The organism is Bacillus sp. CHD6a (assembly GCF_001293645.1).
In the GTDB taxonomy this organism is placed as follows: Bacteria; Bacillota; Bacilli; order Bacillales; family Bacillaceae_I; genus Sutcliffiella_A.
In genome coordinates this window covers 228,583-286,253 of sequence record NZ_LBMD01000002.1, presented here as the reverse complement: position 1 = coordinate 286,253, position 57,671 = coordinate 228,583, and the positions used below count along the sequence as shown (strand labels likewise).

50 protein-coding genes and 2 pseudogenes (1 of these 52 running past the window's edge) are annotated in these 57,671 nt (G+C 41.7%); 12 read left to right on the top strand and 40 right to left on the bottom strand.

What is annotated here, in order from left to right:
• Positions 1 to 25: the 5' portion of an excisionase family DNA-binding protein gene (locus AAV98_RS04125; RefSeq protein WP_060664282.1), read on the bottom strand. It extends 206 nt beyond the left edge of the window; 25 of the gene's 231 nt are visible here — the first part of the coding sequence; the start codon lies at positions 23 to 25; its stop codon lies off the left edge, out of view.
• 15 nt (positions 26 to 40) lie between these two features.
• Positions 41 to 1,765: a two-component system sensor histidine kinase NtrB gene (locus AAV98_RS04120; RefSeq protein ID WP_060664281.1), complete on the bottom strand. Its 1,725-nt coding sequence runs from the start codon at positions 1,763 to 1,765 to the stop codon at positions 41 to 43.
• Between the two features lie 231 nt (positions 1,766 to 1,996).
• On the opposite strand from AAV98_RS04120, the gene AAV98_RS04115 reads away from it, so the two are divergent.
• The gene (locus AAV98_RS04115) at positions 1,997 to 3,433 is read left to right on the top strand and encodes a carbon starvation CstA family protein (protein WP_060664280.1); all 1,437 of its coding nucleotides are present in this window, start codon (positions 1,997 to 1,999) and stop codon (positions 3,431 to 3,433) included.
• Positions 3,434 to 3,475: 42 nt separating this feature from the next.
• On the opposite strand, the gene AAV98_RS04110 is transcribed toward AAV98_RS04115, so the two are convergent.
• The 3 genes from AAV98_RS04110 to pssA form a co-directional block, all read right to left on the bottom strand.
• On the bottom strand, positions 3,476 to 5,176 hold the full coding sequence (locus AAV98_RS04110; protein WP_060664279.1) for an acyl-CoA dehydrogenase family protein: 1,701 nt from the start codon (positions 5,174 to 5,176) through the stop codon (positions 3,476 to 3,478).
• Positions 5,160 to 5,546, bottom strand: a complete 387-nt coding sequence (locus AAV98_RS04105; protein WP_060664278.1) for a MerR family transcriptional regulator — start codon at positions 5,544 to 5,546, stop codon at positions 5,160 to 5,162. The genes AAV98_RS04110 and AAV98_RS04105 overlap by 17 nt, the downstream gene beginning before the upstream one ends.
• A 465-nt stretch (positions 5,547 to 6,011) precedes the next feature.
• Positions 6,012 to 6,725, bottom strand: a complete 714-nt coding sequence (gene pssA / locus AAV98_RS04100; protein ID WP_082380758.1) for a CDP-diacylglycerol--serine O-phosphatidyltransferase — start codon at positions 6,723 to 6,725, stop codon at positions 6,012 to 6,014.
• Between the two features lie 305 nt (positions 6,726 to 7,030).
• On the opposite strand from pssA, the gene AAV98_RS04095 reads away from it, so the two are divergent.
• A complete protein-coding gene (locus AAV98_RS04095) occupies positions 7,031 to 7,426 on the top strand; it encodes an SET domain-containing protein (RefSeq protein WP_060664277.1) in 396 nt (131 codons plus the stop codon).
• A 50-nt stretch (positions 7,427 to 7,476) separates the two neighbouring features.
• Here AAV98_RS04095 and AAV98_RS04090 read toward each other — a convergent pair whose 3' ends face one another.
• From AAV98_RS04090 to AAV98_RS04015, 14 genes are all read right to left on the bottom strand, one after another.
• Complete coding sequence (locus tag AAV98_RS04090; RefSeq protein WP_060664276.1) at positions 7,477 to 8,487, bottom strand: Gfo/Idh/MocA family protein; 1,011 nt, start codon at positions 8,485 to 8,487, stop codon at positions 7,477 to 7,479.
• A 90-nt stretch (positions 8,488 to 8,577) separates the two neighbouring features.
• The gene (locus AAV98_RS04085) at positions 8,578 to 9,204 is read right to left on the bottom strand and encodes a hypothetical protein (protein ID WP_060664275.1); all 627 of its coding nucleotides are present in this window, start codon (positions 9,202 to 9,204) and stop codon (positions 8,578 to 8,580) included.
• A 171-nt stretch (positions 9,205 to 9,375) separates the two neighbouring features.
• Positions 9,376 to 10,647 (bottom strand): 2-oxoglutarate dehydrogenase complex dihydrolipoyllysine-residue succinyltransferase, encoded by a 1,272-nt coding sequence (odhB, locus tag AAV98_RS04080; protein ID WP_060664274.1) that lies wholly within the window; start codon positions 10,645 to 10,647, stop codon positions 9,376 to 9,378.
• The gene (locus tag AAV98_RS04075; RefSeq protein WP_060664273.1) at positions 10,644 to 13,520 is read right to left on the bottom strand and encodes a 2-oxoglutarate dehydrogenase E1 component; all 2,877 of its coding nucleotides are present in this window, start codon (positions 13,518 to 13,520) and stop codon (positions 10,644 to 10,646) included. The genes odhB and AAV98_RS04075 overlap by 4 nt, the downstream gene beginning before the upstream one ends.
• 379 nt (positions 13,521 to 13,899) lie before the next feature.
• Positions 13,900 to 15,405, bottom strand: a complete 1,506-nt coding sequence (locus AAV98_RS04070) for a glycine betaine uptake BCCT transporter (protein WP_082380767.1) — start codon at positions 15,403 to 15,405, stop codon at positions 13,900 to 13,902.
• Positions 15,406 to 15,640: 235 nt separating this feature from the next.
• Positions 15,641 to 16,252, bottom strand: a complete 612-nt coding sequence (locus AAV98_RS04065) for a sterol desaturase family protein (RefSeq protein WP_060664271.1) — start codon at positions 16,250 to 16,252, stop codon at positions 15,641 to 15,643.
• Positions 16,253 to 16,276: 24 nt separating this feature from the next.
• Positions 16,277 to 16,954, bottom strand: coding sequence for a GntR family transcriptional regulator (locus tag AAV98_RS04060; RefSeq protein ID WP_060664270.1), 678 nt, complete (start codon positions 16,952 to 16,954; stop codon positions 16,277 to 16,279).
• 106 nt (positions 16,955 to 17,060) lie between these two features.
• Positions 17,061 to 18,128 carry a carbohydrate-binding protein gene (locus AAV98_RS20505; RefSeq protein WP_197284226.1) on the bottom strand — a complete coding sequence of 356 codons (1,068 nt, stop codon included), beginning with the start codon at positions 18,126 to 18,128 and terminating at the stop codon, positions 17,061 to 17,063.
• Positions 18,129 to 18,621: 493 nt separating this feature from the next.
• On the bottom strand, positions 18,622 to 19,764 hold the full coding sequence (locus tag AAV98_RS04045) for a mannitol-1-phosphate 5-dehydrogenase (protein ID WP_060664267.1): 1,143 nt from the start codon (positions 19,762 to 19,764) through the stop codon (positions 18,622 to 18,624).
• A 1-nt stretch (position 19,765) separates the two neighbouring features.
• On the bottom strand, positions 19,766 to 20,203 hold the full coding sequence (locus AAV98_RS04040) for a PTS sugar transporter subunit IIA (RefSeq protein WP_060664266.1): 438 nt from the start codon (positions 20,201 to 20,203) through the stop codon (positions 19,766 to 19,768).
• Between the two features lie 3 nt (positions 20,204 to 20,206).
• Positions 20,207 to 22,339, bottom strand: coding sequence for a BglG family transcription antiterminator (locus AAV98_RS04035; RefSeq protein ID WP_060664265.1), 2,133 nt, complete (start codon positions 22,337 to 22,339; stop codon positions 20,207 to 20,209).
• A gap of 211 nt (positions 22,340 to 22,550) precedes the next feature.
• A complete protein-coding gene (locus tag AAV98_RS04030; protein WP_060664264.1) occupies positions 22,551 to 23,969 on the bottom strand; it encodes a PTS mannitol transporter subunit IICB in 1,419 nt (472 codons plus the stop codon).
• A gap of 181 nt (positions 23,970 to 24,150) precedes the next feature.
• Positions 24,151 to 25,308 carry an ABC transporter permease gene (locus tag AAV98_RS04020; protein WP_060664262.1) on the bottom strand — a complete coding sequence of 386 codons (1,158 nt, stop codon included), beginning with the start codon at positions 25,306 to 25,308 and terminating at the stop codon, positions 24,151 to 24,153.
• Positions 25,298 to 26,050 carry an ABC transporter ATP-binding protein gene (locus AAV98_RS04015; RefSeq protein ID WP_060664261.1) on the bottom strand — a complete coding sequence of 251 codons (753 nt, stop codon included), beginning with the start codon at positions 26,048 to 26,050 and terminating at the stop codon, positions 25,298 to 25,300. The genes AAV98_RS04020 and AAV98_RS04015 overlap by 11 nt, the downstream gene beginning before the upstream one ends.
• 190 nt (positions 26,051 to 26,240) lie before the next feature.
• On the opposite strand from AAV98_RS04015, the gene AAV98_RS04010 reads away from it, so the two are divergent.
• Together AAV98_RS04010 and AAV98_RS04005 are read left to right on the top strand one after the other, a co-directional pair.
• Positions 26,241 to 26,939 (top strand): LytR/AlgR family response regulator transcription factor, encoded by a 699-nt coding sequence (locus AAV98_RS04010; protein ID WP_060664260.1) that lies wholly within the window; start codon positions 26,241 to 26,243, stop codon positions 26,937 to 26,939.
• A 15-nt stretch (positions 26,940 to 26,954) separates the two neighbouring features.
• Positions 26,955 to 27,929: a sensor histidine kinase gene (locus AAV98_RS04005; protein WP_231687689.1), complete on the top strand. Its 975-nt coding sequence runs from the start codon at positions 26,955 to 26,957 to the stop codon at positions 27,927 to 27,929.
• A 139-nt stretch (positions 27,930 to 28,068) separates the two neighbouring features.
• Here the strand turns inward: AAV98_RS04005 and AAV98_RS04000 are convergent, their stop codons facing one another.
• Genes AAV98_RS04000 through AAV98_RS03990 form a run of 3 tightly spaced genes read right to left on the bottom strand, consistent with a single transcriptional unit; the run spans position 28,069 to position 32,913 of the window.
• The gene (locus AAV98_RS04000) at positions 28,069 to 29,817 is read right to left on the bottom strand and encodes a DUF2357 domain-containing protein (RefSeq protein ID WP_060664259.1); all 1,749 of its coding nucleotides are present in this window, start codon (positions 29,815 to 29,817) and stop codon (positions 28,069 to 28,071) included.
• Entirely contained in the window at positions 29,801 to 31,822 is a 2,022-nt protein-coding gene (locus AAV98_RS03995) for an McrB family protein (protein ID WP_060664258.1), read from the bottom strand. The genes AAV98_RS04000 and AAV98_RS03995 overlap by 17 nt, the downstream gene beginning before the upstream one ends.
• A gap of 5 nt (positions 31,823 to 31,827) precedes the next feature.
• On the bottom strand, positions 31,828 to 32,913 hold the full coding sequence (locus AAV98_RS03990; RefSeq protein WP_060664257.1) for a hypothetical protein: 1,086 nt from the start codon (positions 32,911 to 32,913) through the stop codon (positions 31,828 to 31,830).
• Between the two features lie 271 nt (positions 32,914 to 33,184).
• Here AAV98_RS03990 and AAV98_RS03985 point away from each other — a divergent pair, with 271 nt between their 5' ends.
• A complete protein-coding gene (locus AAV98_RS03985) occupies positions 33,185 to 34,240 on the top strand; it encodes a GIY-YIG nuclease family protein (protein ID WP_060664256.1) in 1,056 nt (351 codons plus the stop codon).
• A 138-nt stretch (positions 34,241 to 34,378) separates the two neighbouring features.
• Here AAV98_RS03985 and AAV98_RS03980 read toward each other — a convergent pair whose 3' ends face one another.
• The 3 genes from AAV98_RS03980 to AAV98_RS03970 form a co-directional block, all read right to left on the bottom strand.
• Positions 34,379 to 34,990 (bottom strand): methyltransferase, encoded by a 612-nt coding sequence (locus AAV98_RS03980; RefSeq protein WP_060664255.1) that lies wholly within the window; start codon positions 34,988 to 34,990, stop codon positions 34,379 to 34,381.
• A 38-nt stretch (positions 34,991 to 35,028) separates the two neighbouring features.
• A complete protein-coding gene (locus tag AAV98_RS03975) occupies positions 35,029 to 35,322 on the bottom strand; it encodes an antibiotic biosynthesis monooxygenase family protein (protein WP_060664254.1) in 294 nt (97 codons plus the stop codon).
• A 313-nt stretch (positions 35,323 to 35,635) separates the two neighbouring features.
• Entirely contained in the window at positions 35,636 to 37,204 is a 1,569-nt protein-coding gene (locus AAV98_RS03970; RefSeq protein WP_060664253.1) for a DHA2 family efflux MFS transporter permease subunit, read from the bottom strand.
• A gap of 181 nt (positions 37,205 to 37,385) precedes the next feature.
• Here AAV98_RS03970 and AAV98_RS03965 point away from each other — a divergent pair, with 181 nt between their 5' ends.
• Positions 37,386 to 38,300 carry a TetR/AcrR family transcriptional regulator gene (locus tag AAV98_RS03965; protein ID WP_060664252.1) on the top strand — a complete coding sequence of 305 codons (915 nt, stop codon included), beginning with the start codon at positions 37,386 to 37,388 and terminating at the stop codon, positions 38,298 to 38,300.
• A gap of 79 nt (positions 38,301 to 38,379) precedes the next feature.
• Here AAV98_RS03965 and AAV98_RS03960 read toward each other — a convergent pair whose 3' ends face one another.
• From AAV98_RS03960 to AAV98_RS03950, 3 genes are all read right to left on the bottom strand, one after another.
• Positions 38,380 to 39,222, bottom strand: a complete 843-nt coding sequence (locus AAV98_RS03960; RefSeq protein ID WP_060664251.1) for an STAS domain-containing protein — start codon at positions 39,220 to 39,222, stop codon at positions 38,380 to 38,382.
• Between the two features lie 259 nt (positions 39,223 to 39,481).
• Positions 39,482 to 40,414 carry an SDR family NAD(P)-dependent oxidoreductase gene (locus AAV98_RS03955; RefSeq protein ID WP_060664250.1) on the bottom strand — a complete coding sequence of 311 codons (933 nt, stop codon included), beginning with the start codon at positions 40,412 to 40,414 and terminating at the stop codon, positions 39,482 to 39,484.
• Between the two features lie 54 nt (positions 40,415 to 40,468).
• Positions 40,469 to 41,038: a TetR/AcrR family transcriptional regulator gene (locus tag AAV98_RS03950; RefSeq protein WP_060664249.1), complete on the bottom strand. Its 570-nt coding sequence runs from the start codon at positions 41,036 to 41,038 to the stop codon at positions 40,469 to 40,471.
• A gap of 178 nt (positions 41,039 to 41,216) precedes the next feature.
• Between AAV98_RS03950 and AAV98_RS03945 the strand changes: the two genes are divergently transcribed.
• Positions 41,217 to 42,953 (top strand): ABC transporter ATP-binding protein, encoded by a 1,737-nt coding sequence (locus AAV98_RS03945; RefSeq protein WP_060664248.1) that lies wholly within the window; start codon positions 41,217 to 41,219, stop codon positions 42,951 to 42,953.
• A gap of 53 nt (positions 42,954 to 43,006) precedes the next feature.
• Here the strand turns inward: AAV98_RS03945 and AAV98_RS03940 are convergent.
• Both AAV98_RS03940 and AAV98_RS03935 read right to left on the bottom strand, forming a co-directional pair.
• Positions 43,007 to 43,576: pseudogene (locus tag AAV98_RS03940) on the bottom strand (Uma2 family endonuclease).
• Positions 43,577 to 44,806: 1,230 nt separating this feature from the next.
• Complete coding sequence (locus AAV98_RS03935; protein ID WP_060664247.1) at positions 44,807 to 46,261, bottom strand: protein adenylyltransferase SelO; 1,455 nt, start codon at positions 46,259 to 46,261, stop codon at positions 44,807 to 44,809.
• A 161-nt stretch (positions 46,262 to 46,422) separates the two neighbouring features.
• Here AAV98_RS03935 and AAV98_RS03930 point away from each other — a divergent pair, with 161 nt between their 5' ends.
• Positions 46,423 to 46,929 carry an acyl-CoA thioesterase gene (locus AAV98_RS03930; protein WP_060664246.1) on the top strand — a complete coding sequence of 169 codons (507 nt, stop codon included), beginning with the start codon at positions 46,423 to 46,425 and terminating at the stop codon, positions 46,927 to 46,929.
• 35 nt (positions 46,930 to 46,964) lie between these two features.
• On the opposite strand, the gene AAV98_RS03925 is transcribed toward AAV98_RS03930, so the two are convergent.
• The 8 genes and pseudogenes from AAV98_RS03925 to AAV98_RS03890 all read right to left on the bottom strand — a co-directional run bounded on the left by AAV98_RS03925 (position 46,965) and on the right by AAV98_RS03890 (position 53,265).
• Positions 46,965 to 48,527, bottom strand: coding sequence for an ATP-binding protein (locus AAV98_RS03925; protein ID WP_060664245.1), 1,563 nt, complete (start codon positions 48,525 to 48,527; stop codon positions 46,965 to 46,967).
• A 234-nt stretch (positions 48,528 to 48,761) separates the two neighbouring features.
• The gene (locus AAV98_RS03920) at positions 48,762 to 49,244 is read right to left on the bottom strand and encodes a CBO0543 family protein (protein ID WP_060664244.1); all 483 of its coding nucleotides are present in this window, start codon (positions 49,242 to 49,244) and stop codon (positions 48,762 to 48,764) included.
• Between the two features lie 97 nt (positions 49,245 to 49,341).
• Positions 49,342 to 49,977, bottom strand: a complete 636-nt coding sequence (locus tag AAV98_RS03915; protein ID WP_060664243.1) for a lysoplasmalogenase — start codon at positions 49,975 to 49,977, stop codon at positions 49,342 to 49,344.
• Positions 49,978 to 50,098: 121 nt separating this feature from the next.
• Complete coding sequence (locus AAV98_RS03910) at positions 50,099 to 50,938, bottom strand: hypothetical protein (protein ID WP_060664242.1); 840 nt, start codon at positions 50,936 to 50,938, stop codon at positions 50,099 to 50,101.
• Positions 50,928 to 51,461, bottom strand: coding sequence for an RNA polymerase sigma factor (locus AAV98_RS03905; protein ID WP_060664241.1), 534 nt, complete (start codon positions 51,459 to 51,461; stop codon positions 50,928 to 50,930). The genes AAV98_RS03910 and AAV98_RS03905 overlap by 11 nt, the downstream gene beginning before the upstream one ends.
• A 141-nt stretch (positions 51,462 to 51,602) precedes the next feature.
• The gene (locus AAV98_RS03900; protein WP_156317615.1) at positions 51,603 to 52,337 is read right to left on the bottom strand and encodes a hypothetical protein; all 735 of its coding nucleotides are present in this window, start codon (positions 52,335 to 52,337) and stop codon (positions 51,603 to 51,605) included.
• Positions 52,312 to 52,839: an RNA polymerase sigma factor gene (locus AAV98_RS03895; protein WP_060664239.1), complete on the bottom strand. Its 528-nt coding sequence runs from the start codon at positions 52,837 to 52,839 to the stop codon at positions 52,312 to 52,314. Before AAV98_RS03895 ends, AAV98_RS03900 begins: the two co-directional genes overlap by 26 nt.
• 57 nt (positions 52,840 to 52,896) lie before the next feature.
• Positions 52,897 to 53,265 (bottom strand): annotated as a pseudogene (locus AAV98_RS03890) (VOC family protein).
• Positions 53,266 to 53,346: 81 nt separating this feature from the next.
• Here AAV98_RS03890 and AAV98_RS03885 point away from each other — a divergent pair.
• Positions 53,347 to 53,916, top strand: a complete 570-nt coding sequence (locus AAV98_RS03885; RefSeq protein WP_197284225.1) for a biotin transporter BioY — start codon at positions 53,347 to 53,349, stop codon at positions 53,914 to 53,916.
• Between the two features lie 134 nt (positions 53,917 to 54,050).
• Here AAV98_RS03885 and AAV98_RS03880 read toward each other — a convergent pair whose 3' ends face one another.
• Both AAV98_RS03880 and AAV98_RS03875 read right to left on the bottom strand, forming a co-directional pair.
• The gene (locus AAV98_RS03880) at positions 54,051 to 54,713 is read right to left on the bottom strand and encodes a permease prefix domain 1-containing protein (RefSeq protein ID WP_197284224.1); all 663 of its coding nucleotides are present in this window, start codon (positions 54,711 to 54,713) and stop codon (positions 54,051 to 54,053) included.
• A complete protein-coding gene (locus AAV98_RS03875) occupies positions 54,700 to 55,053 on the bottom strand; it encodes a PadR family transcriptional regulator (protein WP_060664238.1) in 354 nt (117 codons plus the stop codon). The genes AAV98_RS03880 and AAV98_RS03875 overlap by 14 nt, the downstream gene beginning before the upstream one ends.
• 208 nt (positions 55,054 to 55,261) lie before the next feature.
• On the opposite strand from AAV98_RS03875, the gene AAV98_RS03870 reads away from it, so the two are divergent.
• From AAV98_RS03870 to AAV98_RS03860, 3 genes are read left to right on the top strand one after another with little or no spacing between them, the layout of a single operon-like run.
• Positions 55,262 to 55,810: a sigma-70 family RNA polymerase sigma factor gene (locus tag AAV98_RS03870; RefSeq protein ID WP_060664237.1), complete on the top strand. Its 549-nt coding sequence runs from the start codon at positions 55,262 to 55,264 to the stop codon at positions 55,808 to 55,810.
• 3 nt (positions 55,811 to 55,813) lie between these two features.
• Entirely contained in the window at positions 55,814 to 56,251 is a 438-nt protein-coding gene (locus AAV98_RS03865) for a PadR family transcriptional regulator (protein ID WP_060664236.1), read from the top strand.
• Positions 56,248 to 57,549: an FtsW/RodA/SpoVE family cell cycle protein gene (locus AAV98_RS03860; RefSeq protein ID WP_060664235.1), complete on the top strand. Its 1,302-nt coding sequence runs from the start codon at positions 56,248 to 56,250 to the stop codon at positions 57,547 to 57,549. The genes AAV98_RS03865 and AAV98_RS03860 overlap by 4 nt, the downstream gene beginning before the upstream one ends.
• The last annotated feature ends 122 nt before the right edge of the window (positions 57,550 to 57,671 follow it).

Sequence of the window (57,671 nt, the reverse complement as noted above, 5' to 3'; positions counted from 1 at the left end):
CTGTCTCTTTAACGGATAGGTACATGCTGACACTCCTTCTTTATTCATTAGGTGTTAAAGGTAATGTGATCAGGAAAGTCGTCCCTGTAGGCGATGTCTCATACACCTCTATACTCCCTTGATGGTTTTCAATAATACGCTGAACAATGGTCAACCCAAGTCCAGTGCCGGTTTCCTTGGAGGTATGAAACGGGTGAAAAAGGGATTTCCTCATTTCGTCTTTTATACCTGTCCCATTGTCCTTGAAAAATAGAAGATACTTACCATTTACTTTCTTAGAAAAAATGGTTATGACTCCTTTTCCTTTCATTGACTCTCTGCTATTTCGATAAAGGTTGTAGATAACCTGTTTCATCTGTTTCAGATCTACCATTATCTTCGTATCGTCGAGCATCACCTTCCACTCGGGTTCATTTTTAGAGATATCACGGTAGGAAGGTATCTGGTCAAAGATCGACTTGAAGGTAGTTTCTTGTAGTCTCGGTGCTCCTGGTCTTGCCATGAGCAACATGTCTTCAATAATAGCGTTGATTCTGTCAAATTCTTTTATTAGTAAAGGCACCTGATACTTTTCAAGTTCTTCTTTCGTAAAAGATTGTTTCATTAAAGAGAAGAAGCCGTGCAATACCGCTAATGGGTTTCGAATTTCGTGCGCTGCCCCTGCAGCAAGCTCCCCTAAGGCAGCAAGTTTTTCGGATTGATGCATCCGTTTCTCCAGTTCTTCTGTTTCTGTTATATCAATAAAATAAAAAATTCTTCCAATAATCTTATTTTCCTCGTCATTCAATACAGACTGCGATACAAGCAAGTGCAGGTCTTCCCCGCCTCTAGAATAGCCTACTTTAATATTTTGACAAATTCTCTTGGAAAGCATGATTTCCCAAAAAAATGAATTGAACACTGGTGGTTCTTTCATCATAAAGACGTCTTTGATTTCTTGTGCGTTCAGATTTAATAAGCGGGAAGCAGAAGTGTTCAATGAAAAGTTGGATTGCTTATCATCCGCTGTAATAATTCCAACAGGTAAGGAATTAAGAATTTGCTGCCGATAAGAGCGATCCCTGTTTATTTCTTCATTAAGGTCAAAGTATTCTTTAAATCCTTTCGTTACTAATAGAATGATTACAGTAAAAATAATCAGCCCAAGCACGGGTTCTGATTCAAACAACAATGATAATAAGAGTGCCGAAGCTAGCGAGATGGCATAATTAGAAACAGATTTTCGCAATGTGCTTCTTAGTTCTTTCATTAAATGCGGATGATTCATATAGAAAAAGAAAACGCCAATAATTAATATATTAATAAAGAAATAACTGATTAAGGCCGCCAAATAAGACAACAGGTTGGAGGCTTGAAAAAACCCTATGTTCCCACCTGTCCATAAAAAGATATAATGTGCTCCTATCATCATTAGAGCATACATGGCGAAGTTCATAAGATGCTTCCACCAGGCTACATCCCTCTTTAGTAATCCATACACTACTCCACTGGCAAGCAAAGTCCATAAGGAAAGATTCAAACCGAATACAAACAGAATCGCTAGAAAAATGGCAGAGTCCATACTGAGTGAATTTCCTTTTGGCGGTAGAGGAACGGTATTAATATTTACTAGCACCAGTGAAACGACCAGTAAAACGAACAAAGTAGGATTCGTTGTTAAAAAGGGAATGGGAGTTTGCAGATGTACGATAAAAAAGCCGAAGCCCAAAAGGATTACGACAAGTATGTTTATCGCCAATTTATGTGTTTGATAGAAAGTTTTCACCGATATCACTCTCGAATCTCTGAGTTGTCAAATTTATTAGCTTTCATTGTATTCCATATCTATGACCAAAGCAATATTTGACCAATTGCTACATGGTTCTTTCTCTTTTTTGACACGTACATGACCTATTTTACAAAAAGTTTAAATTTTTCAGAACAATCTGTTGTTTTTCCGCTTAAACGTGTTAAAATGTTTGAAATTGTAATTTTTCACTAACAGGAGGAGAGCAGCATGATCACATTTTTTGGTGCACTAATTTTTCTAGTTCTAGGTTATGTTTTTTATTCTAAATTCGTGGAACGTATTTTCGTTATCAATGATCAGACCCCTACTCCTGCCTATACAAAAAGGGATGATTTTGACTTTGTTCCTATGCCTTGGTGGAAAGGAAATCTGATTCAACTCTTAAATATCGCTGGATTAGGTCCTATCTACGGTGCCATCCTTGGGGCATTATATGGTCCCGTCGCCTTCATTTGGATTGTGGTAGGAAGCATCTTTGCCGGTGCGGTTCATGATTACTTTTCCGGTATGTTGTCCTTGCGCCATAACGGGGCACAATATCCGACCATTGTTGGAAAATATCTTGGCAATGTAGTGAAGTCATGTATTTATGTAGTTTCCCTTGTATTAATGGTACTTGTGGCGGCCGCTTTTACTGCAGGACCCGCCCAACTAATCGCTCAATTAACACCCATTAGTTTTATGATGGCTTTGCTTTTAATTTTCGGGTATTTTTTATTGGCTACTCTATTACCTGTCAATCGAGTAATCGGTAAAATATATCCATTACTTGGTGCTATTTTGCTTTTCATGGCAGTTGCCATTGCCGTTGCACTCTTATTCACGGATAAACAAATTCCAAACCTTACATTAGCAAACTTACATCCTCAGGAGTTACCAATTTGGCCGCTACTAATGGTCACCATCTCTTGCGGAGCCATTTCCGGTTTTCATTGTACACAAAGTCCGATCGTTGCTTGCACGATGAAGAAAGAATCACATGGTCGTAAAATTTTTTACGGAGCGATGATAACAGAGGGCGTGATTGCACTAGTATGGGCAGCTGCCGGGATGACATTCTTCAATGGAACAGGTGGTCTGCAAGAAGCACTTGCCATTGGTGGACCTTCTTATGTGGTAAATGAAATTTCTATTTCTTTACTAGGTACACTAGGTGGTATCCTTGCTATCCTTGGGGTTATCATCCTTCCCATTACAACAGGTGATACCGCGCTACGCTCTTCCCGTATGATTTTGACAGAAGTATTTGCTAAATTCTTCAACATGGAAAGTAAGGTAAAGGTTTTACTAGTAACCCTGATGCTTGCTGCACCGGCCCTTTACCTTGCGACCATTGACTATACATTCCTTTGGAGATATGTAGGTTGGACAAACCAGCTTGTTGCCACTGTGATGCTGTGGACAGCGGCTATGTATCTTGTAAAAGAAAATAAATTCCATTGGATTGCAAGCGTTCCGGCTGTATTCATGTCAGGAGTGGTCTGCACGTATATTTTCTACGCACCAGAAGGATTTGGAATGAGTTATAACAATTCGTTACTAATAGGTTCGGCTTTGACCTTGGTGATACTTGGCTGGTTTATAAGTCAAGTTTGGAAACATCGTAACATTAAGTCTAGCAGTGTAGAAAAACGTGTAGCATAATATTAAAACAGGCGACCTCTCTGGGCCGCCTGTTTTTTTCTTCTATTCCGCTCCAACCGAACTCTTCTCCCAGTTCAAGATTAAGTCAAAATATTGCAGTTTCTTACTTTCACGATCAAACCACAAATCTGACTCTTTCCAAGTCATCTGAAGGAACAGTTCTGCCTTTGCTAGTTCACGAGCATCACCAGAATTTGCGCCGTCCAGTGCTACCACACTTTCAAAAATCTTCACCATCAGGCTCGCAATCTTTTTCGAATAGACGGTTTGGATCTCTGGCGCACAACTGCTCATGAAATTGCATAGCTCCTGAAGTTTCACAAGTGCCTCCTCCACTGGCTCCTTCATAATATTGTCGATTGGAAGTGCCTCCAGCCTCCCTTTCATAGACTCTATGAAAATACGTTCTACTTTAAAACGCCCCATCAATCTGAGCACTTCCATCCCAAGGATATTTGCAGTCCCTTCCCATACAGTTAACACCTTTGCATCCCGTAGCAACCTCGGGGTAACAAAATCCTCAATAAAACCATTTCCCCCATGCATTTCAATGGCTTCATGGGAGAAGTGGACGGCCTGTTCTGCAGTTTCTTTTTTCAATAATGCAATTAGGAGTCGATTCAATGCAATCTCTTCTTCAGATACTTTTGCCCCAGCATGCCGCATAACCCGATCAAAAAGTGACACAAGCTCAAAACAAGCACTCGTTTCCACCTCCTGCTTTACCGCCATGTCGACCAAAGATTCTCGTATCATAGGAAAATTGATTAACTGATCACCAAATGTGACGCGGCTCTTTGCATATTTGCGTGCTTCCGTATATGCTCTCTGCATGATTCCAAGAGATGCAATCGCATTACAGACACGCGACAAGTTCAAAGCTTCCATCATATAATGGATGCCCTTGCTTGGTTCTCCAACAAGATACCCTTCGGCACCGTTAAAAAGAACTTCTGCTGAGGGAACTGCTCTGACACCAAGTTTATCCTTCAAACGACGAATCTCAATTCCGTTCAGCTTGCCGCTGCCATCTTCCCTTCTCCAGGGGACCGCAAAAAGACTGAGTCCCTTCGTTCCTTTAGGTGCCCCAGGTATTCTAGCCAACACCATCGCTACACCACACTGCCCGGCATTTGATGCAAAATATTTTTCACCAGTCAAAAGATACTTATTTGAGCTTGGCACCGCCTGCGTCTCATTCGCCCCGACATCGGAACCCCCTTGCCTTTCCGTCAAAAATGTCGCTCCTTCAAAAAGTTCTACTTCTCCCGTCGAAATGACATGCGGCAGGAATTTATTTTTTACGTGTTCATCAGCATAATGCTCAAGCAAGTAGGCAGTAGCCATGGTCAAAGTTACGGGACAGTAGAATCCCGGTTCTGTCTGAGAAAGCAGGTAGCCTTGAGCGTATGAGTATAGGTAGTCTCCTTTTTGGCCAAGCTCCGGGATTTCCTTATGCACATATCCGACAATCCCTCTATGGTAAGTTTCCTGTACCGTTTTTTTATACCCTTCATTCACCCACACCTCTGAAACGTCGTTGCCCATTCTATTATATTTTATGAGCCTCGGTTGCCCTTCCCGGTCTGTATGGATGGCACGCTCTTCTATTTCATTTGCACAACTCTCCCCAAACTCTGTGAGCTCTTTCTCTGCCCATTCGTAAAATGTGGGCTCCATATGCTTCTTGAGAACTTGTTGAAAATGCTTATCCTCTGTAAAAAAATTACCTGTCATAGTCATGCGTTCCTCCTCCTAACCTTTTTTGAAAATCTGTGAGCAGTTCATTCATTTCATCTTTCAATTCGTTGAGCTCTTGAATTCTTTCTTCAATTTCCGCTACTTTCTTTCCCCCGTATTCAATGGTTTTTTGAAGTTGCTTTGTACCAGTTCGGTCTTTATCAAACAACGTAACCATCTCTTTAATCTCGTCAAGCTGAAAACCATACCGCTTGCCCCTCGTTATCAGCTTCAAACGGGCATACTCTCTTTTAGAATAAACTCGCTGGTTTCCTTCAGAACGGGAAGGATTCAGTAGCCCCAACTCCTCATAATAGCGGACCGTCCTCGTGGAAATATGGAATTCTTTGGCTAGCTGCGAAATAGTGTACATGATGAAAGCATCCTTTTACTGAAAATTTAGATAGTTATAGTTATAGTTTACCATTGACGTTAACGTAAAGTTCAATGGGGGACATGAAAATTTTTTGTCATTATTAAGACCTGTGGAACCGGCTTGTTACGTTGGTGAAGTCTTTACCTACGCTATAAAGACTTCTCTTCCTGGATTTCCACGTTGCTCAGGTCTTTACCTACTTTATAAAGACCTCTCTTCCTAGATTTTCACGCTGCTCAGGTCTTCACCCGCTCTCTAAAGACCTCTCTTCCTCGATTTCCACGCCGCTCAGGTCTTTACCCGCTCTCTAAAGACCTCTCTTCCTCGATTTCCACTCTTTTCAGGTCTTTACCTACTCTATAAAGTCCTCTCACCTTAGATATCTCCGCCGCTTAGATCTTTAGAGACCTAATAAAAAACAAAAAAGACCTACCTCTATAAAAAAGGTAAGTCCTCTCAAACTCAATCCGTCTCTCGTCTATTCTTTCCCCGCACACGTACAAACCTGTATGCAAGATAAGCAAAATATAACGGAATGGCAATATAAATTAGATAAGGGTATTGTGCGTAAGTTCCTTTAAAAACGATAAACAAAGACGCACCCAAGAACAATGTAACAATCGTTCCATACTTCGGTAACGGGACATCCTTAAAGCTCGGGATTTTTATTTTACTAACCATCAAGAAACAGAACGCTGTAAAAATAACAGTTGTTACGATCTGTGGAATAAAATCTCCGAAAAGAGTCAGCAATGCCAGGATACCTCCAGCTGCTGTGATTGGCACTCCTGTGAAATATTTTCCGGAGGATTTACTTGTACTGATATTAAATCGAGCCAGTCTGTATGCACCAAACAGTGGAAATAAACCTGCAATGGCCATCCCCAACATGCCGAACTGATAAAAGTAAGTGTAATACACTAAAAACGAAGGTGCTACACCAAATGTAACGACGTCCGCTAAGGAGTCTAGTTCTTTCCCCAGCTCTCCATCTGCATTTAACATTCTCGCCAGGCGACCGTCCATGCTATCAAGCATCATTCCAATTAGGATCAAGATAGCAGCGTTACTATATTCTCCGCTTGCGGCAAAGCCGATCGATAAGAAACCGCAAAATAAATTCCCCAGCGTGAACATATTGGGGATGCTTTTTATAAGTCGCGTCCGCATTCGCATAAATAATCATCACTCCGTAGTTAATAAGTCAAAGTAATATGTAAAGGGCAATACCCCTATAGAAAATAAAAAAACCTAAACAAAGGAACATGCTTAGGCTCACCTTTCTTTAATTATACCATTCCAGTTGTGGACGAGTAAAAATTATTTTGTGGAAGTGTTCGCTTCTACCTCACCAATTTCATTCTCAACCAAAGAAATCTGTAACTATTGAGATTTGTTTAAACTAACCAGTTGCATTCCTAAGAAGAAAGTGGCACCCTTAATAGATCAGGAAATTTTTCGGAAACGTGAAGGTGATGACCATGATCGAAGTAAAAAGCTCTCCAGTCAGTGATGGGGAATTCAATAGAGGTGTATTTGCAACGGAAGATATCAAAGAAGGTACACTGTTTCATTCCGCACCGGTAATATCCTATCCAAATGAACAGCACGAACATATCGAAAAGACATTATTAGCGGACTATGCGTTTGAATATGGCATTAACCACTCTGCCATCTTGCTAGGCTATGGCATGCTTTTCAACCATTCATATGAACCAAATGCAAGGTATGAAATTAATTTTGATGAACATGTCTTTGATTTTTTCGCTTATAAGGACATTAAAGCAGGTGAAGAGATCCTCATTAACTATAATGGTGATGTGGATGAGATGGACCCACTTTGGTTTAATATGGATGAAAACGAGAAAGAAGAATAGGAAAATGGTGTCCCAACTATCAGGGACACCATTTTTATTTGTGTAATTTGTTATGGATGCACTCTATCTAACTCTATTCGACAGCCTTCTTCATTGGAGCGACGGGCTGCATCATTTATTAAGGTAAGCAAGTATGCGTCTTGATGGCTGATGTCGGATTTTTTTCCTGATAAGATTTCCGTGACCCATTGCACCATTGCAGATGGAGCGGTCTCAGGCAGTTCTTCTTCAGATGGAGTATGCCAGCCTTCTTCAAGCTTTATACTTTTAATTCGAATGGTATCGTCTTCTATCATTAAGGTCCCTTCTGTTCCATAGACTTCCAATTGGAATGGGCTACCAGAAGAGACAAACCCAGTTTCTAAGATCCCCAGTGCACCAGATTCATATTCTACCATGGCGACAGCATTATCATCTACTTCATAACCAAACGTTTGGTTAAACCTAGCTGTTACTGCTTTAGCTTGTCCGCCTAATCGGTTTGTTAAATAAATAGGATGGGCACCAAGATCAATAAAGGCACCGCCGCCGCAGAGTTCCTTATCATAAAAATGCTGTGGCAGCCAACCAGTAGGATGTTGCTCTGTCGGTACAGAACCATTGTGAGCGACTCTGCATCGAATGGTAGTTAGTCTTCCAAGTAACCCCTCGTCCACTACCTTTTGTGCGTAGAGATAATAGCTTGCTGTTAGTCTCGGAAGGGAAATCATCAATTTGACCCCGTGTTGCTCTATCTCTTCTAGGATTGACCTTGCATCTGCTTCTTTTTCCGAGAGCACTTTTTCCGTAAAAACATGCTTGCCGTGCTGCGCGGCTTTTGTGATGATTTCCGTGTGCATGTTGGTGGGAGAGGCAACAATGACCGCATCAATGTCCGGATTGGTGAAAATATTATCTAGATCTCCTTCAAAAATAAGATCAAGCTCCTTTGCCCAAGCTTGGCCTCTCTCTTTTTGCTCATCCCATACGTGTGTAAGGGTAATGTGTTCGTTTTGAATCGCTTCTTCTGCATATTCTTGTGCATGAACATGCCATTTACTAAGTAGCGCTGTTTTAATCATAAGTGGTGCCTCCTTTAATTTGACTATTCTAGCATTATGTAAAACGAAAAAAGACAGAGTCCTCCCTGCCTTTTCTATAAAACGGCAACATTACAACTTTACTTTGATGTTAAGATCTTCTCCGACCTTCTCATTGTTCTCATTGAGTGGTGCTTTCATCTGAATTTCCACCCATTCCACATCTTCTGCTTTTGTTTCTTCCAATAAGAAGAAGATAGCTCCTTGCTTCTTTTCACCGCCAGCAAATTTTTCATTCAATTCTGCAGTATCCTCACTCTTGGTTGTCAGCCTGGAATCAGGTGCAGCAACTTCTTCCCCTGTATTGGTTACGATGCTAGCTTGATATGCTTCAAAATTAAGAGAGTTAGACGTTTTATTTTCGATTTCTAAATCGAATTGAATATATTCAATTTCTTCTTGCCCCATATATTCTTTGAATCCTCCGGCAAGCTTGCCACTCATGACAGATACTTTGTCCACATTAATGGTGAAAGAGTCTGTTTCAATTGGTTTTAGCTGGTTGTTTCGCGCGTGGTACGTAAAACTTCCACCTTCTGTTTCAGCTGTTTCACCAATTGGAATTAAACTCTCTTCATCTTCTCTTTCCTCCGTTTCTTCAGCAAACCCTTCTTCATTTGTTTTCTTATCATCTGAGGTGCAAGCTGCAAGCACCACAACTAATAGCCCTATTAAAAATAAGGACAGAACTTTCTTCATTATGTTTCCCCCTCATGTGACTGAATCTCTTTTTTGTGTATATGGATGATTATACTGCATGTTTTCGTAGAATTGCTAGTATTCCGACAATATTCTTCACGAGTGATACTTCCATTTTCAGGAACACACATGAAAGAGGACCTATCATAGTGATAAGCCCTCTTCATACTATTACCCTTCCAACAATAAGTCTTCTGGATCTTCTAGCAATTGTTTCACACGTACTAAGAACTGTACAGCATCTTTTCCATCAACAATACGGTGATCGTAAGAAAGAGCGATATACATCATCGGTCTTACTTCCACTGTATCGTTGTCATCTACAACGACAGGACGGCGTTGGATCGTGTGCATTCCAAGAATACCTACCTGTGGAGTGTTTAGGATTGGAGTGGAGTAAAGAGAACCGAAGATTCCACCGTTAGTAATCGTGAACGTACCACCCTGAAGATCTTTTAATCCTAAGGAGTTGTCACGAGCTTTTTTACCAAGGTCACCGATTTCCTTTTCAATACCAGCGAAGCTTAGTTTGTCAGCGTCGCGTAAAACAGGTACTACTAGGCCTTCTTCTGTGGATACAGCTACACCTATGTCATAAAATTTCTTTAAAAGAATTTCGTCGCCTTGAATTTCCGCATTTAACAATGGGAAAGATTTAAGCGCACCGATCACTGCTTTTGTAAAGAAAGACATGAAGCCAAGTTTGACGCCATTCTTTTTGAAGAAAGCATCTTTACGACGGTTACGGACGTCCATTACTGCCGTCATATCAACCTCGTTGAATGTCGTTAACATTGCTGCTGTGTGCTGTGCTTCAACTAGGCGCTTAGCGATAGTTTGACGTCTTCTGCTCATTTTGATGCGTTCTACGCGCGCGTCGTCTTGAACCGGTGCTGCTGCAGCTGGTTTAGATGGTGCAGCTGCCGGCTTGGATGGAGCTTCAGCCTTTGGTGCATTTTTAGCTTGGTTGTGAGCTTCCACATCTTCTACCCGAACGCGTCCCATTGGATCGCGGAAGGATACTTCATCAAGATCAATGCCAAGTTCTCTTGCTTTTTTACGGGCTGCCGGAGAAGCAACTGTTCTGGACTTGCCAGTTCTCTTTTCCTCTGCGGCAGGTGTTGCTTCCTTAGCAGGCTCAGCTTTAGGAGCCTCTTCTGCTTTCGGTGCTTCTTCTTTTGGTGCTGCTTCAGTTGCAGCACTTGCGCCTTCTTCTCCAAGCTTCGCAATGACTTGTCCTACTACAACATTGTCACCAGGTTCTGCTAAAAGTTCTTGGATTACCCCACTGAAGTCACTTTTTATTTCTACGTTTACTTTATCTGTTTCAAGCTCAGCAATTGTTTCTCCCTTTTCAATTGCGTCTCCTGTTTTTACTGTCCATTCTGCTATTGTACCTTCTGTAATTGATTCTGCTAGTTCTGGCACTTTAATTTCGATCATTTGTTTTCCCCTCCGAGCCCTTTGTGTACGTTCACTGTATCTTCAACAATCCATGTTTGTTCTTGTTTATGAATGTGTGGCTCACCTGTTGCCGGACTCGAGCGCTTTGGACGCCCAATGTAATCCACAGAGATACCGATATTTGCAATTTCATGAAGGTTTGCTTTTACAACAGGCCATGCTCCCATGTTCTTTGGCTCTTCTTGAACCCATACAATCTCTTCTAGGTTAGGAAATTGTGCAGCAAGCTCTTCCACTTCCTTATGAGGGAATGGGTATAGTTGCTCCACACGTGCGATATGAAGGGCTTCCACTTCTTCGCTGCCCATTTCATCGACTTTGGAAGCAAGGTCAATCGCCACTTTTCCTGTACATAATGCAAGTCGTTTTACTTTATCTTTGTGTTCACCTGTACGCTTTTCTTCCACTAAGAGCTTGAAGCTGCCTTCAGTCAATTCGGACACATCTGATACTGTCATCGCGTTACGCAGTAAGCTCTTCGGTGTCATAACGATAAGTGGTCTAGCATCTTCTTTCGTCGTCAGTTTCGCCTGTCTTCTTAAAAGATGGAAGTACTGTGCAGCACTTGTCACATTAGCGACAATCCAGTTGTTCTCTGCAGCAGAGTTCAAGAAACGCTCCACGCGTCCGCTGGAATGCTCCGGTCCTTGTCCTTCATAACCGTGTGGCAGAAGCATAACTAGACTGGATTTCTGGCCCCACTTCGCTCTTCCGGATGCGATGAATTGGTCAATGATCACTTGCGCTACGTTAACGAAATCACCGAATTGCGCTTCCCAAATCACTAAGGACTCAGGCGACTGAACACTATATCCGTAATCAAAACCAAGAACTGCCGTCTCAGATAACGGACTGTTGTATAGAGATAGAGAAGCTTTTGCTTCTGGAAGCTCATGCAACGGAATGAATCGCTCTCCCGTTTTATTATCGTGTAAGACAAGGTGACGATGTGAGAACGTTCCGCGCTCACTATCTTGCCCCGTTAAACGGATTGGCGTGCCGTCCGCAAGAATGGATGCAAAAGCAAGTGTCTCCCCTAAGGACCAGTCTACTTTGTTATCATTAGCAAGTAGACTTTCACGCTTTTTCAAAATACGACCAAGCTTTGGATAAACAGTAAAAGTTTCAGGGAACTTCACCAAGTTGCTATTAATGGATTTTAACAAGTCTTCCGGCACTGCCGTTTCCAGCTCAGGAACTTGGTCACTGATCGGTTTTGGAACTTGCTTAATTTTCACATTGCCCTCATCTTCTTTGCGAAGTTCATCGAAAATCCCTTGCAACTGCTGCATGAAATCTGACTTCTTGCCTGTAACTTCCTCTTCCGTCAGGATGCCTCTGTTAACAAGCTCTTTTCCATACATCTCAGCAATTACCGGATGGTTATTAATTTTTTCATATAAAAGTGGTTGTGTTACATTGGCATCATCCATTTCGTTGTGTCCGAAACGTCGGTAACCAATAAGATCAATCACGATATCTTTTTTGAATTTCTTCCGGTATTCGTAAGCAAATACCATCACTGCCAGACAGCTTTCCGGATCGTCTGCATTCACATGGATAACCGGGATCTCATACCCTTTTGCAAGATCGCTTGCATACTTTGTAGATCGGGAATCGCCGAAGTTAGTAGTGAATCCTAACAGGTTATTTGCAATGATATGGATTGTTCCACCTGTTGCGTATCCTTTTAGCTTTGTCAGGTTTAACGTTTCTGCAACGACACCTTCACCAGGGAACGCAGCATCTCCATGTACAAGAACACTGAAGGAGGATTGCTTGTTCTGTTTTGGGTATCCTTTTTCTGAACGGTCTTCCTGGGAAGCACGAGCCACCCCTTGAACGACAGGATTCACAAATTCCAAGTGACTTGGGTTGTGAGCAAGATTGATGCGCACTACTTGTTCCTTTTCACCTGTCACGTGACGGTCTGCACCCATATGGTACTTTACATCACCAGACCAACCAAAGTTGATTCCGCGGGAACCTTCAGAAGGAACCAGCTCCTTGTTTGGTGAGTGGTGGAATTCAGAGAAAATCAGCTCGTACGGCTTGCCAAGAACGTGCGCAAGTACATTCAAGCGTCCACGGTGCGCCATCCCGATACTGATATTTTTCGTTCCATCTTCACAGCCCGACTGTATCAGTTTGTCAAACATCGGTACAAGCATGTCCAACCCTTCAATTGAGAAACGCTTTTGGCCAACGAAAGTTTTATGTAAAAACTTTTCGAAGCCATCAACCGATATCAACCTTTCAAGAAGTTCCACTCGCTGTTCTTTAGTGAACGGGCGCTCAATTCTCGTATTCTCAATATAGGAGTTCAGCCATGTTTGCTCTTCTTCATCATGAATATGACCGAATTCATACGCAATCGTCCCTGTATAAATGCGCTTTAGGTGCTCGTATGCTTCCCACGCATTTGAAATTGCCTCAGGTGCAGCTTCCCATACAAGATCAATCGGAATTTGCACAAGATCCTCTTTACTTAAACCGTATGACTCCACGTCAAGGAAACCAACATCATCTTGAGGCTCCTTGTGTAATGGATTAATGTTTGCAGCAAGGTGCCCAAGCTCACGAATATTACGCAAAAGCTTGTTCGCAGAAATTACTTTTTTAATGGCCGTCTGAGGTACAACTTGAGGGTTACTTGCCTCACTAGCGGACTTATCATTTGAATTGGAAATGGAATCCATTCCAGGCGGTTCGCCCAGTTCTTCAAAAAGCGCACGAATAGATCCGTCTACTGATTCCGGATCTTGTTGGTACTTCTCATACATGTCATACACATAACCCATATTTGGTCCATAAAAGCGCTCCCAAATTTGTTCAACTTCGACCTTACTCATTATTATATGCCCCCATCTTAGGCTGTGACGTTTTTAAAATGCCTTTGAACTAGTTACTATATAAAGGTTCAGGTACTTTATTAAATCATCTATTAATCTCATACCCTTGCCTATTTCTTTCACACCTAAATTATACAGAAAAAACTTTCTATTTACCATAAAAACGTTTTCATATTTTGGACAAATTTTCTTTAATATTGGAAATAAAGGTTTTTTCAGAATATTATAAATAAATTTACGTCTGTTTGAGGTTCGGCTGAATATGAAAATATTATAGCGGGTGAGCTAGGGTTGTGGGCTCATTAACGCTTTAGGTGATGTTGGTAGAGGCCTATACACTTAAAAGACCTGCCTGAAAACAAGGCAGGTCTCAAACTTATTAACTTACTTTTTTAATTTCCTTATTTCTACTTTTTTCAAGCTTCCACTCTTTGTTTAGCTCCTTAAACAACCCATAACACATAACTAAAACGATAAATGTTAAAGGCAGGGCACTAACAATGATGGCAGTTTGTAAACCAGCTAGTCCTCCTGAGGCCATCAACACTAACGTTGATGCGACTAGAATGATTCCCCAAACAACTTTAATCTTATTTGGAGGGTTAAGTTTCCCGCCAGTTGTCTGCATACCCAACACAAAGGTTGCGGAATCAGCAGAAGTGACGAAGAAGGTGGTGATTAATGCTACCGTTAATACAGATAAGAGCGCTCCAAAAGGCAATTGTTCAAAAACATAGAATAATGCTGTTTCTAGACTTTGATCAGAGACATTCAGACCTTGTACAAATTCTAAATGGATCCCTGTTCCACCAAAAACAGTAAACCAAAGTGCACAAACCAAACTTGGTACAAGGAGAACGGCTATAGTAAACTCCCTGATGGTTCTTCCCTTGGAGACACGTGCAATGAACATCCCGACAAATGGTGTCCAAGATATCCACCAAGCCCAATAAAATACAGTCCAGCCTTGTGTCCACGCAGCTTCAGTGGCATCAAAAGGTGATAGGCGCAATCCCATCAATGCTACATTCTGAACGTAGCTTCCTAACGTAGTAGTAAACATGTTTAATAAGAAAAGAGTTGGTCCAAGAATCAGCATTGCTAAAAACAACACAACCGCAAGTGACATGTTGATATTGCTCAAATACTTGATTCCCTTTGAAATACCTGTAGTTGCTGAAACAATGAAAAGTACGGTAATTATAGCCATAATGATGAATTGCACCATAAAGTTATTCGGAATGCCGACTAAATATTCCAGCCCGGCATTTATCTGTTGCGAACCTAGTCCAAGTGATGCTGCTACCCCGAACAATGTAGCAAATACAGCCACCACATCAATTGTTTTCCCAATAGGTCCTTTCACCTTTTCACCAAGTACAGGGCGAAGTGTTGCACTCATTAATCCAGGTGCATTATTTTTGAATTTCTGATAAGCAAGCGCCATCGCCACGATTGCGTAAATAGCCCAAGCATGAAGCCCCCAATGCAACCACGTATATCTCATTCCTAAGATTGCAGACTGTTCTGTGCTTCCTTCCCCAAGTGGCGGTGAAGCAAAGTGAGAGATCGGCTCTGAAACGCCATAGAAGAGCAAGCCTATTCCCATTCCGGCAGAGAACAGCATCGCAAACCATGTCGGACGATTATATTCAGGCTTATCATCTTTTTTTCCTAATTTAATTTTTCCATATTTACTGAAGATCATAAATGCGGCAAATAAGAGGAAGAATGTGGCAACTAATTGATAAAACCAACCAAACGTTTCCAAAACAAAAGCTTGTGCAATTCCCATCGCATCTCCAAGCTGATCTGGAATTAAAACACCTATTAATACAAATAATGCGGCAATTCCAACCGAAATTTTAAAAACTGACCTGTCCATAAGCATCAACATCCCTTTTTTTATTATTTTATTCTATTCCCTACAATGCCTATTAATTAAACCACATTACTGATAGATTGGAAAAAGGAAGGAGGAATGATAATTGATTATATTCGACAGTATATACCTTCGAGGCCCACTTATCTTTAAAAAGGGAAGGATTGCGACCGAATGGTAAACAATGCTTCTATTTTCGAACTTTTCTATGGAATACGAATCCTCCCTTGTTTGTGTTTCACACTCGCTTTTCCAAATCTTTGGCCGTTTTGCTCGTTTCCACCTCTTTCTCGTTTTTAAGTGTGCCAAACAGCACATCCACAAAAGGCGTAGACACCCCGTACCAAAAATTTTCATTTTTAAAGTGATGCAGAATATGAGTCTTCTTCACCCATTTGCCAAATTTCGTCCGCGGTTTAATGGGACGGTGCGCAACATAGTGCTTCCACTCATAAATAAAGAGCATCATCATCAATCCACTTGCAAACGCCACCGTCAATCCCCAGCTGCCAGCGATTAAATAGAAGATTAAAGCGAGCACCGACAGATTCGGCATGCTGTACCAAAGCGGTAAGAATAACAAATGTAGATCATTTGGGTGTGTATGATGGTCATAATGGAGACGTTTTAACAGATTTAGTAAAAATTGATTTTTTGGCGGCTTCAGATGAAATACAAAACGGTGTGTAAGATACTCGCTGAACATGAAGGTCAGCATTCCTGACACAAACACCGCTAACGCCCCCCACGTCAACCCACTCCAACCAATCCACCCCATACTCGCAACAATCAGCATCATTAAAACAGTGATGTCTGGAAACAAAAAGAACTCCCTGTAGTACCCCTTCATCTCTCATACCCCCCTAGTTTTCGTTCATTTTACAGCGGATTTTTCCTCCCACATTTTAATGCTTTGTTCCATCATGTCGTGCACGAGCTGTTCCGCTTTGTCACCGTCTTTTTCTATAGCAGCTTTCATCAGCTTCAAATAATAGTTTTTGGAAGCTTCCCGGTTGGAGGCGTCTTGGAAGTAGTAGGTTGCCAGATTGAGATAAAGATGCCCAAAGCTATTAAGGATTAGTAGATAAATAGGATTCGACGCAGCAGCTGCAAGACCTCTTTGAAGATGCCAGTCGTACTCAGCAAATGAAACCGGGTTATCCTCAATGCTTTCGCTTTCTTTTAATAAAGAAATGACCTCCAAGGGTTTATGTAAAACTGCTCCTTTCACATAGGAGGGAGAAAGGTTTTTTCTAAGCTCGAGGAGATGGATGATAAATTCATTTGGAATCATATCCTCTTCATTCAGAATGTGGGCAATGGTCATGAGATTGCCCTCTCTCCAATAATCATTTACAGTAGCACGTTGGTTATGGCGAATCGTGAGCCATCCATCTCGTTCCAGCCGTTGGAGGACTTCACGAACGACGGGCCGTCCCACTCCAAATGTGGTTGCAAGTTCTCGTTCCGATGGTATTTGTGTGCCTGGCACAAATTCTTCCTTTAGTATTTTTTGAATAAATAACTTTTCGATTTTATCACTTACTCGCATATTGTTGAGAGTCCCTCCTTTTATAAAAAAACTGGTAATACCAAATTTATGTTTGGTATTACCAGTTTATCCTCAACTATTTTTAATTTCAATAATTTTCTGTTAATTACGCATACCACTTGTGCCACATTTTCTTGTTGTTGCCTCTTACAAAAGTATCAATTCTGCCCAAGCCCCATGAAACGGCTGCAGGATGGGATTGCACACCTCCACGTGGTGCACCAAGATTGCCCCACTCACTCCAACGTTGACCATTCCAATATTTCTGCCACATGCGGTTATCATCGCCTTTTACAAACACATCGATCCGATTTGGTGACCATGAAGCCGCAGCTGGTGCCCCTTCAAATCCGCCTCTTGGGGTACCGAGATTCTCCCATTGACTCCAGCTACTGCCGTCCCACCATTTGTGCCACATGCGTTCATTCAATCCTCTGACAAAGCAATCGATGCGGTTTGGCCCCCATGACACGGACCCTGGGGATCCCGTTAAGCCGCCTCGAGGTGCGCCAAGGTTTTCCCACTGACTCCAGCTCGATCCGTCCCACCACTTGTGCCACATATTATTGTCCATTCCTTGTACAAAGCAGTCTAAACGATTGACACTCCAAGAAGCTACAGATGGTGTTCCCTTAAAACCACCACGCGGGGAACCAAGATCTTCCCACTGACTCCAACGCTGTCCATCCCACCATTTGTGCCACATCCCTTCATTGGCACCGCGGGCAAACGTATCAATGCGGTTCTGTCCCCAAGATACAGCTCCAGGTGAACTTTTCAAGCCCCCTCGAGGTGCGCCAAGGTCATTCCAGCGACTCCAACGCCTTCCATTCCAGAACTTTTGCCATAAACGATTGTCTTCCCCGCGCACGAACGTGTCAAGACGATTGGCAGACCAAGATGAAACGGCAGGTGCCCCTTTCATTCCAAGTAAAGGCGACCCAAGATCTTCCCATTCCCGCCAGCTGGCCCGCATCTCATTTTCGTCATCTCTATAATACGGGTAAGGACGTGGACGAGGGTAATAGTACGGGTAATAATATGGTGCCGGATAATAGGGATAATAATAAGGATAATATGGCCTTGGCCGTGGATAGAAAAAAATCAGCCGCTCATCAGTTGGCGTTTGCCGATATGCATAAGGATTTTGACCAGAATTCTGATGTGAAAACATTTAAAAACCTCCCCTAACTAGACTTCTGCCTAATAACTTATGCAGAAAGAGTGTGGGGAGGTGCATGGTCTAAATGAATAGATGGTATAGGTTATAAGATTTGCTGAGCAATCAACCTGTCTAGCTTACGGATATCCACTTTCTTGCCCGTAAGACCTAAACGATTGACGAATCCTGCATGAAAGAAAGTGTTCTTTGGGAAAATTGAAGGAGGCAATCTAGCGAAAACCAGCAATTGATGGTTATATCCATTGAATAAATGATTTATCCATTGTAAAAGGGGATATATCCATTGTAAAAACAATATATCCATCATAAAAGTCATTTATCCATTGTAAAAACAATATATCCATCATAAAAGTCATTTATCCATTGTAAAAACAATATATCCATCTTAACTAGCCTTGCCGCCGAAACAAAAAGCAAAACTCCCACAACCGGTAGAGAGGTTCAGATCCCTCTTTATCTCTTTACCACTTCACCGCACAGCGGGTCAGACCCCTACTTCCTTCATGATCTCCTCCACGATAGGGTTATCCGTTTCAAGTCCGGTTATTTCTGTAATGGCTTGCTGAAATCCTTTTTCGCGGATTAGTTGTTTGATTGTCTGGGCTTCCTCATCATTTGGCGCATCGTATGTGATGGCGGCAGCGATTGCTTTTATCAGGTTTTTTGGAGGGTGACCGAAAAGCTCGAGGTATTGTTTTGCCGGTCCTACTAGGCGGTCGTTCCCACCGAGCTTTCTGAGCGGAGCGCGTCCTACCCTAGTGACATCATCAGTGATATAGGAATTCTCAAAACGCGAAAGGATCTTGTCGATGTATGCCTCATGTTCTTTTTTATCGAATCCGTATTTCCCCACAAGGACCATTCCTGTTTCCTTCAAAGCGGACTCCGCCACTTTACGGACTTCCCCATTTGTCAGTGATTCGTCTATCGTTTTGCAGCCCTTTTGATAACCCAAATAGGCAACTGCGGCATGTCCTGTATTCACCGTGAACAACTTTCGTTCAATATACGGTGCCAAATCACCGACAAATGTGATTCCTTCAATGGCCGGAGGTTCTCCAACAAGTGCAGTTTCATCCACTACCCACTCATAATACGGTTCCACTGTGACCATCAGCTTATCAGTGTTCGTTTGATTTGGAACAATTCTGTCAACAGCGGCATCTGGAAAAGCAAATAGCTCATCAAATAACACGATTTCTTCTGGTGCCAAATCTTCGTATACATGCTGTTTCAACAAGGAGCTTCCGCCAATAAGATTTTCACAAGCTATAATGTTTAATGGCGCATCGTTGGTTTCAAGACGTTTACGCAATCCACTTACAAGCGATTTCGCAATAATAGGAAGGATGGACGGGCCTACTGCAGTAGTAATGATATCCGCTTCCACTATCGCCTTTTCCAACCTGCCGCTATCTTTTATACTATTGATGGCCGACACATTACGTACAACCAACTCTTGTTGTGTCTTATCCGCCAGCACCACTCGATAAGCTTTCTTTTCATTTATCAAATCTACTATTTCACTGTTTACATCCACGAAAGTGGTGGCAAATCCTGCCTTGTAAAGCAAAGCTCCAATAAAGCCTCTGCCGATATTGCCTGCACCATAATGAAGTGCCTTCATGTTATTGAACCCCTTCAAATAATTCTAGGATCTCTTCAGCAGATGATGCCTTCACAATTTGTTGAACATTTTCTTCTTCAGAGCAGACAATCGCAATTTGCGAAAGAATTTCTAGGTGCTCATCGCCTTTCCCTGCTATGCCAATCAGTAATTTCACTTCATTTCCTGCTCCAAATTCCACACCTGCTGGAACTTGTACAATAGCAATCCCGGATTCTTTCACCGCTTTTTTTGCATCTTCTGTACCATGTGGAATCGCAACAAAATTACCCATGTAGGTGGATGTTAATTCCTCCCGTTCCAACATCTTTTCAATATATGTTTCATCTACGTATCCACGGTCCACTAACAATTGTCCTGTCTTTTTAATTGCTTCCTCTTTTGTCCCTACAGATTCGTTTAATAAGATATTTTCTTTAGCTAAGATTGGTAAGGTCATGATTCAAACACTCCTTAATTCAGTTAATTTTTCGTTAAAATAACGGTTTAATGTGGCAGCGAGATGATTTCCAATCGCAACCCCGTCCGTTGATTCAAATCGTGCAATGCTTCGGTCGTCTTCTATGATGGATGCACTTATATGACTCAGTACTTCTAATACCTCTTTTTCTGCCTTTGAGGGGGCAAGAAGAAGGAGGACTGACTCCACTTTCATGGGCTCCTGATCCATTCCTGTTGTCGGACATGAATGAGCTAATTTGTAAATAGAAAACGTTGGTTTAATAACAGCCTCACTTTTGGCGTGGAACAATGCCAGCTTTGTACCCGGTATCCCAAGTCCTCCGAGCCTCTCCCTCTCCAAAAGGTCTTTTAATACCTGAGTCACATCGGAGAGTTGCTCCAAATGTTGTAACTCCAAGCACAGAGTCTGCAACGCTGTCCTAATGGACTCGCCACCTTCCCCCTTCTTAAAAATAAAGCCCTTCAATAAGGTTGAAACTGCTTTGGAATAGAGAGAAACCTTTTCTAAATTATCTGCCACCGCTTCTTTAGAAAGATCTTGGGTATAAAAGGCTTCCTCTAGTTCTAGATTACCTTTTAACTCTATCAATTTGTTTTTATGCTGCTCATAGATATACTGTTTGATTTTATCTAATTCTTCATCTGTTAAAATTGGATTGACGATAAAATAGTCTCTGTTTAAATCAGGCAAACGAATAGTAGAGATGATCAGATCATAGTTTGCATCATCTAACTGATTCAACTCGAATAGAGATACATTCTGACATACTTTTATTTCAGGAATTTCTTTTTGAAGCCTTGTCGCAAGCATTTTTGAGGTTCCAATGCCTGTCGAACAAACGACAAGTGCCTGCAGTGGTCTGGCTTGATGGATGTTCAATAAGACAGAGCCAAAGTGCATGACCAGAAAACCGACTTCTTCTTCTGGAATCAAGAGATCAGGGAATGTCACCTCGACGCCTTCTTTAATAATGGAAAATAATTCAGCATATTCCGTTTTGATCCGATCTAAGAGCGGGTTTGTTATGCCCATGTTTTGCTTGATGCGGAATAACGCAGGACCAAGATGGGCAACAAGCCCCTGCAATAAAGAGGGATTATCTGAAAGATTTTGGTGGATCCTCTCTTCTACAAATCGGATGAGGTGCTTTGCTTTTAAGGCATCCTGCATTCCCGCTTCTTCTGCAAAATATTCCTTGTCCTGTCTTAACTTCGCTCCTCTTAGATGCATGGTGATGTAGCCAATTTCGGCGACTGGAATTTCTGTTTGATACACTTTTTCAAGCTTCTCAATGATTTTTTGGGCAATCATATATTCAGGAGTCCCTTCCAATTCTAAAAGGTAGCTCTGATCTATGGAAATATTTTCTCCACGCATGATTCGCTCCATCGCCAATGCCAAATGGACAACCAGCCCCATATACGCGCTATCCGCAATGGAATAGGGCAGTTCTTTGTTCATTTCATCCACTGTCCGCTCTACAATATGCAGATTTTTTTTCTCTACTAGACCAAGCAATCTTTCCGAAATCGGGTCGGATGACGGCTTACTCTTCTTTTGAATGCTTTCTTTTATAAGGCTCAGTAGTTCATACTCATCCACATTATCAGTGATTACCTTGCTCATCGCCTTACGCTTGTCATTCTCATCGCCTTCTATCTGTACACCATATCCTCTTTTTCGGATAAGTGATAGATTGCGAAATTGGTTTAGCTGTTCCTCCACTTTATTAAGATCATTGCTAACCGTCGCGATAGTGACATTCAAATCATTAGCAAGCGCAAACAACTTGACCGGTTCGACCGATTCCAATAGTGCACATAGAATAATTGTCTGCCTTTCTTCAGCGGTGTACTGATTATGATCTACATTGAAAAGAAAAAGCTTTAAATGTTCTATATTATCCGGTTCCCCGATTATCTGGACACCCACACCTGATTTCTTTAGTAAAGACAGCTGATACTGAGACAAGGTTCCCTCGACTTCTTTTAAATCACGGTGGATGGTTCGGGTACTTACATTTATTTCAATCGCTAGATCCCCGACTGTTATTTCTTTATCCGTCGATAAAAGAATCTCAAGGATCTGCCTTTCTCTTGCAGTAATATACATAGCGCTCACTCCAATACCCTTGGATGGTGACAATTTTTAAATACTATGTTTATAGTTTCATCATAAAACACAGATATTATTGATTCAATGAAAGGAAAGTAAGGATTCGTCAAAATTATTGTTGACAAAAGTTAATAATGACATCTTTTTTCATTCCCCCTGCATGCAAAAAAGAAGGAGAGAGTCCATGCTCTTTCCTCCTTATTTATTATTACTTTAGGTTTTCAATAAGCTCATCATATTTAGGACTGTTCAAGAAATTCTCAACAGAAATATGAGTCGCATTCGGATGCTTTGCCTTTGCACGGTCTGTTAAGTCTTTATGCGTGATGACGATGTCAGCATCCATTGGAATATTACTGATGGAGGAGTTCGCTACATCAACGGACAATCCTGCTTTTTTAACTTTATTCTTCATGATGGATGCACCCATGGCACTTGACCCCATTCCTGCATCACATGCAAAGATAATCTTGTTTACTTCTTTTTCTTCCACAGGAGTTTCTTTTTCTTTTGCAACAAGAGAGCTCGCTCTGCTTTCTTTCCCCTTTAGCGCAGATGTTTTTTCTGTTGCTTTTGCTAAATCATCATCTGTAGATTTAGAGCTTTTTAAGATGACAGATGCAATTATGAAGGAAACAGTAGTAGCTACAAGGACACCAGCCATGACTGCAAGGAATCCACCTCTTGGAGCCATAGCAGCTATAGCAAATATACTACCAGGTGATGGTGCAGCAACCAGCCCTCCGTTAAACAGTAAAAGCGTGAATACACCAGATGCTCCCCCACCAATTGCTGCCAAGATAAGTGCAGGTTTCATCAATATATATGGGAAGTAGATTTCATGAATCCCACCAAAGAAATGGATGATGGTTGCTCCAGATGCAGATTGTTTAGCCATTCCTTTTCCGAAAATGACAAATGCCAACAAGATTCCAAGACCTGGTCCAGGATTTGCTTCAAGTAGGAACAAGATAGACATGCCTTCACGTGCCGCCTGTTCAATACCAATAGGCCCTAAGATCCCATGGTTGATCGCATTGTTCAAGAAGAGAACCTTTGCCGGCTCGATAATGATACTTGCAATCGGAAGCAGGTTCGCCTGTACTAGCGTTTCTACTCCAGCCGCCAACGTTTTGTTCAAAGTTAATACAATCGGTCCGATACCTTTAAAACCAATAATCGTAAGGATACCGGCAATAATACCAGCAGAAAAGTTGTTCACAAGCATCTCAAACCCTTGTCGTACCTTTCCATCAATCGCTTGGTCAAATTTCTTGATCGCGTATCCACCAAGCGGACCCATTACCATTGCACCAAGGAACATTGGAATATCTGCTCCCACGATAACCCCCATGGTCGCAGTTGCCCCAACAACTCCGCCGCGCAGGTCATACACAAGGCGTCCTCCCGTAAAACCGATCAATATCGGCAATAGGAACGTAATCATTGGACCGACAAGAGTCGCTAGTTCCTCATTTGGCCACCAGCCAGTAGGTATGAATAATGCCGTGATAAGTCCCCATGCGATGAACGCCCCAATATTGGGCATGATCATACCACTAAGATGACTACCAAAACGCTGTATTTTCACTTTAAAATTAGAAGATGATTTTGTCTCAGAGCTCATTTTACTGCCCCCTTATCATAATATTCTTGCTTACTCTTATGATAAAGCGGTTTCACCAAACAATCCATTGTTACTAAAGACCCATTTGGCAAACGTATTGTTGACATAATTAAAATAAGCAAAAAAAGAGGGGTCAGACCCCTCTTTAACACTTTAACGCACAGCGGGTCAGACCCCTTCTTTAGTTCATCACCCATTTATCCTTCATAAACATAACTCTAGCAATCACAAATGCGATGATGATGCAGATTAGGTTGCTTCCGATCATGATGGTCAGGTGTTCGTAGTTGATGATGCCGAAGCTTAGTTCTTTTAGTACTGTGAAAATATTCATGATCGGTATTGCAAAGTGCTCGAATGATAATTCATTGATACCGATACCTGAGATGATCATGATTGGGAATACAGCAATCATCATGATTGGAGTACTGTAACTTTGCGATTCCTTTACTGTTTTACCCATGATGCTTGTAATCATCTGGAAGGTTGCCATAAACATGGCATAGACAACGGAAACCAAAATGGCAAATCCAACAACCAAGTACACATTTTCACCAAACGAAATGGCATTTTTCATATTCTCTGTTAAGAAGTTTATCTCTAAAGCCACTACAATCAACGTAACAATGCCAGTTAGAGCGCCAATAGTTGAAATAGTGAGCCATTTTGCTACTAACAAAGTCATGCGGTTTACTGGAGTCATCAATAATGCTTCCATTGTTTTCTTCTCTTTCTCTCCGGCAAATAAATCAGAGGCAGACGGGCCTGCGCCGATCCCTATCGCCAAAGCCAAAATTAATGGTACAAGCATGGCAACCATATTCACACCTGCTGTCTCTTCTGTCAGTTCTTTTTGATCAATCGTAAATGGTTGAACAAGCTTTTGAGAAGTACCTTCTGCTTCTAATCGATCTGCAATGACTAGTTTTTCATAGGCACCAAGAATAGTCGTGACCTGGCTCATTAACATAGAAGAGTTTTGACTAAAGGAATTTCCTATTAGCGTCACACCGGCCTCTTCTCCATTTTCCACTTTTTCTAAAAATCCGCTTTCCATGATCAATGCAGCCTGCGCTTCCCCTTCTTCCAATACTGCTTCCGGATCTGATGCTTTTACAAATTCAATATTTTCTACCCCTGCAAACAATGCTTCTTCCTGTTCACCAAATGTATCATTCACGGCAAGGGAGTAAATTTCCCCTTCCCCGTCTGACAGCATGTTTTCGTAAAACAACACAAGTCCTGTCATCATCACAATCGGTAATAACACGGTTAATAAAAGCGTTCGTCTGTCTCGGAATGAGTCTTTCATTTCTTTAATGTATATTTTACGAAGCATAGTGTTCGTTCCCCCTTACAAGTTTACTCATGAAAATATAGTTAAGGTCACGAGAACCTTCTGTTTTATATAAGGCTTCCAATGAGCCATGGTGAACGAGTTCCCCTTTATGCATCATCGCCACGGTATCGCACAGCATGCTCACTTCTTCCATGATGTGACTAGAAAAAATGATTGTTTTGCCATCGCGCTTCAACTGATGGACGAGCTGGCGAAATACATTAGAAGATGTTATGTCTAAACCGGTTGTTGGTTCATCGAACAAGATGATATCAGGGTTGTGAATCAACGTGCGGGCGATGGCTACTTTTTGACGCATCCCTTTTGAAAAGCCGCCGACTTTACGATTCAAGTAATCTTTCATCCCAAACATTTTCGCTAATTCTTCAATCCGCACCTTTGTCTCATGCTTGCTCATTCCGTATAGAGCCGCAAAATACTCCAGATTCTCGCGTGCTGTAAGGCGGTCATACAAGCCGGTCTCCCCGCCGAAAAGCACCCCGATTTTTCTTTTTATGGAGTCGGAATTCTTAACCGTATCAAAACCCGCCACACTGATTGACCCTTCAGTTGGAGTTAATAACGTTGCGATGGACCTTAGCAAGGTTGTCTTTCCAGCTCCGTTTTCTCCAAGCAATCCCACTACCTGCCCTTTGTTCACCGTAAAAGTTACATGCTTGAGCGCCGTCACATACGCCTTTTTATCTTGAAATTTCTTTGTTACTTGATTAATTTCGATCATATTATTTTCACCTCGTCTGTTTGATTTCTTGTTTTCATCATACAAACTATTGGCATATGAATCTCTAGTTATGTCGCGAATATTCCATTTGATGTCGCGAAAATGACCATTCTATCCTTTTTGATGGTAAAATAAAGATAATTACCATGAATATGGAATGTAACAATAACTTCAAGGTGAGGGTAAAACGATGCGAGTTGGTCTTGTAGATGACAGATACATAGATTTGGATAAACTAAATGGAATTGTGGGAGCCGTGCCGAATGTGGAAATCGTCTTCTCTACTCAATCTGCGGAAGAAGCCTATGAATATATTAAAAAAGAAGCAGTGGACCTTCTAATTGCAGACATTGAAATGCCCAACCTTTCCGGGTATGAGCTTGCAGACATCATCCACTCGCATGCATTGAACATCGCTGTAATTTTTGTTACTGGTAGCAGTGGCTATGCCGTACACGCATTTGAGTTAAACGTGCACGACTACATTATGAAGCCCTATCCAAAAGACCGTTTGGTAAAAAGTATGGAAAGGTTACTGGAGAAAACAAAGTCTGCTGAAATTGCTGGCAGGCTCTATCTTAAACAAAAAAACGACATCCATATTGTTCAAAAGAAGGACATCGTTTTTATTGAAAGATCTGGCCGCTCCACCACCATCTACACCAAAAGCGGCCCCATCAAAACCTACCAGACGTTAAATGAATTAGAAGGAGAACTTCGCGAGCGCGACTTTCTCCGCTCCCACCGGTCCTTTATCATAAACATTCATCACGTGAAAAACTTCTCCCTCTATGCCAAGAACTCATACATCGTAACGTTTGAAGGCATGGAGGAACAGGCGATGATTACCAAAGATAAAGTGGAATTTCTGCAAGAGAATTACTTTTAGTAAGGATTGATAGCCTTGAAGACTTCCTTCATTTACTCCGGGGCACTAGGTGTGCTTTTATTTTTGCATTTGCATGCACTCTTCGGCGAGTGGATTTCGTTTTTTGTTAGTTTCATGGTGGCTGCAGTATTGGCCATTTATTTTCATAGAAAAATAGTAGTGGAGATGGAAAGGTTAGGATGGAAAGCCAATAGTGGTCTGTGGATTGTGCAAGTGTTGGTTGTGACGATTGCTTTAGGTGTGTCCCTGCCTCCAAGGCTTGCGGTTGCACCGATGATCGTGTTTGTTGTCTGTGAATATGTACGGATAACGACTGGTCAGCATTTTATTCGATTGCAGCGCGAACTTGCTCAACACGAAGAGCAACGAGCTCATATCAATGAAACTTTCCGCATTGTCCGCAGCGAGCGACATGATTTTCTCAAGCATGTTTCAGCCGTCCACTTCATGTTAGAAAACGATAAGGCGCCAGAAGCAAAACTTTATCTTGATGACCTTGTGGAAAACTACGAAGAGACCAATTACTCTATAAGAGGAGAGCGCGGGGTTGTCGCTGGTGTGCTTCATCAAATGTATCGACGAGGCAAGGCTGCCGGAGTCAGTGTGGTGTATGATTTAGATCTGCCACTGTCTACGTTACCGATTGGGGACCAGCAAATAGTCGGGCTCCTCGGAAACCTATTGGACAACAGCCTTGACGCATGCGAAGAATGGCAGCGTGAGCGAGGTGGGCAAGCCATATTAACATTACAGTTTTATAAACGCAGCGGCCTATATATTTTGATCTGCAGAAATCATACCTTGCCTGTACCCGTGAATGTCTTGGACTCCCTGTTCGATACGTACGGACATACTACAAAGGGTGGCGGACACGAAGGATTAGGGACGAAAATAATGAAGGATATTGTGGAAGAGCACCAAGGTTTCTTGGATTTTGTATGTAAGGACGAGGAATTTACTGTAAAAATTAAAATCCCAGCAATACGGTAGTAGCGGAGGTTGTATTTGTTACGGCGCAATGCGACTTATCCATTGTAAATCCAATATATCCATGTTAGCCCACTCACGAAAAAAACAAAGCTCCCCAAAATGGGAGCTTTGCCACCAAATCCAACGCAGTATCGCTACTCTACTGTATCCCTTCCTCCTCTGCCTCCAACAGCATTTCCGCCACAAGCCACCTTAATGTCTCCTGGAAAACCGTCTGGTCCTCAGCAGGAGTCAACGGGACAAAACTGATACTTTTTCCGTCCAGTTCTTCCACTTCGATGCCACCGTGCTTTTCAGGATAGAACACGAGCACCTGATGAACAGGTCGATACTTCTGCCAACGTTTTTTCCCGTAAATATAGGGAGACCTCACATTATCGGCATAACTCGTTAGCTGTCTCATTGAATCTGTCAGCGCATGGCGCTTGCGATATTTCATGTCAATCATAATGGTGCCGATATAAATGTCCCGTAAGAACAAATCCATCCTCACATCCGGGTTATTATTCGTACCAGTGGTGTAGACAGGGACCGTCCATTTATCCGTGGCCTCAGGATGGCTTGGAATGGTTCCATCATAGGTAATATGAAGAGAAATCTCCCCAAACTGATATTGAATCATATTATCCTTTGCGACAGGCTTACTAGTTATCACAAAACTGCCACTTTTCCCTTGCTCTCCACTGTCTCCTTTGCCAAATACATCAACCACTTGCAGCCAACCCCAAATCTCATATAACTGGTCCGTCCGTTTCCACTGCTGGCCAAGCCCAGTATGAACTGGGATCTCTTCTCCTTGAAGAGCCTGATCAATTTGATAAAGCTTTCGGTACCGCACATCCACAAACATAACCATGGGAACCGAAAGTGCCTTTTTATAAGACACCTCCCGATACCAGTGACTGGATTTGACAAGATTTAACGCACCACTCATCCGCATCGCTTTTCCGCGATATTCCTTTAATTCCTCCACTAAGCGACGCTTTCTCTCCAATGGAAGGGAAATGGAGAACGAGTAATCCTTGCGGTTTGATAACCCTTTAATGGTGGTGTCCATGCATGCCACAAATTCATGCAATAATTGATTCCATTTTTCTAAAATTGCTTTTAACATCTGATTTTCAGGAAGGTCATAATTTATCCGCTTTTGCACCGATTTCACCAGATTCATCGTGTCAGGCCGCTTCAGTCGATGCTGGATGGTCACCACATCCACATGGGCCGGCATTTCAGCAGGTTGCATCTGATATTCCCTCGCAACCGACGACCTCACCCTTTGCGCAAGATCCGAAACAATGGCATAGATATCTGTAAAATAATGCTGCAACATTTGATACTGCCGAAACAACTTCGGATCAATCCGGAGTGCCGCTAAGCTCTTCGGACTATGTTGCTTGCGAATAACTTCAAGCGCAACACCCTTTAGTTTTTCTTCCACTTCAGACCGCATCGTTGCAAGCTGATCGTCAAAAAGTCTGTTCGATATGACTTTTACTAGTGTGTAGAACGTCCTCCCCTCCGACGTTTCCACCCGCAAGCTGTACAAACCCGGAATATATGGATAATAATTGTCTGATGTGGAATGTCTGAAAAGTGTTACCATGCCATCGCATCCAAGATAATTCTCCTCTGACTCTTTATCAACCAACAACCTTTCATCCCCAAGTCCATCAAATCCGTCCATATAACATTTTGCACCTGGGTCATCACATCGGAACCGCAACTCAAGATTGACGTTTTCTCTTATCTCCGTGTATACATGTACGGCTTCATCCCAGTCAGAAAGGTGTTCAACAAAGCTTTGAACCTCCGTATCCTCCCGAGATCCATTCTGAAAAACATGTGTAAAAATAACGGAAAAAGGCTGCATGCTACATGGTGTATCCATTATATTTCAGCTCTTTCGCTTTTTGTTTGATGACATTTCTGCTTTCCTTGAAAATGGAGATATTCGTGTAACGATCAAATAACCGAATGATTAAACTGCCTTCCACAGTATCCTTTTCACGGTTATATCGACCAAGCAATTCTTTAAGCTGATCCTCTGACCCTCGCACTTTGGTCAAAACACGCTGGACAACTTGGAGGTCAAAAGCATCTTCCCGTAAAATATATTCCTGTGCCGGAAGATTGCCTAAATACTGATCAATCTGCTTAACAATACGCGGCCCCACCCCGACTTGCTTGTTCACATTCTGCATCATTTGATGAACTTCCCATAACAATTCAAGTTCATCATCCTGAAGACTTAAACTTCTATTTTTATATTGAAAAGACTCAAACGTATCATAATCCACTTCATCAGCACGTGCGACCATTCCTTTTTTCTTTTCCGGAAGCAGTTTCATCTCGGTGAATGGCATCACATCTAACGACAGGACATTCGCACGATCTAACACCTTATCGGAAAAATGATAAGTCGACTCATCCATATTGACCGTGCCGACAAACAAGACGTTTTCACGTATCACAATAGTCGGTGGATATTGTGCAGAGTTATACAACCTGCTCTCCAAATCATCGTTATATAACCTGAGGACACGTTTTCCATGATCCATCTCTAAAATGGATAAAAACTGGGAGAAATAATGCTCCACTCTTGCCAAATTCATCTCATCAAAACAGATGATATACAGTTTCTCCTTGTCATCTTCCGCCTTACGAAGCGCATTGATCAACCCCGAATCCCCAGGACGATACACCATATTCAGCGTGTCCGCATAACCGATTAAATCTGAGTCCGATGTCCAGGACGGGCTTACCGGAATAACAGTAAGCTGCTCTCCCTTTAGACCAAGTGACTGGCTATACAACTCCACCAATTTTGTTTTGCCAGTTCCACTCATTCCAGACAAGATAACAAGAGACGACGACTTCATGGAAGTGTGAAAATTAATTAGATTTTCTTTCCGATAAATGAGACCCGCATCTTGCGTGTGGCTGTACAATAGCTCCAAGAACTCCTGTTCCTTCTCGTTTCCTTTTGGGACAGGTACGCTAATTTCGGTTGTCGACTTTTCCATCACCGACACGGCCACCTCTTGCCTGCTGCTTTGGATTTCTGGTGAGGTTTGATTGTTTAATGTGGCAACTGTCACCTCGTTAGCTTGGGTTTCTCGGTCAGACGAACTTGCCACCTGCATCGCCTCTTGTTCCTCTAAACGATGCAGTAACTTCTGAAAGATGGCAAATGGAACAAACGCAACATTAGGGCTCTCATCCGTCAGGTAGCACTCATCCAGCCATTCCTCTTCCAAGGTAAGCCTTTTCCACTCATCGCGAAATTCAAAGCTGAATCCACCATGTGCATACTGATGTTTCTCAAACACTCCATAGACGGTAAACTGCTCGTCTTCCTCTGTTTCTTCTTTCCACATCACAATCGGCGGTGTGTCATTGGCTTCATGAGACACTTCCGGAATGCGGCCGACGAACTTCTTTTCCAAAAGCCTTGTGAGAAAGATATCCTGCTCCATTCCGTTTACTTTTTGGCTGAAAATAGGAACAGGAATGAACTTTAAATCCTTTTCATAGCTTGGAAGCTTAGGCATCACGCGCACTCCGAACATGTTATACACTTCTTCATGATTATAACGAATGCGTTTTTCCACTTTAAAAATTAACAGCCGATCTTCCAACCATTCTCGTAACTTTTCTTTTCTGATAAATTCCGGCTGCGAATAATCATCCTCAAATCCCCATTTTTCCAAATCAGAATAAAACCCTGTCACCGCTTTGACATTCGGAAAGCTTTCGGCAGGCTGCGAAATGATTCGGACAAAAAACTGTAGACTGTCCTGTTTATTTATTAGTATCGAATCTCTGTAGAGTAACTCACTTTGGTCCACATCTGCCAGCACACCAACTAGATCATTCTCCCAAACCTTATTCATCGCTCTCACCCTTTCTCTATATAACGTTTCATTGTCGGAAAATCGTTAAATTCTTTTATATTTTTCTGTACTGTCCGCTTTATTTTTCTTCTCATCTGTGGCGGTACAAGATACGTCATCATCCAAACCTCATCACATTTTTCAAGCAAATCCGAATCCAAGGCGTCTGGAACATCCTTCAACTCCAACACATGAAAAGTGTGTTTTGCTGAATTTTCTGTTAATTTATTCTTTGGGTCCCCCACCAAGAAGATTTCCTTTTGATCCGTTATAATAGGTGGTTTTTCATCTGCTCTAGCTGTTGTTGTTGCGGCCACCTCTTGCTGTTGGTGAAGCAACATCGCGTTCAAGTGAGAAATCTCCCCCTTCAACTTTGCCACTTCCTCTTTTAACGCTTCATTCTCCTCGGCAGTTTTCTTGTTGTTTTCCACGGTTTCTCGATGCTGCGCTCGTTCCGTTCCAAGTTCCTGCTGCAGCTTTAATTTCTCAGTCAGCGCTGATTGTTTCTCTTCCTTAGATTGTTGCTTTAACTGAGAGTACTTCTTTTCCCACTCCCCTATTTTCGCACGCAAATCCTTGTTCTTATCCTCGGACTTATTCCATTTTTTCTCCCACTCCGTTATAGAAGGGGAATGGCTATCTACCTTTACAGGGGCAACTTCCTCTTCCTTTTTTTCCTGTCTATCTACAAGACTACTTAACTCATCCACCTCATATTTTTCAAGTAACGCCTCTTCAAACTCTAATGCAAGCTTTTCAAACTTCTCCTCTTCACTTGCATATATGCCACCAAGAATCAGATGGAGCTCTTTTCCTTCTTCATATAACTCTATTAATGCATCTAACGTAATTTCGTCTCCTTTGTCAGCAGGTTCATCTGTATCATCATCGTTTATCGAATAATATGCTTTTATCATTTTTAAATTTCTTGGTTTCAGTGCTTCTGCGATAACCATTGCCCTTGCGTGTTTTATATTTTCCTGATTTATTTGACGGAAGCCTTTAACCTGGATGGACCAATAGTCCACTAGTTCTACCAATTCCCTATCCGGAATCGTACTAAATACCTTTTTCCATGTTTCCCTGCTCAATTACATGACCCCCTCTTATTTCTTGTCGATTCCCTATTTTCTTTGATACTCTATTAAGTAATGACACTTCTAATTTTACATGAAGATGCACGTTTTTGTAAGGTTTCGAAAATTTAAACATAGAACTATCTTCCTAGACAGCTCTTTTTACTTCCTTTAGAAATCGCAAGTAGTATGCTTCATATGACTGGGAGAAGAGCCGCGTAATATATCAGCTTCTTTAACTATGCATTGCAAAAATAAATACAGTCCCCTAGAGAGGTGAACGGTCATGAGTCTTTTAGAAAAAATAAAAGAAATCCCTGCAACACCAGGCGTTTACTTAATGAAAGACTCTGCTGGCCAAGTTATCTATGTCGGAAAATCAAAGCGCCTTCGCCAACGTGTTCAATCCTATTTCAGGGAGTCTTCCACTCACTCAAATAAAGTCCGAAAACTTGTCAAACATATAAGAGATTTAGAAATTATCGAGACTGATACGGAATTTGAAGCCCTACTGCTCGAATGGCAGCTCATCCAAGAAATCCGTCCCCAGTATAACCGGCAAATGAAAACACCAGAGGCCTTCCTCTATCTAACAATCCGGAAGGTCGGAAAGCTCTATCGTCTTCGCCCCTCCACACAACCCTTGCGTGGCGGAGATGGCTGGAGCTTTGGACCATATTCAAGCAGGAAAACAGTCAGCTTTGCGATAAGAGGTTTGAAAGAGGTATACAGACTAGACTGCTCTAACCCAGCTATTAACGGATCTCCCTGCTTAAACTATTCTCTTGGACTATGCCGCGGCATCTGTCTTGGCGGCAACGCAGTGGGCGAATACAACGCGATCGTAGAACAGCTCATCCACTTGCTTAATGGAGAAAGTGCGGAGTTGCTAGAAGACATGCAGCGGGAGATGAACCAGCTTGCGGCCAACTTGGATTTTGAGCGTGCAGCCAGATACCGTAACTGCATTCAATTCTTGCAGGCACTTTTGAAAAAAGAAGATGTGATGGACTTTACCGAAGGAAATCACTTGATGTTGGTAGCGGAAAGATTGGACGAATACAGAGTGAAATGCTTTGTGATCCGTAGGACGGATGTGTTGTTTAGTGAGGTTTATGGCGGTGAACACGGAGTGGATGAGAAGGTAATTTCCGATAAGCTTTCGCGTCAACTGGCAGATATCGGGCCTGCTGCAGAGCGAGGAGTAAGCCGGTTTGAAATTGATAAAGCACAGATTATTTACAGTTATTTACGCAGTGGGAAATGTAAATATAGAATGATCGGTTACGAGGATTTGGAGTCGTTGGAATCGATCGTTACGGAGGTTTTTTCAAAAGACTAATTGGAAAATACACGTTTGCCAACCACTTTTTGCGTGACGTGGTTGGCTTTCTTTTTGATTTTTCAGGTAAACACTAGAGGTTGTGCCAAAACAGGGTGAGTCTGTGCCAAACGAGCAACTCCTCAAATGAGCCTAGTTTTAGCTCGCACTCAACCCCAACTCATACACCAAGAATCGCTCATTCGCATTTTTCTCAAACTCATCGAGCTGGACCTCTAGCTTAAGAGTAAACATCGAATGATTTTCCAAGAAGAACACATAATCGGGAGCAGGATAATAAAGCACAATCTCTATAGGCCGATCATGTTGTTCGATGGAGAAGAGAATATTGCTGACCACTTGCCTGAAAATATCTATCGAAAATGGGTTAAAGAAATAAAACACATTGGCCGTTTTAGGTATTGTATACTCTTCGGCCAAGCATTTCTCAAACATAATCCTCTGTTTTCCCTTCCCTTTATAAGTGGTCAAATTTTTCAAACAAGCCTCGTAAAATGTCTCATTCATTTCAATTCCAGATACCCTAGACCCAAACTGATGAGCTAGGTAAAAATTCAACCTGCCCTTTCCACACCCAAAGTCAACCACGTGATTTTCGGAGTCTACCAAGTATGTTTTAAACAGCCGGTCAAGCGCTTCGTATGGAGTCGGCTCATAGCGATGATAGGTATAAGAGCGGTGAATACCCATCTGTATATCAGTTGTTTCAATGTTAAGTTTCTGATCATAGTTAACTGGAGATCTTGGCATATCCCGTTCCCCTTGTTTTATTTTGTGCTTGTTTCAAATTACTTAATTAGTTGAAAATGCTCCATATAAATATCAGGTTTGAAGTAATGATCCATTTTCTTAACCCATTCTTCAAATAAGTCAGACCCAACAAACCCTTTCATATGGTCTTCAAGGGTTTCCCATTCCACTTGCACCATATATTTTCCTTTTGTCTCCATGCATGTATGTAAAGTGTGGGCAATATAGCCTTTTGATTGGGCGATTGTCTCTTCGGCTACTACCACAAAATCTTTTTCAAATTCCGCTTCCATTCCTTCGTTTATATGAAAAAATGCAACTTCCGTTATCATAATTGTCTCTTCCTCTCACTAGTAAAGTTTCTCCTTTATCATTATGCGTGAAAAACGCTAGAATTAAAAACCAGATGCATAGTCCCTCATCATCTTTTTCACTTTCGAGATTTTTTATTAGCCAAATATTTATTTTATTGTCCACTTTTCATCGATTTATTGTCCAACTTTTACATTTATTAGCCATTCGCCCTCATATAATTGCCATTCGACACAAACATACAACAATCGACAAACACCTAACCTCCCCCACAAATCAACAAAAAAATCCGCCCCTACCCAAACAGGCAGAAGCGGACCTCCCTAAAAAAACTTAATTATTCCCCACCAATTCTGTCTTCACCTTACGCTCACCAGCAACCGCAAGCTCACCCATCGGCTCAGGCTCTACTTCTGCCTCTGGATCTTCCGCCTGTGTCACTCGCTTAATAAAGAAAGACAACACGAGGGCAATCACTGCAATAAACGTTGATACGAAGAAGGCAAAATTGATTCCTTCTAACATCCCTTGCATCATCACTTGCTGCTGCATACCCGCAATTGCTTCATCAGACGGGTTCGCACCCAAAGCAGCCATCGCATCCCCTGACAGATCGCGACCGACACTTTCCGCCCTTGTTGACATTAACGTTACTAACAGCGCCGTTCCAATCGCCACTGACACCTGTTGTAACGTGTTGTTCATGGCCGTACCATGCGGATAAAATCGTGTTGGAAGCTGATTCAATCCGTTTGTGGAAACCGGCATAAACACCATTGACATTCCAAACATTCGTACCGTATATAAAATTAATAATTGCGTGTAGGTCGTTTCGAAGGTCAATTGACTGAAGAAATACGTCGTCACTACGGTTATTGACAAACCGGTAATGGCAAGCGCGCGTCCACCGTATTTATCAAACAACTTCCCTGTGACCGGCGACATCAATGCCATGACAATCGCACCAGGTAACATCAACAACCCAGCATCCAATGGTGAGATTCCTCGAATCGTCTGCACATAAATAGGCAATAAGATCATCCCTGAGAACATCGCCATTGTGATAACCATGGAAATAGCTGATGATAAAGCAAACATCGGGTATCGGTAAATTTGGAAGTTCAGCATCGGCTTTTCTTTTCCAAGCTGACGTAAAATAAACCAAACTAACGACAACGTACCAATTGCAATGGTTCCGTAAACAAGCGGACTATCCCAACCCTTGGATCCAGCAGAACTAAATCCATACAATAATCCACCAAAACCTATACTCGATAAGACAACGGAAAGTTGATCCAAGCGAATTTCCTGCTTTTCTTTTTTATCCTTTAATAGAAAAACACCTAATAGCAGAACGGCTATTGCAATTGGTGACACAAAGTGGAAAAGCATTCTCCAATCATAATGTTCAATTAACCAACCTGATAGTGTTGGCCCAATTGCTGGCGCCCCCATCATAATTAGTCCAAACACTCCCATGGCGGTTCCTCGTTTTTCAATTGGGAAGCTAACTAGCATCACATTCATCAGTAGTGGCATTAAAATGGCCGACCCGGAAGCCTGCATCATTCTGCCTGCTAAAAGAACCCCAAAGACCGGCGCAAAACCGGCCATCACTGTCCCAATGGCAAAGAGACCCATTGCGACAATAAATAGATTTCGCACAGAATACTTTTGAATTAAGAAAGCTGTGGTTGGAATTAATACTCCATTCACCAACATAAAGCCAGTAGTCAGCCATTGAACCGTGGATGGTCCCACTTGAAGCTCTGTCATGATGGACGGCAGGGCAATATTTAATAAGGTATTATTTAAAAAAGCAATAAACGCGCCAATCATTAAAATGGCCAAAATACCATATGGCGGACGATTTATCGTTGTGTTTGGTGTTGCTTGCTGCATCATTTCTCCCCCATTTATACTAACAGTACATTTTTATACTACTATTACATCTACCCCAATTTTATACCATCGGTTCAAATATATCAATCTTGAAAACTTTGCTAATTTGCTATTTGTATAAAGGTTCTATTTCGTGTACTATTATTTTTGTACCACCAGTCTACTTTAGTTAGGTGATAAAATGAAAGATCGCAAACTACATGTTCTCACATGTGCTCATAAACTTTTTATCGAAAAAGGCTTTCAAGCGACTTCCATCCAGGACATTCTGGATGAGAGCGGCATTGCCAAAGGAACCCTATATAATTATTTTTCATCGAAAAACGAACTGTTAATTGCACTGTTTAAAACATTATATAAAAAAATGGAAAAAGAACGGAACGACCTCTTGATTGGACAGGATCCGTCGGACATTCATATTTTCATTAAACAGTTTGAACTTCAAATGGAAACGAATCGGGCAAATAAATTAATTTCCCTATTTGAAGAAGTCATCTTCATCAATGATACGGAGTTAAAGGATTTCATCCATAAAACTCAGCTAAGGATGCTGAGATGGGTGCACCACCGTTTCTTGGAGATATTCGGAGCAGAAAAACAAGAATACCTCTGGGATTGTGCCATTATGTATCTTGGAATACTGAACCATGGCATCAGATACTACACGATGACCCATGATAAGAAACTGGACATCCATAGAGTTGTGCAATATAGTGTCAATCGCTTGGTGAAGATAGTGGAGGATGTAGCGGAGTCAGGTGAAGTGTTGGTGGATGCAGCCTCGATGGCACGCTGGGTGCCGAATGAAGGGGATAAGGAATTATCGCTTCCTCACGCTATCGCCCATACAGTAACGGAATTGAAAAAAAGTCTTTCAGGTGAGCCTGATTATGAGGGGAAGGCAGAACTTTTGGACTTTATTCAAGCGGAGTTATGCGGGAAAGACCGCACTGCTCCTAGACGTTTCCTGGTGGAGAGTGCAATGGATAGTTTAAGCAGGGACGAAACCTTTGCAGCTAGTAGAGAAGAGGAATGGTTAAAGCTTCAAGAACTTGTGGAAAGGTCCATTAAATCGGCTGACGGTGACTGTTCTTAGGGCAGGATGCTTTCATAGTTGTAAGATGGTATAAACAAGCGGGAGTTCGGTTTATCACTCCGAACTCCCGCTTGTTCTTCTATAGCTCCTGCGCTACAACATACTTCCTCAACGTCTGTTGCAACGTCCCATGCGTTTCAGCATACTGATGGAATGTCACTCCCATGCTGACCATTTTCCTAACAAGTTCTGCACGCAAGCCAGTGATGACCGCTTTGCACCCCATCATTGAAATCCCAGTCATTATATCCTCAAATACGGCAATGACATCTTGATCCATTGTGGTGACACCAGAGAGGTCTAACACAAGTGTCTGCAATTTCAAGTTGGAGATCTCCATGAGCGCCTTCTCTTCAATAATCCGAATTCGATAGTCATCCACATTTCCAATCAGAGGCAACACAGCAACCGTTGCACTAATTGGAATAATCGGTACAGATAAATGTTCTACTAATTTCCTTTGTGAACTGATCAGCTCATCCTTATAATGAGAATAACTCAAGAAAAAGCTATTTAAAAAATAATCTATATTATTATTGATTTTCTTCTCCATTTCAAAGAAGTCTTCTTGCGTAAGATATTCTCCTCTTTCATCAATAAATCTACTTATGAATTTCCATAGAGTTCTTCTGATTGCCTGAACCCATTCTAGCTTGAATGATAAAGTAAGGGAGTGTGAATGCTTCGCCCATGCAATTCCTTCTTGTTCTGCGAAGGCAATAACTTCCGTCTCTTTCTGCTCTACCACCCGTTGAATCAAGGTTTGCGCATTTTTAAGCAGATCAATATTTCCTTTTTGCAAAATATCATTAATTTTCGACGCGACATTCACAGCCTCTGACAGCAAAGTAGCCTCAAACTCATCCTTATGGTCCTTTAGAAAACTGGTAACTTCTCCATTGCTGACAAATTTCACAGTCATTTAATGATCTCCTTTATAGATATTTATTACTTCCTATTTCTATAAAGAAAAACGTAATCCTTTTTTATTCGACAAAAAAATAGAGGAGTACGGCATGCTCCCGACTCCCATTCATATCATCGTTTTGCTTTTCTCACACTTTGATACAATTCCGCGATAGAACACTGTTCCATACTCCGTCTAAGATCTTAACCGGGAAGAAGAAAGTAAACAAAAAGAGCAATCAGCCATATTAGCCAATCCCTCTTTTCCACTAAATTTATTTACTCATATAAGTAAGGGTTTCTTTTATCCCCTTTTCATATGAAGTCCCTTCCATTTTCCCAAGAAACTTTTCTAATTTTCCCCCTGAAAGAATGGTAGGCTCGGCGTTGATATACTGCATCTCCACCGCCTCACGCATTCCCTTCCCGGCAACCAGGGCATAAAGAGCAAACATCGGTTTTGTAATGTAGGAAAGTTGCTTATCATTTCCTAGCTGTTCTTTTACCATTTTTTCAAACTCGCGCCCCGTAATGGTCGACACGGCTGGAATATTCCAACTTTGCCCATAGGCAACATCTCTTGAAGCTAATTCCACCATAACCCAAGCTCCATCTTTTGTATAAATAAATTCCCTTTCAATATCGCTCGGTCCAACAAAACCTCCCTTTCTTTTTTTCAGTAGTTGATCCAGAGTAAAGTGCATGTAGGTATTAGTAGCATTCGGACCATAAAAGTCAGGAAAGTGGCAAATCAAAGTCGGAATGGAAGACTGGTGAATCGTCTCCCCCATTACCTTTCGAAGCTTCCCTTTTTTGGTATGAGGTTTTTTCTCCATATTTTCGGTAAGTCTGTTACCAACACTTTTTCCATACGCATAAATATTATCTACCATGGCTAGTTTTGCACCATTCTCTTCCGCCGCATGGATGATATTTTGGGTAATTGGCAATAGCTTATCCTTCCACTCTTCATAAGGGAGATTCATTGCATGGAAAATGACATCAACACCTTTAGCAGCAAAGATCAACTCCTCTTTACTTTCTGCATCTCCAGCTACAAGTGTCACTTTTTCTTCTCCCGCAAATAACTCCTCGAGTTTCTCTCTACCTCTCGCTAAAGCTACCACATCCACCCCACGACTAACTAGTTCCATCACTAATGCATACCCCATCCCACCTGAAGCACCTATCACCATTGCTTTTTTCATAAAAATATACCCCCTTATTCTTTTTAACCACCGGTCAATAAATGGTAAAAAATTTTATCCTAAAGATGGTAGGATAAAATTTACATGTGATTCTGCTAATCCTTTCACTTCATCATAGTCAGCATCACACCGGCAATAGTGACTAACGAAACCGTGCAAGGAAAGAAAGATCGACCATGCTTGCTGGATGCTGATAGATTGATTGCTAAGTTCTATAATTGCCTCTGCAAACTTTTCATAAGATTCATTCGGACCTTTATTAACGTAACTTTTAACTTCTTCATCTGAGAGCAAAAACATCATCTCATATTGGCTCTTATGTGTAAGGCCAAAACGGATGAATTCGAGCAGAACTTGTGTTAACTTTGTTTTGTGATCAAGGTCCTGCAACATCACATTATCCAGCCATTGATCCAACTCTTTAAAATCCATTTCAATCATGGCATAAAAAAGTTCCGCTTTATTTTTAAAATGATAATAAATAGCTCCATGACTATAGCCTAACTCTGCAGCTATCTGCCGCATTGAAACCTGTTGATAACCCTTCTTGCGAAACAACTCCCGCGCTGCATTCATTACCATCATCTGTGTTAATTCATTTGTTACCGCTTTTCTAGGTGTCATTTCCTTACTCATCCTTTTTTATTGACCACTGTTTAATAAAAATATAAACCTTTGGAAATACTGTTGTCAACTAAAAAATTGGAAACATGTTCCTCAATCTGTCACAATAATAGTGGAACTAACTTATCTAATAAACGTACAATTATCAAACAAACCTTCTAAAGGAGACACACAATAAATGGAGCAAGCTTCGAATTCTAATTTTAAAAAATTTACTGCCCTTATCCTGTCAACCAAGATCCCAAAACTCGCACTAACACTGGGATTAATAGGTAGTCTATTTACCACACTTGTTGGACTAACCATACCATTACTTACCCAGCAACTAGTTGACGGCTTTTCGATGGAATCACTTAGTGTGGGACTTATTGTGGCAATTGCTGTCGTCTTTATTTTACAAGCTGTGATTGACGGACTATCCACCTATTCCCTCGCTTATGTAGGCCAAAGCATCGTTGCCGGCCTTCGCGAGAAAATGTGGTTCAAACTGATTCGCTTGCCTGTCAGTTATTTTGACAAAAAAACAAGTGGCGAATCGGTCAGCCGTGTGGTTAACGACACTGGGATTGTGAAAGATTTGATCTCCCAGCATTTCCCGCAGTTCATCACTGGAATAATCACCATTATCGGTGCTGTCATCATCCTATTCATTATGGATTGGAAAATGACCTTGCTGATGCTGATATCTGTTCCAGTAACGACATTGGTCATGATTCCGCTTGGTACGAAAATGGCGAAAATCTCACGCGGCATGCAAGATGAAACGGCCAATTTTACCGGCAGTGTTCAGCAGACATTAAGTGAGATTCGTCTCATGAAAGCCTCCAATGCGGAAGCGGTGGAAGAGATTAAAGGGAAGTCCGGCATTCGCACGCTACTCACTTTTGGTCTTAGAGAAGCTCGTATTTTTGCTATAATCGGACCGCTTATGTATATGGTCGTCATGCTTGTGATTGTGGTGATTATCGGTTATGGCGGAATTCGGGTAGCAGAAGGCACTATGACAACCGGGGAACTCGTTGCTTTCCTGCTCTACCTGTTCCAGATTATTTTTCCGATTACATCTTTTACGATGTTTTTTACACAGCTACAGAAGGCTAAAGGCGCGACGGAAAGAATTATTGATATTCTAGAAATTGAGGACGAACCCGGACAGAAAGGATTGGCTGCGGATATTACCAATCAACCTGTATTCGTAAAAAGTGTGTCCTTTGGATACAACGAGGATGAGCCAATCTTGCGCAATGTTTCCTTTGATGTAGAACCTGGCATGATGGTGGCCTTCGCAGGACCAAGCGGGGGTGGTAAAAGCACACTTTTCGGTCTGATTGAACGCTTCTATGAGCCAACAGACGGGGAAATTTACGTCGGAGAGTTGCCTATCAGCTCCTTATCCATGAAAGCGTGGCGCCAGCAGATTGGCTATGTTTCCCAAGACAGCCCGATGATGGCTGGAACCATCCGAGATAATTTGACATATGGGTTGGAAAATAAAGAGGAGCTCACTGACGACCGCTTATGGGATGTGGCGAAGATGGCATATGCCGACCAGTTCATTCAAGAGTTCCCAAAAGGACTCGATACCGAAGTTGGCGAACGTGGAGTTATGCTATCTGGCGGACAACGCCAACGAATCGCAATTGCCCGTGCCTTTTTGCGCGACCCTAAGATTTTAATGATGGACGAAGCAACGGCTAGTCTTGACAGTCAGTCAGAAGGAATTGTGCAGCAGGCGTTAACAAGGCTGATGGAAGGCCGAACGACATTTGTAATTGCCCATCGTCTGTCTACCATTGTGAATGCGGATAAGATTATTTTTATCGAAAAGGGTGAGATTACCGGAATGGGGACTCATCAGGAGTTGGTGGAGTCACATAAATTGTATCGCGAGTTTGCGGAGCAGCAGCTGACATAGGTTGGAGAGTAGAGTAGAAAAAAGGTCAAGGATGTGGAGTCCTTGACCTTTTGTTATTGGAAGATATGCTCTAGTTCAAGATGAAACCCATTCAAAAGCTTTGAGGTAATTATGCCTTGGTCTGTTTTTATTGCGTGTTGTTCATATACGTCATCTTCGGTAAGGACGTAAATTGTGATGGAATTAAGCATTGGATTCACAATCCAATATTCTTTGACCCCGTATTTCATGTATATATTTAGCTTTGTAATAAGATCATGTGACTGGTTGGACGGACTGAGAATTTCAACAATCATATCGGGTACGCCAACATATTTTGTATCCGTGAATCCACTTGTATCACCCATTACCGCCAGGTCTGGAATGACTATTTTAGTCCTTCCATTCCCTCTTTGGAAAGTTCAATATCATAGAGAGCAGCAAACACTTCATACTTGTCAGCCTTCCCGGTGAGGTAATTACTCAACTTCACTAATAGCCGACCTGAGATTCGTTGGTGTTTGGTTGACGGTGAAGGAGACATGAAGATAGATTCCATCTATATACTCATACAAATGGTCACTTGATTCGCGGATTTCATAATATTTTTCTAAGGAGGTAAATGACTCTTTTGATAGTGACATGAGATCACCTCTGTTTATCATTTTATGGTTATTATATCATCTTGGAAAAGGCTTTAACGAAATGCTTTCAGCTTAGTTTAAGTAAAGGGTGCTATTTGGGTATTGAGACCGCCTCTCTACTACCGTTTTCTTTGTTCCCATGGCAGTACGGGCGGTGAGACCGCCTCTCTACTACCGTTTTCCCTGTTCCCATTGTATTTCGAGCGGTGAGACCGCCTCTCTACTACCGTTTTCGTTGTTCCCATTGCATTTCGGGCCGAGAGACCGCCTCTCTACTACCGTTTTCCTTGTTCCCATTGCATTTCGGGCGGAGAGAACGCCTCTCTACTACCGTTTTAACTGTTCCCATGGCAGTTCGGGCCGAGAGACCGCTTCTCTACTACCGTTTTCCCTGTTCCCATGGCATTTCGGGCGGAGAGAACGCCTCTCTACTACCGTTTTCCCTGTTCCCATGGCAGTTCGGGCGGAGAGACCGCTTCTCTACTACCGTTTTCCCTGTTCCCATGGCATTTCGGGCGGAGAGAACGCCTCTCTACTACCGTTTTCTTTGTTCTCATTGCATTTAGGGCGGAGAGAACGCCTCTCTACTACCGTTTTTCCTGTTCCCATGGCATTTCGGGCGGAGAGATCGCCTCTCTACTACCGTTTTCCCTGTTCCCATGGCAGTTCGGGCGGAGAGACCGCCTCTCTACTACCGTTTTCCCTGTTCCCATGGCATTTCGGGCGGAGAGAACGCCTCTCTACTACCGTTTTCCCTGTTCCCATGGCAGTTCGGGCGGAGAGACCGCCTCTCTACTACCGTTTTCCCTGTTCCCATGGCATTTCGGGCGGAGAGAACGCCTCTCTACTACCGTTTTCTTTGTTCTCATTGCATTTAGGGCGGAGAGAACGCCTCTCTACTACCGTTTTTCCTGTTCCCATGGCATTTCGGGCGGAGAGATCGCCTCTCTACTACCGTTTTCCCTGTTCCCATGGCAGTTCGGGCGGAGAGACCGCTTCTCTACTACCGTTTTCCCTGTTCCCATTGCATTTCGGGCGGAGAGAACGCCTCTCTACTACCGTTTTTCCTGTTCCCATGGCAGTTCGGGCGCAGAGACCGCCTCGCTACTACCGTTTTTCCTGTTTCAATCAAAATTCGAGCACTGATATGGGAATTTTCAACACACCAACCTGATTTACGAATAAGTTCGTGCGGAAATCAACCAAGTTCGTGCCTAAACCAAAATCACCCTAAGTCCCACAATACGTCCGATACCCAGCCGCCACACTCGCACCAGGCGCCACACAATAATCTTCCTGTTCAACGGAATACGCATACGGATCACGCAACACCTTCACCAAATTCTCCATCACACCATAATTCCCATGCTCGACAGCCGCTTCCAATGCTGCTTCGACCCGGTGGTTTCGCGCAATAACAGCAGGATTACTCTTCTGCATCAACTCCCGCACCGCTTCCTCACTTTCAGACTGTCTTCCCAATCGCTCCTGCCACAACGAATGCCACTCACTAAAAGCTGGCTTTTCTACCAAATCCAACTCTCCCAACGTCAACTCACGAAACGTATTCGTAAAATCCGCCTTGCTTTCCTTCATCACATCAAGCAGCCCCTGCACCAATGCCTCATCCCCAGGTTCTTCATCAAACAACCCAAGTTTCGCACGCATCCCTGCAAGCCAATGCCCCTTATACAAATCAGAAAACGTATATAGCTCCTCTTGCGCCAACTCCACTGCACGCTTTTGATCCTCATTAAACAACGGCAACAATGCTTCTGCAAAACGCGCCAAATTCCAGCCACCAATCCGAGGCTGGTTTTCATACGAATACCGCCCCTGTACATCAATGGAACTAAACACGGTCGTGGGGTCATACACATCCATAAATGCACATGGGCCATAGTCAATAGTTTCCCCGCTGATCGTCATATTGTCTGTGTTCATCACACCGTGGATAAAACCGACCAACTGCCACTTCGCAAGCAGCTCCGCCTGTTGCTCCATCACTTTTCTAAAAAACCCCAGATAATCACCAGCTTCTAACTCAGGGTAGTGACGTTTCATGGCATAGTCAGCCAACGCATGCAATTTTTCCATGTCTCCCCACTGAGTAGCAAACTGAAATGTACCAAAACGTAAGTGACTCGATGCAACGCGGGTCATGACTGCTCCAGGCAACAAACCTTCCCGCAACACCTCTTCCCCAGTTTTCACCACAGCCAAGCTTCGTGTTGTTGGGATCCCCAAGCCGTGCATCGCTTCACTTATAATATACTCACGCAGCATCGGTCCCAAAGTTGCACGACCATCGCCGCCTCGGGAATAGGGAGTCCGCCCTGAACCCTTCAACTGAATATCAAAGCGCTCGCCAGCAGGAGTAATCTGTTCCCCCACCAACAAGGCGCGGCCATCTCCAAGCATGGTAAAATTGCCAAACTGGTGGCCTGCATATGCTTGGGCAATCCCTGAACCACCTTCTGGAACGGTGTTGCCAGCAAAAACGCTTAAACCATCCGACCCCTTTAATGCGTCGATACTAAGTCCAAGTTCTTCTGCCACAGATTCATTCAGAACAATTAACTTAGGCGATTCCACAGGATTTGGCTTTATCTCAGAAAAAAACAATTCAGGCAAAGATTCATAACTATTATTAAAATTCCAACCTATTTCTTTAGAACTGCTCATCATATCCCCTTCTTATCGTCTGTCTTGTCGTTACTTCTATTATACCCTCTTATTCAGCGTTTTTAATTAAGAAAGCTCACCCAAAAAACAGTTCACATTTTCGCACAGAGGAAAATAATGCTAAAATATTCTCAACTACGATCATTTGAAGGAGAAACACAATGAACAAAACCTGCAAAGATACACGTGTCGTTCGAACCAGCCGAGTGTTTCCAAACGACATTAACAACCATAATACCTTGTTCGGTGGAAAATTGTTATCGGATGTGGACATGCTTGCCTCTATTTCTGCTGCCCGCATGTGCCGTTGTGAATGTGTAACAGCCTCCATGGACTCGGTTGATTTTCTATCACCAATCCGACAGACAGATGCCGTTATTTTTGAATCGTTTGTCACTTGGACAGGGAATTCTTCCATGGAAGTCTTTGTGAAAGTGACAGCAGAGGATTTAACAAAAGGCACCAAGAACATTGCAGCGACAGCCTTTTTAACGTTTGTGGCACTAGATGATCAAGGAAAGCCTGCATCTGTTCCTTCCATCACACCAGAAACCGAAGAAGAGAGATATTTAAATAAAACAGGTGAGGAACGGGCACAAGCAAGACGCAACAGAAGGGCCGAATCCAAAGCACTTGCCTCCAAGCTGACAAGTGGGTTCTCAGAATAAAGAAAAGAGAGTGCCGCTATATCCAGCACTCTCCTCTATTCCGCCCCATTTACCGCAAGCTTCACTTCCGCAACACCAGCGTGTTGCTTTTCCAATGTAATCCTTGCAACCGTTCCTTTATTCAACTCACTCTCATAAACAAGAGAGCCATTATGATTTTTAATGATTTTATTTGTAACAAGCAGGCCTAAGCCTGTGCCTTTTTCTTTTGTTGTAAAAAAAGGTTTTCCCAATTCCTTAATCTTTTCAGGAGAGATTCCGACGCCTTGATCTTCAAATTCTACATAGACTGATTCAGCTGATTCTTTTAAGCGGATGGTTACCTCTCCGCCGCGCGGCATCGCTTCAAAGGCATTTTTCAAAAGGTTGATGAACACTTGTTTCATTTCGCTTTCCACACAGTCATGCATCAGTGATTCTGCTACTTCCAGCTTGATTCCTATATTGAGGAACAATGCCTGTGAGTCCAACAAAAATACTACATTCTTTAAAACCTTTACCATGTCCACACTTTCCAAGGATTTTGCTTGTGGTTTGGCAAGAACCAGCATTTCATTAGAAATCAGTTCAATCCGTTCCAACTCACTTGCCATTATTTCATAATATTGAGGGTTCACTCCATTTTGTATATTGATTAACTGCAGGAATCCTTTTAAGGAAGTGAGCGGATTTCTTATTTCATGAGCAACCCCAGCTGCCAACTGCCCCACTGCTGTTAACTTTTCTGAATTAACAAGTGCCTCTTCCGATTCCCGGCGCTCCGAAACATCTCTACTTGTGCTAATAATCTGCTTAAGTTTCCCGCATTCATCAAAGACTGGTTTGGAAACTGTTTCAAGCCAAACTGCTCTGCCATCCTTTGTTAAAACACGGAACTCTTTGCTTAATGATGTTTGGACACGGTTCATTTCTTCATTAAAACTTTGTACAGTTTCTAAATCTTCGGATACAATGAACTGGGTGAAATCTGCTCCGATAATATCTTTTTGACTGTAACCAAGAATATCCGTCACTGCAGGATTGATGTATTGCACCGTTCCATTCGGTGACGATAGCGTAATGATGTCTTTCGCATGTTCTGAAATGAGCTGATACATATTTTCAAATTCCTGTTTCCGTAAAAAAGTAAAGGCGGTCACCGCATGCTTACTCATCAAAATGGACAGACGTATATCCATTTCCGTCGGATTATAGGCATAACGATGATAGATAGCAAATGTTCCATATATTTTCTCTCGATAATAGATAGGGAGGGACCAGACAGCACGTACTCCAGACAAGTCAGTAAGTTCCAAAAAGGGTTCCCATACAGGATCTGTATGCATATCCTCGCAAACGACAATGCGCTTTTCATTTGCTGCTATCCCGCATCCACCCACGCCAAGCGGAAGGTTTTTAGCTTTCTCCACGAAACACGCCGGAAACCCATCGTAACCCGGTCCAGGACTCAAGGTTTTTGTCACATCATCAAAAATCATCGTCGTCACAATGGCGTCTTCCGAAAGCATCTCTTGCAACTCTACCACCAAACGAGATAATATCTTCTCTACGGTATCATCATGTTCAAAAGGATTTTTATGTAAAAGTTCATTCAGCATGGTATGCCCCTCAATGTTCCGCTTGTATTTTCCTACTATTCTAATAATAACTTTATCATATTAAAGTGCTTTTGGCTTTTATTTTCCACAAGTCGGGGTATACAAAGTTCCAAAAAGTCTAAATTACATCCTGAAAAGTCAATAATAACGCTTGAAATCCTCTTCTAAGTATTTTTTATAAAGAAAAACAAAAAAACCCAAAGCTAAATTACCTTGGGTGGAGCACTAAGTGAATTAATTTGTCAAACTCTCATCATTCATTACTTCTACTCTTTTTAAGAAACCTATAATTCCTCGAACCAAAAACAAGGTGAAATTGACACTTCCAAATGTATGGAAAGCAGACCATTTTTTCCATTCAAATAATCTTGAGTTTTTTTCTAGCCACCATTGACATAAACTCATGGGAACACTAAAGATTAAACTTTTTAGTATTAAGGTTGTCCATTTATCATGGTAAGAAATTCTTACCCAAATGACACTTAATATAGGAAAGAACAATAAATCATAAATAATATTTGTACTAAAAATTTTCGAAAAAGGTCTTACAGGATAAGCAATTTTTTTCGTTCCTACAACATAAGAATCGAGTAGAATCGATATAACTCCCTTTAGGAAAAAAATCAATAAATTCTCTCTCATTTTTGAACCTTTAAATACAAATGGTAAGGAGACCATACACAGTATATTTAATAGGTTTAACAACCTTCTCTCCATTGGGACACCCTTTCATCAAGAATGATAATTTTTATACTTTTACAATTCCCATCAAGTTAGATATTATCCAATGCCAAGGTACATCTAAATTAAGAAATTAAAACCATTGCAAAGATATCGCAAATAGATATTGTGCTAAATAATAGGGAATCATCACCAGATAGTTTCGATAGCTTATCTTCCCGACAAATTTATCCCAAGCTAGAATGGCATCGGAAAAGAAAAATAAGATTGCTCCAGCTATAATAAACGGCTGTTGACTATAGAATGCCGCCCAAACCATGGCCGTGATAATCGCTACATACGCAGTGACTGCTAGAAAAAGATAGATACCTCCAGAATTTACAACTCCTTTTGAAAGTTTCAAAAGATAGAGAACAGCGACAAAAAATAGTGCTCCAGAAATCCATGTATTTACCTCACCACCGCCAGGCACATACCAAAAAGCCACAACATAGCATACATGCCCGACCAAAAAAGAAACTAACCCATATACAAAACGATCCTTAGGAAGCATCAGAAAAATATCACCTAATATAGAAAATACTAACCCTGCTAGAATCCACCAGCCATATGCAAAAGATACATTCCCTAATCCCAATATCGCGATAAATATAATGATCACCATGGTGCCTGGCTTTAACATATACGTCCATGATTTATGATGTTTTTCTACCGCAAACAGATAAAAAACACCAAGAAGCACGGTAAGGAATGAGAGGGATAACAACAATTCAATAGCCTCCTTCGCACTTTTATTTACTCTACATTTTAAGCCACAACCAAAACTCGTGAAAGTCTTTTTCTAAATAAAGAAGGGTTCCCACGCTAAAGCGAAAGAACCCTCCTACCCCTTATTCTCCTATCTGCTTCAACGACTTCTCCACAAAAGCATACGCATAACTCTCCGACACTCTTTCCGCATTAAAATAGAATGCATACACATCTTCATCGACTCGGAAACTTATTCTGAACGTATCGGGAATTGATTTTTTCAGATGATTATAGTAAACCGTTTTACCAGCGATACGCTTCTCTTCACCAATAAGGTTGTAATTAATCCTGTCAATATGAGTAGTTTCCCCATTCAAAATGTTCAGCCCCACCATATGCTTATCATTCACCAGAAACTCCCCATAAATCAGGTCAGTTGAAGGCGATAACTTTAACTCACTAAGTTCCTCTGACGTCTCTTCCTCTTCACCTGCTTCAAGAGTACTATACACAAATGCTGCCACTACCGGATCGCCGATAAACTCCTCATCATCCAAAGTATAGCCATCATTTATGATAAATGCAGTCTGTAAAGGAACATCAGCATGAAACGGTATATGAACCTCTGTCCCAAATTTAGCAGAGGCAGCTTTTTCTAAATTAGTATACGGAGTCACCCCTCCATTTACAGCTTCTACAACAGTGTCATTCTCCTTATCCACCGTCAAACTCTTTTCCGTATCATCTGAGAAAATCAACTCTGTCGCAAGAAAGTACCCACCAATCACCAACAAAAACCCAGCCATCATAAATGAAACAACCGGCCTCATATCCCATCTCCTTTGTTGTCTTTTCTCCTTATGCCTAACTGACTCCATTACTCGTTCATGGATTTCCTTTTTTCCTTCCTCATCCATCCTGATCGCTTGATATCCCTTCAATGTTTGATCCAAGCGACTCTCATCTTTTTCATGCGTCATGGTTATAGCCCTCCTTTAGCATTTGTTTCTTCAAGGCTTCCAACGCTCTGTGCAAAGTGGTCTTCACCTTGCCTTCACTCCAACCAAGGATTTCTGCAGTTTCCCGCACCGTCAAATCCTTTATTTTTCGTAAAATAATGACCTCCCGATATGACCTTTTCAATTGTTGCAAGGCACGATACAGATACGCCTCATATTCTCCTTGCTGCGCCACCTGTTCTGGTAGATATTCCGTTGTTGAAAGCACGGCAGTTGCGGCAAAAGAATCCACCACAAAACGAAAAGGCTTCCTCTTCCGAAATTCATCAATTGTCGCATTCCGGGCAATCCGGTACAGCCAATTCCTTTCACTTGTCTCCCCTTTATAACGATCTAATGCTTGATAAGCCTTGATATACGTATCATGTGTCAAGTCCTTCGCCATCTCTGGATCACCGGTCATCATCAGAACATAACGGAAAACCTCATCACTATAACGCTCATACCAATCATCGAGCTTTCGAATTGACCATTCTCCCTCCATTTATGTCACCTATCTCTCTATAGCTATCGCAAATTTGCTTACTTTAAGGACGTGAGGATTGTTCATTGGTTACAGTTTTTCATAATAAAAAATTCCATCTGCAACTCTAGTTTACACTAGAAAGCAAATGGAACCTTTTTTTCATTTAAAGTTAAGTAGCTTTGCAAGTTCGACTATATCCTCTTTCAACTGCTCTGCTTCTTTGTCTGTCATGTCCTTAAATTGAAAGGGTGGGGAAAAAGTGTACACAAAATTTTCAGTTACTACTAAAAGTGTCACTCCTCCATATTCTTGATTCGAAACAGTCAGTACAGCACGGTGATCTCCAACTAGAATTTCTATAGATTCATAGGAGGCTGAGGGGAATTTCTTGAGTGGTAATAACATTTCCATCCTTTGATCGATAGAATACTCATCATTTTCATAAGTAGTAATATGAAGTAATTCAGGAGAGCCAATACCAAGTTGGTAATAGTAAGCTGCATAGATACCTCCCTCCGAAATTAATGGCTCACCGACTATAGCATCAATATATTTATCTGCATTAATGGGAAACACATGATAAATCGAATCCATAATGATGCCATTAGCATCGGAATTCTTCTCAGTATTTGGAGCTGCTTGATAAAGACTATCCTCTTCCATAGCCACTTCCTGTGTTTCAATTACGATAATCGGAATACTTATCATCAATAACAATGTTGCAACAGCTATAAGAAACTTTGATGCAACCTGCCTTTTTTTGATAGTTCTTATATTGCCCCCAATTCGCTCTCCTACCAAACCGGCACGCTCCTGATTCCACTCCAAATCATGCTCCAACCTCTTCAGTGATTGCTCCAAACGGGAATCACCCTCTGACCTGCTTCTCATCATTATTTACCTCCCTCTTCATTTTCTCCTCCAAGGTCTGCATCGCCCGAAACAGAGTTGACTTCACTTTACTTTCTGACCAATCCAGGATGTGAGCTGTTTCCAAAATGGAAAAGCCTTTAATTTTTCGAAGGATAATCACCTGTTTATAGTTATCCTTTAGATTGTTCAGTGCGTCATAAAGTTCACGTGAATTCTCTTTAAGGATGACAATGTCCTCCGATGAAACGGTTTGCTCTTTTTGGAAAACTTGATGGAATAACCTTATCGGTTTCATCTTCCGGAGGTGATCAAGTGTGGTATTGTGAGCGATCCTAAAGAGCCAAGTCTTCGGTGAAGAATCCCTTTTATATGTATGATGATGCTTATATGCTCTTAAAAAAGTCTCTTGCGTCAAATCCTCTGCCTGCTGACTGTCTTTGACCATGAGAATAATATACTTGAAAATAGTCTGATGGTATTGGCTATACCACGCCTCTATCTCATTTTCTTTATAGAATGACACCTGGTTCCCCCCTCAATTTTTATGACACTGTATAGACGGACGAACTTCAAAAAAGTTTTAAAAAAGAAAAAAAATCAGAGAATGATTCCTCGAAGGTTTACCAGAAGGCATAATTACCATTTCCCCCACGGTTAAACTTTTACTAGATAAATCGTCATATATCCTTTCAAGGATCTCCGTAAAAAACACGAAAGAAGGCTTACCAAGGTTAAGTCCCGGTGACATTTTTGCAACGAATTCCTTGTTTTGTTAGATGATGCTTGTTTCCAAACTTTTTGACGGTGCTATTTCAACCCATCTCATTCTCTCTCCATTGCCCTCATCAGAGATGACGTGGAACCCTACTGTCTCTGTCCAAAACCTCAACGCTTCATCTTTATTATTTACATAGAGCATGACTTGACCGAGCTTAATCCATGCATTCATATCCAAAAAAACCTTCCAATTAATCCGCGTTTTATGTAAACTTATAATTATTGAAAGTTTACATAATAGGAGGAACCTCAATTGACAACAAAAAACGAAAGATTAAGATGGCTAATACTATGCGCTATGTTCGCCGCGATTACAGCGGTGCTCGCACAAATGGAAATTCCTTTACCGCTCGTGCCTATCAGCGGGCAAACACTTGCGGTCGGACTTGCTGCAACCATCCTTGGAAGTAGATACGGGGCTATGTCAATGGTGTGTTACGTCCTGCTTGGAGCAGTTGGCTTACCGGTGTTTGCTGAAATGAAAGGTGGGGCTGCTGTACTTATTGGTCCTACAGGAGGTTACATCTTCGGCTTTATCCTAGCTGCATTTTTCACTGGTTACATATTAGAAAAAACATCTTTCACATTAAAATGGGCCATGCTCGCCAACACGGTGGGGATGATTATTACGCTGGTGATGGGAACGATTCAGTTAAAGATTGTGATGGACATGACATGGGCAAATGCGTTGAAGTTCGGGGTTTATCCTTTTATTGTCGTGGGTTTGATTAAAGCATTCTTAGCAAGTTGGATTGGCATTACAGTAAGAAGACGTCTGAAGCAGGCTAACCTTTTGCAGGGAAATGGGGATGTAGCTGCGTGATACTCTGATGTATAATAAAAAAGAGAGAAGTGCGCCAACACCTCTCTCAACGATTTATCTAAGTGTGAAAGCCACCTTTTTCTTTTACCTAAGCAGAAGGTGGTTTTCTTTTGCCCAACTTCCTTGCGTTATCACTACCTCACCACCATCTTCCTACGATCCGTCCCCGTAAAAGCAAGTCCTAACCATAAACCAACTCCAACCAAGAAGAAAATCATAAAGGAGCTAATTGCAATATACATCTTTCCGGTTGCAAACCCTGTTGTAAAAGCAACAAATAAACTGAATGCGACCAACCCGACTGCCACTGCATATAAAATGGCACGAACCCTATTCATTGCATATTTCTTACTGCTTTCTCTCGTTAATCCGCTATACGTAATGATGGCAATCCCAAACACAACAAAAATCGCTGTCCCTGTCACAGCTTCCAATTCCATATCCATAAAATACAACATGGAAGATGTTAATACACCGAACAAAATCAACAATATCCCTGTAATCAACCCAGCCGCGGAGATTCGCGCTGTCATGGAAGAGTACACCGCCTGCTTCGCTTTGTCCTGCCCTACTTCCCGCATATCATCGACCAGTCCGCTAAGGTCGCCCATGGAACTAACTGCTTCCTTGAATGCGGCTGACTCATCCATTCCTTCCTTCTTGTAGTCTGCGATTTTCTCTTTTAGATTGGTTGCTAGCTCTTCTTTAAGATCAAATAATTGCTGACTTTCACCAACACCGGAGAAAAGCCCATCCACATACGCCTGGACTTTTTTGTCCACATTATTTCTCATCATTCTCCATTCCTCCCTCTATCAAGTCATTAAGTATCTCTTTAGCAATCTTCCATTCTTTCTTGTACTGATTGTAGCGCGCCGTACCATCTTCCGTTATTCTGTAATATTTCCGACGGCCACCCTGGGTTTCATCTCCCCAATAAGAAGCGATAGATCCTTCCTTCTCGAGGCGACGAAAAGCTGTGTAAAGCGTTGCCTCTTTCAACTCATATTGATTTTTACTTAGTTCCATAATGGACTTAAAAATCTGATACCCATAACTATCTCCTTGCCGAAGCACATTTAGAATAATGGTATCTGTATGCCCCCGTATCAAATCAGTCGATATTTTAGTTTCCACATTTTCTCACCTCCTGGTTATAATTTACAACACATTACTTTGTCTGTCAAAGTAATTTCTTCAACAAAGTACTTGATTGATGTGCAAAATTTCATACAAAATACTTTCCGTATTGGCTTTTTTAGCTACTTACAATGAAACTATTTATTTTTTTCCAAACCCAAACAGTGGGTGCTTCGTCTAAAATGGAGAAAGGAGGGTTGTCAACATGAACGAACTAGAACACAAGGCAGTTTCTAAAGTGTTTGCTACAGATAAGGAACAGCTTATCCATGAATTAATGAATGAGAACGGGGACGCGGTACTCCATCTTGTTTTTACATATGTTAAGAACCAGACGATAGCAGAGGATTTAACGCAAGAGATTTTCATCAAGTGCTATGAGAAGCTTGACCAATTCAAGCACCAGTCTTCCATAAAGACTTGGCTCTACCGAATTGCCAGCAACCATTGTAAAGACTATCTAAGGAGTTGGCATTATCGAAAGCTAATTCTCAATGAAAAACTATTGGACTATATACCTTCCAAAGCAAAAGATGTCGAGGTAGAGGTTATATCCAAAAGCGAAGAAGAAAGCCTGACCAATGCAGTAATGGGATTGCCTGTAAAATATCGTGAAGTGGTGGTCCTTCATTATTATGAGGAACTTCCTTTGGCTGAAATTAGCAAGATTACCTCGGTTAATGTAAATACGATAAAAACAAGACTTAAACGCGCAAAAGAGATATTAAAAGAACACTTGATAGAGGAGGTTTAAAGAATGAACGATCCATTTCTAAATTTCAAAAAGTCTATGAAAAAGAATGTTTTCAAAGATCTCTCTTTTACAGAAGAACGAAAAGCTAGAGTGAACGAAGCGATACAGTCCAAGCATTCATACTCTACGCTTCACTCATTTAACGAAAAAACCGTCCTTTCCATTTTGGAATCTCTACAACTAGAGGCCAAGCATGGATTTGATATTTCCACACAACTTTTCCAAAAAGAAGAACACAGCTTTTTACACAATGAAGGACAACTTTATACCCTTTTACATTTGTTAGAGAAAAAAGAAATACTGACTTCTATGTGGAGAGAGGATAAGAAGTTTTATGCACTAACTGCAAAAGGTCGGAAGTACTTGGCAGCCGCCTTTAAAAAAGGATATGCCAAACAACCGTTTCTATTAAAAGAATTACTAGAGGAGGCCTCCTTATGAGTTCACCGATCTTTAATGAATTTCTAACAAAAGTAATCTCAAAAGTAAGATCCAAAGAAGCGCACAGCATGATTAGAAAAGAGCTCCACCATCACCTCCTAGAATTAAGCAAGTCTTTTGAGAACCGTGTAGATTCCTTAAAAGAAGCAGAGGAAAAGGCCGTTCAAGAAATGGGGAATCCTTATTCCATTGGGGAAAAATTAAATAAGCTTCATAAACCTAGAATGGACTGGATACTCATTAGTCTATTTATTGTGATTGGTGCAATCAGCTTTCTCCCCTTAATCGGAAATGCACCTGGCTCATTATTTTTGAAACAGCAGGTAATTTGGTACAGCCTGGGAACAATCGTCCTGATTGCATTTCTATTCTTTGATTATCAAAAACTGAAAAATTGGTGGTGGATTTTTTATAGTAGTGGCGTGCTAGTACTCCTAATCCTTCCTGTATTCGGTGTTTCAGCAGGCGGAGTCAAGAGATGGATCTCATTTGGCGGAATTACGGTGGATGCGGCTACCATTTCTATGCTTTTGTTTTTCCTAGCGTGGGCTGGTATTTTCACAAAATCTGACATGTTTAACGGCTGGAAACAAGTAATGATGTTTGGTCTTTTCTGGATACCTTTCATGCTTTTCATGATGCTTCCTTCCTTGCCTTACAGTATTTTTTATTTTTCATGTGTATTAATGATGTTTATTTTTTCTAAAAAACGAAAAATGAGTGAGGTCATCTTGATTACAGCAGAATTGACTACGTGCCTACTTTTTATTGTGCTGATTTTAATTACCTCTCAAGGCAGTCTATTAAGTGATAGATTATTTTCTTTTCTTTCCCCTGAAAAATATTTTGATGGACCGGGTTATATGTACATCTTAATCAAGGGACTCATTGCTGACGCAGGTTGGTTCGGAAATGGGTTAAATGGGAATAGTGCCATTCAATCCCTTCCAGACGCCCATACAGAATTCGCTTTCCCTTACCTTGTTTACTCACTCGGCTGGGCATTTGGAATAGCTCTTTGCATTTTACTGATGGTTTTTATATGGAAAATTTCAAGAAATGCAAGCAAGACGAAGGATTCTTATGGAAGGATTTTAGTAGTTGGTGGCGCTACCTTAATCGCAGTCCCAGCCATATGGAACATTCTTATGGGGGTAGGTTTTGCACCAATAGTGGGTGTATCACTACCATTCATCAGCTATGGCGGGACCACACTGATTTTTTATTCCGCGATTTTAGGGATTATCTTAAGTGTTTACAGACGGAAAGATATCGTCGAGCGGCCAAGTGAGGTTTAGTTCTGAAATGAAAAGGGAGGTTTCTACTGTGTAAAAGTAGAAACCTCCTTCATTTTTTGGCTCTATTTAAGCATTTTGTTGATTTTTGCAGCAACCTAGCTGGTGATTGGAGCAAAAGGCGA

Bases quoted from the DNA above. Each gene is read 5' to 3' on its own strand.
- AAV98_RS03955 (WP_060664250.1), bottom strand. From the start codon at position 40,414: ATGAAAAAAGCAATGGTGATAGGTGCTTCAGGTGGGATGGGGTATGCA.
- AAV98_RS03860 (WP_060664235.1), top strand. From the start codon at position 56,248: ATGAGTTCACCGATCTTTAATGAATTTCTAACAAAAGTAATCTCAAAA.
- AAV98_RS03985 (WP_060664256.1), top strand. From the start codon at position 33,185: ATGAGTCTTTTAGAAAAAATAAAAGAAATCCCTGCAACACCAGGCGTT.
- AAV98_RS04060 (WP_060664270.1), bottom strand. From the start codon at position 16,954: ATGCGAGTAAGTGATAAAATCGAAAAGTTATTTATTCAAAAAATACTA.
- AAV98_RS20505 (WP_197284226.1), bottom strand. From the start codon at position 18,128: ATGTTTTCACATCAGAATTCTGGTCAAAATCCTTATGCATATCGGCAA.
- AAV98_RS04110 (WP_060664279.1), bottom strand. From the start codon at position 5,176: ATGACTATGACAGGTAATTTTTTTACAGAGGATAAGCATTTTCAACAA.
- AAV98_RS04075 (WP_060664273.1), bottom strand. From the start codon at position 13,520: ATGAGTAAGGTCGAAGTTGAACAAATTTGGGAGCGCTTTTATGGACCA.
- AAV98_RS03935 (WP_060664247.1), bottom strand. From the start codon at position 46,261: ATGAGCAGTTCTAAAGAAATAGGTTGGAATTTTAATAATAGTTATGAA.
- AAV98_RS04045 (WP_060664267.1), bottom strand. From the start codon at position 19,764: ATGAAGGCACTTCATTATGGTGCAGGCAATATCGGCAGAGGCTTTATT.
- AAV98_RS03995 (WP_060664258.1), bottom strand. From the start codon at position 31,822: ATGAATAAGGTTTGGGAGAATGATCTAGTTGGTGTGCTGGCAGATGTG.
- AAV98_RS04040 (WP_060664266.1), bottom strand. From the start codon at position 20,203: ATGACCTTACCAATCTTAGCTAAAGAAAATATCTTATTAAACGAATCT.
- AAV98_RS04000 (WP_060664259.1), bottom strand. From the start codon at position 29,817: ATGGATACACCATGTAGCATGCAGCCTTTTTCCGTTATTTTTACACAT.
- AAV98_RS04065 (WP_060664271.1), bottom strand. From the start codon at position 16,252: ATGAAGGGGTACTACAGGGAGTTCTTTTTGTTTCCAGACATCACTGTT.
- AAV98_RS03950 (WP_060664249.1), bottom strand. From the start codon at position 41,038: ATGACACCTAGAAAAGCGGTAACAAATGAATTAACACAGATGATGGTA.
- AAV98_RS04035 (WP_060664265.1), bottom strand. From the start codon at position 22,339: ATGTATATTACTGCAAGAGAAAGGCAGATCCTTGAGATTCTTTTATCG.
- AAV98_RS03930 (WP_060664246.1), top strand. From the start codon at position 46,423: ATGAACAAAACCTGCAAAGATACACGTGTCGTTCGAACCAGCCGAGTG.
- AAV98_RS03880 (WP_197284224.1), bottom strand. From the start codon at position 54,713: ATGATGAGAAATAATGTGGACAAAAAAGTCCAGGCGTATGTGGATGGG.
- AAV98_RS04095 (WP_060664277.1), top strand. From the start codon at position 7,031: ATGATCGAAGTAAAAAGCTCTCCAGTCAGTGATGGGGAATTCAATAGA.
- AAV98_RS03905 (WP_060664241.1), bottom strand. From the start codon at position 51,461: ATGGAGGGAGAATGGTCAATTCGAAAGCTCGATGATTGGTATGAGCGT.
- AAV98_RS03965 (WP_060664252.1), top strand. From the start codon at position 37,386: ATGAAAGATCGCAAACTACATGTTCTCACATGTGCTCATAAACTTTTT.
- AAV98_RS03910 (WP_060664242.1), bottom strand. From the start codon at position 50,938: ATGACGCATGAAAAAGATGAGAGTCGCTTGGATCAAACATTGAAGGGA.
- AAV98_RS03975 (WP_060664254.1), bottom strand. From the start codon at position 35,322: ATGATAACGGAAGTTGCATTTTTTCATATAAACGAAGGAATGGAAGCG.
- pssA (WP_082380758.1), bottom strand. From the start codon at position 6,725: ATGCGAATGCGGACGCGACTTATAAAAAGCATCCCCAATATGTTCACG.
- odhB (WP_060664274.1), bottom strand. From the start codon at position 10,647: ATGATCGAAATTAAAGTGCCAGAACTAGCAGAATCAATTACAGAAGGT.
- AAV98_RS04030 (WP_060664264.1), bottom strand. From the start codon at position 23,969: ATGAGCTCTGAGACAAAATCATCTTCTAATTTTAAAGTGAAAATACAG.
- AAV98_RS03865 (WP_060664236.1), top strand. From the start codon at position 55,814: ATGAACGATCCATTTCTAAATTTCAAAAAGTCTATGAAAAAGAATGTT.
- AAV98_RS04070 (WP_082380767.1), bottom strand. From the start codon at position 15,405: ATGGACAGGTCAGTTTTTAAAATTTCGGTTGGAATTGCCGCATTATTT.
- AAV98_RS03920 (WP_060664244.1), bottom strand. From the start codon at position 49,244: ATGGAGAGAAGGTTGTTAAACCTATTAAATATACTGTGTATGGTCTCC.
- AAV98_RS04115 (WP_060664280.1), top strand. From the start codon at position 1,997: ATGATCACATTTTTTGGTGCACTAATTTTTCTAGTTCTAGGTTATGTT.
- AAV98_RS04085 (WP_060664275.1), bottom strand. From the start codon at position 9,204: ATGAAGAAAGTTCTGTCCTTATTTTTAATAGGGCTATTAGTTGTGGTG.
- AAV98_RS03870 (WP_060664237.1), top strand. From the start codon at position 55,262: ATGAACGAACTAGAACACAAGGCAGTTTCTAAAGTGTTTGCTACAGAT.
- AAV98_RS04105 (WP_060664278.1), bottom strand. From the start codon at position 5,546: ATGTACACTATTTCGCAGCTAGCCAAAGAATTCCATATTTCCACGAGG.
- AAV98_RS03900 (WP_156317615.1), bottom strand. From the start codon at position 52,337: ATGATGAGAAGCAGGTCAGAGGGTGATTCCCGTTTGGAGCAATCACTG.
- AAV98_RS03960 (WP_060664251.1), bottom strand. From the start codon at position 39,222: ATGACTGTGAAATTTGTCAGCAATGGAGAAGTTACCAGTTTTCTAAAG.
- AAV98_RS03980 (WP_060664255.1), bottom strand. From the start codon at position 34,990: ATGCCAAGATCTCCAGTTAACTATGATCAGAAACTTAACATTGAAACA.
- AAV98_RS03925 (WP_060664245.1), bottom strand. From the start codon at position 48,527: ATGCTGAATGAACTTTTACATAAAAATCCTTTTGAACATGATGATACC.
- AAV98_RS03970 (WP_060664253.1), bottom strand. From the start codon at position 37,204: ATGCAGCAAGCAACACCAAACACAACGATAAATCGTCCGCCATATGGT.
- AAV98_RS04020 (WP_060664262.1), bottom strand. From the start codon at position 25,308: ATGCTTCGTAAAATATACATTAAAGAAATGAAAGACTCATTCCGAGAC.
- AAV98_RS04090 (WP_060664276.1), bottom strand. From the start codon at position 8,487: ATGATTAAAACAGCGCTACTTAGTAAATGGCATGTTCATGCACAAGAA.
- AAV98_RS03945 (WP_060664248.1), top strand. From the start codon at position 41,217: ATGGAGCAAGCTTCGAATTCTAATTTTAAAAAATTTACTGCCCTTATC.
- AAV98_RS04010 (WP_060664260.1), top strand. From the start codon at position 26,241: ATGCGAGTTGGTCTTGTAGATGACAGATACATAGATTTGGATAAACTA.
- AAV98_RS04015 (WP_060664261.1), bottom strand. From the start codon at position 26,050: ATGATCGAAATTAATCAAGTAACAAAGAAATTTCAAGATAAAAAGGCG.